Consider the following 55,737-nt stretch of genomic DNA (forward strand, 5'->3'; position numbering starts at 1 on the left):
CACGCAAAACGCTCGGCTGGAAAACTCCAGCCGAGCGTTTACGTGATCTACTGACAGGCATCTGACCATCAGGTGTTGCGAGGACCCCTAGAATCCGCCAATCGGAGGGCGGGGCTTTTCGCGTGAGTACTAGTCGTTCTGGAAGTAGCTCAGCAGACGCAGGATTTCGACGTACAGCCAGACCAACGTGATGGTCAGGCCGAGCGCGACGCCCCAGGCTGCCTTCTCCGGAGCCTGTGCGCGGATCAGCTGATCGGCCTGGTCGAAGTCCAGCAGGAAGCTGAACGCCGCAATGCCGATGCAGACGAGGCTGAAGATGATGGCGATGGGTCCGCCGTCACGCAGCCCGAATCCACCGTCCATGAAGAAGCTGGCGACGAGGTTGCCGAGCATGAGCACGACGACACCGATGAGGGCACCGACGATCATGCGAGTCAGACGCGGCGTGACGCGAATAGCGCCGGTCTTGTAGACGATCAGCATGCCGAAGAACACGCCGAACGTGCCGAGGATGGCCTGGCCGATCAGTGCCGATCCGCCGACTCCGCCGAACGAGACGTCGGTGAACATCAGCGACAGCGCGCCGAGGAACACACCTTCCGCCGCGGCGTAGGCCAGCACGATTGCCTTGTTGTCCATCTTGCGACCGAACGTCGCGAACATGACCAAGCCGAAGCCGATGAGGCCGCCGCCGATCACGAAGGGGATGGCCAAGCCCGGATTACCCGAGACCAGGAAGTACGAGATGATCGCCGTGACGCTGAGCACACCGAGGGTGATGCCGGTCTTGGTGACCACGTCGTCGATCGTCATGGCCCGCTGAGCGGGCTGCGTGGTGTACGGGTCGGCCTGCGTTCCGGGATGTTGGCCGAACGTTGCGGCCTGCGAGGCTCCAGCCGTCGCAGATCCGAATGTGGCGTATCCGCCGCCCTGCTGCTTGGGCAGGTTGCGGAACACCGGGTTGCTGGAGGTGCGCACCGTGTCTCTTTCCCTTCGTAAGTTCTGATCCCCACCGGGGATCTCCCCGTCGGTCATCAGTAGAACGTTCGACATCCGGACAAAAGTTCCCGTGACGAGAACCTCTACGTCGGACAAAACGGACTCTACCGGGTCGCCCCTCGACAGGCAGCCACGACCGCGTGTGTGACACCGAATCGAAACGGGCACTATGAGGAAATGGCAATCGAAGACGGACCCGACCAGACCTTGGACCAAAGCGAAAGCCTCGACTCCGACGAGGTGCGCAACGACGACGGCGACACCGTGGTCGATCCCCCGGACCACTGGAGCGAAGCCAACAGTTTCGGCACCACCGCCCGTGAAGCAGCCGAGGGCGAGAGCCTCGACCTCAAGCTCAGCGAAGAAGAACCCGACATCGCCGTCGAGGAGGATCTCGACCGCCCGATCACCGAGACCCCGGACGACGAACTGACCGAAGAACTGGTCGACCACGTCATCGAGGAGTCCGACGAGGATCCCGACATCGATTACGCGGAAGGCCAGCGTCAGGCCGAGATCGTCGAAGGGACTCTCGTCGAGGATCGTGGGCGCGACAGGGGCCAGATCGACGGCACCCCGGAAGACGGCGGCCCCGTCACCTGACGCTCTCGCATCTGGTCTTCACTGTCACTCGCTCGGGCGCACCGAGCGAGTGACGGTGAACTTGGTGTTGCGTCCCATCGGATCGGTGGGCCCGACGGCGTCGGCGAGAGCCCGACGATAGTTCAGGTGCGTGTTGAACACCGTCCACAGCTGTCCGCCCGGCCGCAGCACGCGTCCGGCGGCCTCGAACAACTTGCCTGCCCCGCCTGTGTGTACCGCAGCGCCCTCGTGGAACGGCGGGTTGCAGACGATCAGGTCGACCGACCGGGACTCGAACGTCGACATTGCGTCGTCGGCCACCACCGAGATCGTGGTCCCGTTCGCTTCGGCGGTGGCAGCGGCCGACGCGATGGCCGCGGCGGATCGGTCCGTCGCGATCACCTCGAGACCGGGCCTGGTTCGAGCCAATTCGGTCGCGAGAATTCCACTGCCGCACCCCAGATCGACGGCGTTGGTTGCGCGAGGTGCCATCTTCGGCACGAACCCCAGTAGAAATCTCGTCCCGATATCGAGGCCGGCCCCGGCGAAGACCGCGCCGTGAGCCACGACCGTCAGGCCGAGGTCGTCGATTCGTTTGTCGACCGGATACGTCATCTCCGACGCCACTGCCCCGGTCGCGGTCAGTACCCGCGCCTTCTGCCGTCCCCGACCCGCCGTGACGGTCTCGAACGACCGCCCGAGGATGTCGTTCATCGCAGGCGTCATGTGTTTGTCCCGGCCGCCGGCCAGGACGACGACGTTCCGGAGCGCATGCGCCGCGATGTGCTCGGCGATCTCGGTGAGCTCGGCCAGACCTCGCGGCAACTGCATCAACACGGTGCCGACGCCGTCGAGCAGTTCCGCACCCAGCCCGTGGTGGGTGTACGTGCCGACCATCGACACACGCGCCGCGTTCAGCTCCAGAGCGCGTACGCCGGTAACAGCGTCCTGGTGCACTCGCACGTCGGTGAACCCCAGGGCCGCCGCACCCAGAGTCAGAGCGCCGTAGCGATCGCCGATCACAGCAATCGGTGCCGTGCGGTCGACCCCCAGTTCGTCGACGGTATCGAGCAGCAGACGATCTGCCGCGTCGACCGCATGCAGATTGGGTGCCTCGGCATCGGGCTCACGCCGCAGAGCTTCGAACAACGTTTCATCGGACACCCGGGCAGTATTCCACCGAACGCGACCGGCCGAGCGCGGTCGTTCCGCGCGGCAAGTGGCTATTGCGACCGATGAGGTGCATGCTCGGGGAATGGAACACAAAGACAAGAACGAGGCGCTCTTCAGCCATCCCGACGACGCTTCGACCGATGCCTCGGCCGAAGCGACCAAGCCCGCCGTCTACACGGCCCTCTTCAGCGGTGCCAACGACTGACCCTCACGACAGATACCGCAGGTACTCCAGCGCCTTGGTCGCGTGTACGTGACCGCGCTCGCTCTGCACCACCATCCGCACCGTACGGTGCCGATCGATCACGAACGTCGTCCGCTTCACGGACAACAACTGCCGTAGATAACTGCGACGAGCCACGTTCGAGTGGCCGCGCTCGAAATCCCGAAGTCGACGCCTACGGGCGAACCACCCGCCGCGCCGCACTCCGAACTGTTCGGCCACCGCACCGTCGGAATCCGAGAGCAACGGGAAGTCGAACGACCTCTGCAGCGCGAAATGTTGGTTCTTGTCTCGGGTATCGGTGCTGATCCCCACTCGCTGCGCACCGAACCTGCCGAACTCCGCTCCCAGATCCCGAAAATGGCACGCCTCGGCCGTGCAGATCGGACTGTTCGCAGCCGGATAGAAGAACAGGACCACCGGCCCCGACGCCGTGAGCTCGGTGAGCGCACGACGTTCACCGGAATGATCGGGCAGCTCGAAATCCGGGGCGGTCTGTCCGATTCGCATGACGCAGAGGGTACCGCTCGGCTCGCAACGAGCAGGGCCGTGGCCGTCAACCGCGCGGTACGAGCCACTTTCGCAGTCGTGCGGTGACGAACGGCATCACCACGTACACCATCAGCGGAGTGCACATCATCACTACGACCGCAGTCCGCAGGGCCACGTTCAGGTGGGTCAGATGTGGAGTGATCACGAGGTTCACCAACAGGCTGACGGCATAGAACGCAACACCGATGGACACGGCCTGCTTCCACCGCGGCGGCGGACCGCCCACGACGCGCACGGCGTCGGTCAGGTTCGACTGTGGCTCGAACCATCCCTCCACGCCGGAAAGCCGATGTGTCACAACGTCGTCCGCTATCGGTCGGCCACGGCCGAGCCAATCGCGCCTCGCCTCCGAACGCAACCACGCCTCGAGATGGTCGTGCGTCTCGAATCGATACACCACGTGATAGTCACTGGATTCGGCCGAGCTGCGCAGCCAGCCTCCGCCGAGAAAGCCCGGGAAGGTTCGCACCAGGTCGATGCCCCGGTCGGTCCATTCGACGAAGTCCGCCTCGTGTCCCTCGCGAACGCGTCGTGCGACCGAGGTCGTGACGTGCTCGAGCGTGTCGGTCATGGCCATGGGGTCCCCTCCTGCGCTGGTTCGTCGTCGGTGCGTTCTACACAGACTGTGTCGAAATGGACCGAGTATCAAATCAGGAACCGGATTGCAGACCGATGGCATACTGGAGCGCGCTGTGTGACTATTCGTCCACGAGCTTCCATCGCGATCGGTCTGGAGTGGACGTATGGCACCTAGTGAGACCGAGTACGAACTCGACGACGTCGACCGACGGATCGTCACCGAACTGAGCCGAGACGGGCGCATGTCCATGAGGGCCCTCGCCGAGGCCACCCACATTTCCCGCGCACATGCCTACGTTCGCGTCGACCGACTCGTCGACGAAGGTGTGATCGAGGGTTTCACCGCCCGTATCGCGTACGAGAAAGCCGGATTCGGCGCATCCGCGTATGTCGCACTGTCGATTCGGCAAGATTCCTGGCGGGCTGTCGCCGACGACCTCAGCACGTTCCCCTTCGTCGAACACGTCAGCCTGATGGGCGGCGACTTCGACGCCTTGGTCCTCGTGCGCGCTCCGGACAACTCGGCATTGCGACACCTGGTACTCGACAAGTTGCAAGGGCTGGACGGGATACTCTCGACACGGACGTGGCTGATCTTCGACGAAGCAGTCGGCCCCGGAGCGCAGTGGTTCACGCCGAAGCCGAACAGGAGACATCCATGAGCGCCACCGAACAGCCCGCCCTCTCGGACGTCGTTGTCATCGGCGGCGGCATCGGCGGTGTCTCACTCGCATACGAACTCGCCGGCGACCGCCGTGTCACGCTGCTCGAGCGTGAGTCCACGCTGGCGTTCCACACCACCGGTCGATCCGCGGCTCTGTTTCTGGAGACGTACGGCAACAGCACGATTCGCGCCTTGACGACCGCCAGCCGGGACTTTCTGGTGAACCCACCCGACTGCTTCCGGTCGGATTTGCTCACTCCGCGTCCACTGTTGCAATTCGCGGCCACGGGACGCGGCGATGCCCTCGAAGCGATGTACACCGACGTCAGTCGCCTCACTCCCGACGCGCAGCTGGTCTCCCCCACCGACGCATGCACATTCTTCCCACCGCTACGGCCCGAGCTGATCGATTGCGCTCTGTACGAACCGCATTCGATGGAGGTCGACGTCCATGCTCTGCATCAGGGCTTCGTCGGAGGTCTGCGACAGCGGGGCGGTCGGATCCACACCAAGGCCTCGGTGACCGAACTCGAGCGCCTGAACGGTCTGTGGCACGTACGCACCTCGGACGGGACGACTCATCGGGCTCCACTGGTTGTGGACGCGGCAGGGGCCTGGGCGGATGTCGTCGGTGCGATGGCGGGGGCCCGCCACATCGGCCTGGTTCCCAAGCGCAGGTCGGTCTTCATGGTTTCCGCACCCGACGATCTCGACACCAAGAATCTGGCGACACTGAGCGACATCGACGAGAAGTTCTACATCAAACCCGAAGGCGCACAACTGTTGTGCTCGCCGGCCGACGAGACGGCGGTCGAACCGAGCGATGCCCGTCCGGACGAGCTGGAGATCGCGCGGGCGTTCGACGACATCGCCGAGGTGACTACCCTGACTGCGCGACACGTTCGTTCGTCCTGGGCCGGACTGCGCAGCTTCGTTCCCGATCGCACCCCGGTGGTCGGGTTCGACCCCGAGCTCGAGGGCTTCTTCTGGTGCGCCGGGCAGGGCGGCTACGGAATCCAGACGTGCGCGGCGCTGGCCCGGGTGGGCGCGGCTGTCGTTCGCGGAGAACCGGTTCCGGCAGATGTGGCCGAGCGCGGCCTTCTCGAAGCGGATCTGTCGCCCCGCCGTCTCGGCTAGAGGCGCTGCGCGCCACGTGCGCGGAAACTCGACCTGGGCTACGAAGTTCCACTCACGACGTGAGACCTCAGCCGGCGACGACGCGTCGCAGATCGCGCACTGTCGTCCGATAGATGTCCAGCAGGTCGGCATCCTGCCCGCCGTCGATCCGTACCGCCCAGTCGTCGAAGGCGATGCGCAGGGCCATACCGGCACCTTCGACCAACAGTCGTGCATACGAACGTGATTCGTGGTCGCCGAGGCGCTCGGTCACCGCATCGGTGACGCGGCACAGTGTCATCGCGTCGGCCGCGAAGGCTGCGGCCCGCAGATGCGCGTCGATACCGATCAGTCGCCGAGTGCGTAGGAGTCGGTCGCGCTCCTCCTCGGGCGCTGTCGACAGTCGCTCGACGGACTGCTCGTACAACGCTTCGATTCCAGGCAGCGTGATGTGCTCGGGCGCGGTGGCAGCGAGCCACTGGTCGAAGTCGACCTCGAAGTCAGGGTCGATGCCGAGAACGGACTCCTCCTTCGAGGCGAAGCTGCGAAAGAACGTACTGGGCGACACCCCCGCTCGGCGCGCGATCTCGTCCACCGTGGTCGCGGCGCAGCCCTGCTTCTCGAACAGCTCGAGTGCGGCGCGAGTGATCTCGAGCCGAGTTTCTCGGCGACGTCGCTCTCGCAGGTCCGGCACTCGTTCGCTCATCCTCGTCCATCCGTCGACTGCGGTCGTCATTCGCTGTCAACTTACCAGCAATCGTCAAGTTGACAGTCACTGTCATAATGATTGAAGCTATCTACATACGATTGCACGCTTCGATCCCATACGCGAAAGTTTGTCGACACATGAGTTCACCCGAGACCGACCGCACCCCCGACGAGCAACTCGCGCCGGGCAGCAAGTTATTGATCGGCATATTGGTCATCGCAGCCTTCGTCATGATCCTCAACGAGACGATCATGAGCGTGGCGCTCCCGACCCTGATGGTCGACCTCGAGATCACGGCAACGACGGCCCAGTGGCTCACCACTGGATTCCTACTGACCATGGCGGTGGTCATTCCCGTCACCGGCTACCTGTTCCAACGCTTCACGCTGCGTCAGGTGTTCGTGACAGCGATGACCCTGTTCACCGTCGGCACCCTGCTCGCGGCCTCGGCACCCGGTTTCGAGCTACTTCTGCTCGGCCGCATCACGCAGGCCAGCGGGACGGCGATCATGCTGCCGCTGCTCATGACCACAGTGCTCACCGTTGTCCCGGCCCACAAGCGCGGCGCGATGATGGGTGTGATCTCCATCGTCATCGCCGTCGCACCGGCTGTCGGCCCCACCATCTCCGGAGTCATTCTCGACTCGCTGAATTGGCGTTGGATGTTCTGGCTGGTGCTTCCCATCGCGCTCGTCGCGTTCGGCATCGGAACCACACTGGTGAAGAACGTGACCGAGACGGGACGGCCTTCGTTCGATCCCACGTCGGTCGTGTTGTCCGCCTTGGCGTTCGGCGGCATCGTCTACGGCCTGAGCAGCCTCGGTCATTCTGCCGAGGAGTCGGTCGTACCGGTCTGGTTGCCGTTGGTGGTGGGAGTGATCGCACTCGTCGTCTTCGTGCTGCGGCAGATCGCCCGCCAGGAACGCGGCGGCGCGCTGCTGGACATGCGTCCGTTCCGCACCCCCACCTTCAGCATCGGACTCGGCATGATCGCGATCTCGATGATGGCCCTGTTCGGCGCCCTGATCCTCCTGCCGATGTATCTGCAGAACGTGCGCGGACTCGACACCCTCGCAACCGGCCTGATGCTCCTGCCCGGCGGATTGCTGATGGGTCTGCTCGCACCCTTCGTCGGCCGCATCTTCGACCGAATCGGGCCGCGCCCGTTGGTCATTCCCGGAGCCATGGTGGTGAGCGCCGCGTTGTGGTCGATGACGGTGCTGGATGCACAGTCGGCACTACCGCTGGTCGTCGGTATCCACATGCTGCTCTCGGCGGGGCTCGCGCTCATCATGACTCCGCTGATGACCTCCTCGCTCGGATCCCTTCCCACCCGCCTGTACTCGCACGGCAGCGCGATCTTCAACACCGTGCAGCAGCTGGCCGGAGCCGCAGGAACCGCGTTGTTCGTCACCGTCATGTCGAACACCGCAGCGGCCCGAATCTCCGACGGGGCAACGCAGGTGGGTGGTTCCGAGGCAGGCATCCACACCGCATTCCTGTGCGGTGGGGCGGTGTCACTGGTCGCGGTGGCTGCGTCGTTCTTCATCCGAGCACAGGCAAGCAGTGATCGAGACGAGGCCGTGTCGGCGCAACCGGTGCACTGAACGCCGGCGGCATTCACACCGCGCCGCCGCGGTCAGCCGAGCGCGATCAGATCGATCGGGTGAGTCAGCAGACGACCGACGAGGGCGAGGAATTCCGACCCCTGTTGGCCGTCGACCAGTCGATGATCGAACGAGAGCGACAGTGTCGTCACCGACCGTAAAGCGATCTCGCCGTTGTGTTCCCACGGCGTTCGACGGATGGACCCGAAGCACAGGATGGCCGCCTCGCCGGGGTTGAGGATCGGGGTGCCTGCGTCGACTCCGAACACCCCCACGTTGGTGATGGTGATGGTGCCGTCGGCCAGATCGGCCGGACTGCTCTTGCCCTCCTTCGCGATACGCGTCAGGTCGGCCAGGGCACGCGCGATGTCCACCAGAGAGAGCTCGTGTGCGTTCTTGATGTTGGGCACCATCAATCCGCGGGGTGTCGCCGCCGCGATGCCGAGGTTGACGTAGTACTTGGTCACGATTTCCTGCGCAACCTCGTCCCAGCTCGAGTTCAGCGACGGATTCGATTTCAGGGCAACGAGAACGGCTTTGCACACCAGAGCCAACGGCGTCAGACGCACGTCCCGGAAATGTGTGGAGGACCGCAGCGACTCGAGGAGTTCGAGCGTCTCGGTCACGTCGACGGTCACGAATTCGGTGACGTGAGGTGCAGTGAACGCACTTCGCACCATGGCCTCGGCGGTGTGCTTGCGTACACCCTTGATCGGAGTGCGCTCCTCCCGACCGGTCCGCCCGGATACCGACTGCTGCGCCTCGGTCTCGAGCTGCACGTCGGTGTCACTCTGCACATCGGTGTCAATCTGCCCAGCCGACCCGCCCTGCAGGTACGACTCCACGTCCTGACGGGTGACGTCGCCGTGGCGTCCACTCGCGGGCAACTCGTTCAGATCGATGCCGTTGTCCTTGGCCATCTTTCGTACCGGTGGGGCCGCAAGCGGCTTTCCGTTCCGATCGTTCGGCGCGGACGCCGCGGGTGGGTCGACGCGGCCACCGCGTCGGCTCGAGCCTTCCTTCGCGACGCCGTAACCCACGAGGACCGGGACGCGCTCGTCCTCGTCCTCCCCGGACGACGTGGTCTGAATCGGGGAAACGGACTGCTCTGGATCGGTAGCGACCGGTTCGTCGTCACCGCCGACTCTGATGTCGATGATCGGCACTCCGACCTCCACCGTGTCGCCCTCGGAAACATGCAGGGCAGCAACGACACCGGCGAACGGAGAAGGCAATTCCACCGCAGCCTTGGCCGTCTCGACCTCGGCGATGTTCTGGTTTAGTTCGATGGTGTCACCGACCGCGACGAGCCAGGTCAACAGGTCGGCCTCGGTGAGGCCCTCCCCCAGGTCGGGCAGCGGAAAACTCTTGATGGTGGACATCGTCGAATCCTGTTCGGTCGGCATCGGCGGAGGATGTGTGATCGAGGCGAAACGGCAGCTCAGTGGGAACGGCAGCGGTCCACTGCGTCGAGGATCCGGTCGACGTCGGGAAGATAGAACTTCTCGAGCTTCGACGCCGGGTACGGCGTTCCGAATCCACCGACCCGCAGCACCGGCGCTTCGAGGTTGTAGAAGCACCGCTCGGAGATGCGAGCGGCTATCTCCGAGCCGAGGCCCATGAAGACCGGTGCCTCGTGTGTGACGACGAGCCGTCCGGTCTTACGCACCGACGCTTCGACGGTCTCGAAGTCGATCGGCGACAGCGACCGCAGATCGATGACCTCGATCGAGATACCCTCGTGTGCAGCAACTTCGGCTGCCTTACGGGCAGTGGACACCAACGGTCCGTAGGCCACCAGTGTGATGTCGGTGCCCTCGGTGACCACCCGCGCCCGATGCAGCGGGAAGGCGGTGTCGAGATCGTCGACACCGAGGTCGATCGGACTCTTCTCCCAGTATCGACGTTTGGGTTCGAAGAACAGCACGGGATCGTCGCTGGCAATGGCCTGCTGGATCATCGAGTAGCCGTCGGCGGCGTTGCTGCAGGTCACCACGCGCAGTCCGGCGGTCTGGGCGAAGTAGCCCTCCGGCGATTCCGAATGATGTTCCACTGCACCGATTCCGCCGCCGTAGGGCACCCGGATGGTCATCGGGATCTTGACATTTCCGCTCGTGCGATAGTGCAGCTTGGCCACCTGCGACACGATCTGATCGAACGCCGGGTAGATGAAGCCGTCGAACTGGATCTCGCACACGGGACGGAATCCGCGCATCGCCAGGCCCACAGCGGTACCGATGATGCCCGATTCGGCCAGCGGCATGTCCAGTACTCGGCCGGGCCCGAAGTCCTTCTGCAGGCCGTCGGTGATGCGGAAGACGCCACCGAGCTTGCCGATGTCCTCGCCCATCAGCAACACCTTGGGGTCGTTTTCCATAGCGCGACGCAGGCCGGCATTGATGGCTTTGCCGAGCGGCAGGCTGGTGGGCCGTTCCAGGGTGGTCATGACGTGACTCCTTCGAATCCAGCTTGGTAGGAGGCGAATTGGGCCCGCTCGTCGTCGAGCAGAGAGTGTGGGTCGGCGTAGACGTTGTCGAACACCGTCATCGCCGCGGGTTCGACGGTCTCGAGGCATCCACGTCGCAGATCGGCGGCGACGTCGTCCGCCGTCCGCTGGACCGATGCCACGAACTCGTCGTCGAACACGCCGATTCGTCTGAGCAGCTTCTCGATTCGGTCGATCGGATCCTTGGCACGCCACTCGTCGTCCATGGCCCCGGATCGATACCTCGTCGGGTCGTCGGACGTGGTGTGCGGCCCCATGCGGTAGGTGACGGCTTCGATGAGCATCGGGCCGCTGCCCTCACGGGCGCGGGCGAGCGCTGCTCTGGTCACGGCCAGCACCGCGAGGACGTCGTTTCCGTCGACCCGTACCGATGGGATGCCGAATCCCTCACCGCGTGCCGCGATCGTGGACTTGGTCTGCACGGTGACCGGTTCGGAGATCGCCCACTGGTTGTTCTGGCAGAAGAACACCACCGGTGCATGGAAACTGGCCGCGAACCCGAGAGCCTCCGAGATATCGCCCTGGCTGGTCGCTCCGTCTCCGAAGTAGGTGATGGCCGCGCCGTCGGCACCCTCGAGCTGCATGCCGATCGCGTATCCGGTCGCGTGCAGACCCTGCGAACCGACGATGATCGCCGGCGTCGTCATTCGATATTCGTACGGGTCCCATCCCGACAGGGTCGATCCCCGCCAGAAACGGAGCATCCGAGTGGGATCGACTCCGCGGCAGTAAGCCACCCCGTGCTCGCGGTAGCTGGCGAACACGAAGTCCTCGGAGTCGAGTGCGCGGGCCGAGCCGACCTGCGCCGCTTCCTGTCCGAGCAACGGAGCCCACAGCCCCAACTCGCCTTGCCGCTGCAGCGCGGTGGCCTCGGCGTCGATGCGCCGGACGACCACGAGATCGCGATAGATCTCCTTCATCGCAGCCGTGTCGATGTCCGCGACCAGAGGTGAATACGTCTCGTTGCGGACCACCGTTCCGGATTCCTTGATCAGCTGTATCAGCGAGGTGGTGTTCATGTCCGTGGCACTCTCCGTCGTGATGTGATGTCCTTCACAAGGACACCACCGACGCCCAGCGTGCACAAGTGATGACTTCAGAATTACGCAGTGTGCACAATATCGGGTAACGACCGAGCTACAGGAAGTGCGCAATGACCGATCTCGACAAGACCGACGCCCGACTCCTCCTCGCCCTCTGCGCCAAGCCTCGAGCCACCGGCGTCGAACTCGCCACCACGTTGGGCCTGTCCCGCAACACCGTCCAGGCACGCCTCGGGCGGTGGGACGACAAGGGGTCCCTCACCCCCATCGATCACCGTATTCCGCCGAAGTCGCTGGGACGTCCGTTGCAGGCCTTCGTGACCGCTCAGGTCAATCAGCACACGTTGGCAGCGGTCACCGAACACCTCCGCACGATCCCCGAAGTACTCGAGGTGTTCGGTCTGTCCGGCGCCGCGGACATGCACATCCGCATTGCGGCGGTCGACGCCGACGACCTGTACCGCATAGCAGGCCTGATCCTCGACATTCCTGGCGTCGAGCGGACGAACATGTCGATTGCCATGTCCGAGCTGATTCAGTACCGAACCAAGCCGTTGCTCGAACAGCTCGCCGACGACGGCCGCCGCTGAGCACCCCGACCATCCCCGTCGGGCCGATACCGACCGCATCACGCAATCTGCACGGTCCGAGCGATGCCGGTTGACCGGTCTGCGTCGTGCACGACACCCTGTGACGGACAAGACATCCGGGCAGCCGCTGCATCTGCTCCCATCCCCTGACCGAAAGAGACCGACTGTGTCCGTCGTTGCCGACCACTCTGCCGTCACACCCACTCGACATCGCTCTTCTGTTGCCCAGACCGCGAATTCGGCTTCGGCACCGGCCGCACCCGGTGTCTTCGACCGGCCCGACATGCCATCCGACTCCGCGCACGAGCGCGTGGTGTTCTGCCACGATCGAGACACCGGTCTGCGCGCGATCGTCGCGATTCACTCGACCGTGCTGGGACCGGCACTCGGCGGAACTCGCTTCTACCCCTACGCAAGCGAGCAGGACGCCGTGACCGATGTATTGAGACTCTCCCGCGGGATGACCTACAAGGCGGCTGTCGCAGGGGTGAATCTGGGCGGCGGGAAGGCAGTCATCATCGGCGACCCGACCGTCATCAAGACCCCGACATTGCTCGAGGCCTACGGCCGGTTCGTCGAATCGCTCGGCGGCACGTACGTCACGGCAGGCGACGTCGGCACCAACAGCGACGACCTCGATATCGTCGCCGAAGAAACGGCCTACGTCGTCGGTAAGAACACCACCGCGGGCGGCACCGGCGACAGCGGTCCACAGACGGCGCTCGGGGTCTATCTCTCCCTGCTGGCAGCAGCCGAATCGACCTGGGGCTCCGACGATCTGACCGGCAGACGAGTAGGTGTCGAAGGTGCAGGCAAGGTGGGTTACAACCTGGTCGCGCTCCTGCGCGGAGCGGGTGCCGACGTGCTCGTGAGCGACTCCTACGAACCCGCCCTCGACCGGATCGCCCAGGACTTCCCCGGCGTCACGATCGGAACCGACATCATCGGAGCCGACATCGATGTGTACGCCCCGTGCGCCATGGGAGCAACGCTCGACGCGTCCTCGGTGGACCGGCTGTCGGCGTCCATCGTGTGCGGTGCCGCGAACAATCAACTGCTCACGCCCGACGTCGAATCGCTGCTGGCCGCCCGGGGCATCGTCTGGGTACCGGACTACGTGGCCAACGCCGGCGGCTTGATTCAGGTGGAAGGTGAACTGCGCGGACGAAATTCGGCCGAGGTGATGGCAACGATCGGACAGATCCGTACTACCGTCGCCGGCATATTCACCATGGCACGCAGCGAAGGGATCCTGCTCGGAGCAGCCGCGGACCGACTGGCCGAGAAGCGAATTGCGGCCGCCCGAGAATAGGGACCGCACGCCCGGTGCGCTCCACCCGGCAGCGCATGTACCGCGCTGGGCTCAGGAGTGGAGCACACCGCTGCGATCTACTGCAGCGCCCGTCTACTGCAGCGCAATGTACTTGGTCTCGAGGTATTCCTCGATCCCTTCCGAGCCGCCCTCTCGTCCGAAGCCCGACTCCTTCACACCACCGAAGGGGGCCGCGGCGTCGGAGATGGCACCCCGGTTGACCCCCACCATGCCGGTGTCGAGAGCAGCCGAGACCCGCAGAGCCCGATCGAGGCTCTCGGTGTAGAAATAGGCCACCAATCCGTACCGGGTGTCGTTGGCCGCGGCGACGGCCTCGTCCTCGGTCTCGAATCCGACGATGGCGGCAACCGGCCCGAAGATCTCGTCGCGCAACAGGTTTGCGTCGGCCGGGATGCGGTCGAGCACAGTGGGTGTGAAGAAGAACCCGGGACCGTCGGGTGCCGATCCGCCGGTGCGGATGCGGGCGCCCTTGGCAACGGCATCGTCGACGAGTGCCGACACCGTCCGTCGCTGCTTGTCGTTGATGAGTGGTCCGATGTCGGTACCGTCGCGATCACCGGGGCCGACCGTCAGTGCTGCGATTCTCGCGGTCAGCTTCTCGGTGAATTCCTCGCGAACGGGCTCGGCCACGTACAGACGGTTTGCTGCAGTGCACGCCTCGCCGCCGTTGCGCATCTTCGCCAGCATCGCTCCGTCGACGGCGGCATCGATGTTCGCGTCCTCGAAGACGATGAACGGCGCATTGCCACCGAGCTCCATCGATGTCCGGAGCAGTCGGTCGGCTGCATTGCGCACCAGCAGCTTTCCCACTCCGGTCGATCCGGTGAAGGTGACCTTCCTCAGTCTGGGGTCGTCCATCAGCGGACCGGTGACGGATGCAGCGTCCGAGGCCGGGAGCACCGACAGCACACCGCTGGGCAATCCGGCGTCGGCGAACACCTGGCCGAGCAGGAGCATCGTCAGTGGGGTGTCCTCGGCCGGCTTGACGATGACGGTGCAACCCGCTGCGAGCGCGGGACCGATCTTGCGAGTTCCCATGGCCAGCGGGAAATTCCACGGAGTGATCGCGAGTACCGGGCCGACCGGCATCTTGGTGACCAGGATGCGGCCGTTACCGGCGGGTGCAGGGGTGTACCGGCCGCCGATTCGGACCGCTTCCTCGCTGAACCAGCGCAGGAATTCACCGCCGTAGTTGACTTCACCGCGACTCTCCGCCAACGACTTTCCCATTTCCAGGGTCATCAGCAGAGCGAAATCGGCTGCACGTTCCTGCAACAGGACGAAGGCGCGCCGCAGAATTTCGGCTCGCTCCCGTGCAGGCGTTGCCGCCCACTCCGGTTGCGCCGCGGCAGCGAGATCGAGGGCCGCGATGCCGTCGGCTGCGCCTGCGTCGGCGACGGTGGTCAGTTCCTCACCGGTGGCGGGATTCAGGACGGCGAATCGCGCGCCCGACTGCGCGGGGGTCTGCTTTCCACCGAGCCACAGGTCGGTGGGCAGCGAGGACAACAGCTGCTCGACGGCCATGTCAGAGTCCCTTCGAAGCGTCGCGCAGTGCGTTCTCGAGGACCGTGAGTGCGTCGTCGAGCAACTCGTCGGAGATCACCAGCGGCGGAAGCAGGCGGATGACGTTGCCGTAGGTTCCGCACGTCAACACGATCACGCCTGCCGCGAGTGCCGCAGCGGCAACGGCTTTGGTGGCCTCGGGGTTCGGCTCACGTCCACCCGGTACGACGAGCTCGACGGCAAGCATGGCCCCACGGCCTCGAACCTCACCCATGATCCCCACCTCCGGCATCAACGCCGTGAGCCGATCGACGACGATGCGTTCGATGTCGCGAGCGCGGGCGTTGAGGTCGAGGGTCTCCATCTGTTCGATCGATGCCAGCGCAGCGGCGCATGCGACGGGATTGCCTCCGTAGGTGCCGCCGAGCCCACCGGGATGCACGGCGTCGATCAGATCTGCCCGGCCCGTCACCGCGGCCAGTGGCATACCGCCCGCGATGCCCTTGGCCATGGTGATCAGGTCCGGCACGATGCCCTCGTGCTCGCTGGCGAACCAGGCACCGGTGCGAGTGAATCCGGACTGCACCTCGTCGGCGATGAACACGACATCGTGCTTGCGCGCCCACTCGGTCAGCGCAGGCAGGAAGCCGTCCGCCGGCACGACGAAGCCGCCCTCACCCTGGATCGGCTCGATCAGGATGGCCGCGAGATTGTCTGCGCCGACCTGCTTTTCGATCATGGAGATCGCACGGGCGGCGGCCTGTGCACCGGTGACGGCCAATCCGTCGGCACCGAGTCCTTCACGGAACGGGTACGACATCGGAACTCGATAGACCTCGGGAGCGAACGGGCCGAATCCACTCTTGTACGGCATCGACTTCGAGGTCAGAGCCATCGTCAGGTTCGTGCGGCCGTGATACGCGTGGTCGAACACGACCACGGCCGAGCGGCCGGTGGCGTGCCGGGCGATCTTGACTGCGTTCTCGACGGCCTCGGCACCACTGTTGAACAGGACGGTGCGCTTGTCGTGATCTCCCGGCGTGAGTTCGGCCAACTTCTCGGCGACCGCGATGTATCCCTCGTAGGGCGCGATCATGAAGCAGGTGTGCGTGAAGTGAGCGACCTGATCCTGCACGGCGGCAACAACAGCCGGATTCGACGCACCGACGGTCGTCACGGCGATGCCGGCACCGAGGTCGATCAACGAATTGCCGTCGACGTCGACCACGACGCCGCCGTCTGCGTCGGCCACGTACACCGGCAACGTCGATGCGACGCCTGCACCGACGACGGCCTTGCGGCGCTCGGCCAGAGCCGACGATTTCGGGCCGGGGAACGCGGTGACGATCCTGCGCTCCTGCGGAAGTCGGTATTCGATCGAAGCCATGGTCGCACCTTTCGGGTTGGTCTCTGTGCAGCAAGTATGCGACCGCGAGGGTCGACCGAAGACTGCCGATACGTACATTCAGGTGCAGAAGCACACGCCATTTCGTCAGGCACGATTACAGTGCGACAGGTGAGTGTGCAGATTTCCTGGTTGTTGAGACAACGCGACCTCCGGCTGAGTCATCGCGGCGGGCCCGAACGCAGCGGCGCCGCCATCACCTTCGCGCAGGCGACCGAGCTCACCGATCCGAGTCCGTGGTTGTCCGGCGGCGAGCTGATCCTCACGACAGGTCTCGGCTTCGACTCCGGCGGCCCCGCACTCGCGCAGTACGTCCGCACCCTCCGAACGGCAGGGGTTGCCTGCCTCGGATTCGGAACCGGTCTCTCGCACAGCGTGATTCCACGAGAACTTCTCGACGCGGCAGACGAGGTCGGGCTGCCCGTCGTCGAGGTTCCCTACGACACTCCCTTCGCCGCCGTCATTCGGGCGGTCACCACACGCATCGCCGAGCAGGAGTACGAGGAAGTCCTGCGGGCGGCGTCGGTACAGAGCCGCATCACCCGCGCCGCACTGCACGGCGGCGTCGACGCGATCGTGCGCGAATTGGCGGTCGCCACGTCCACCTCCGTCGCGCTCATCGGACATCGCACCGAGTCGTTCCATCCGGTCGACGCGGCGGATCTGATCGCGCAGGCCCGCGAGATCGCCGCCAGTATCCGTCCGTCGTCGTCACCCGCGACGGTGTCGGTGAGCGAGCCGGGCCGCACCGTGAGCCTGCACTCGGTACCGATCACCGCCAGTGCGCCGAGCTTTCTCGCGATTCGCACGAAGGGGCCCGTGACGGGAGTCGAGCAGATATTGCTCGGGCATGCGGTGTCGCTGATAACCCTCGAACTGGAAAAGCCTGCGCGGCTGCGCGCCGAGCAGACGGCCCTGAACTCGCGCGCGCTCGGACTTCTCCTCGACGGGCATCTCCTGTCCCCCGGTGACACGCAGGTACCGAGCTATCTCGCCGATGCGGCCGACGACGACTCACGCATCACCGTGGTGGTTCTCCGCGGCGCGACGGGGCGGACGGGTTCCATCGCCGATGCCGTCGATGCTCAGTTCCGCGCCCACGCACGGCCGACGTTCGTCAGGTCCACCGACGACGGTGCCGAGATGCTGCTACCTGGCGACGACGCGACTTTCGTTGCGCAGCTGATGAATTCGCTTCCCCGTTCGGTGTGTGCGGGGGTCGGCACCGACATGCACATCACCGAGGCCCCCACCGCGCTGAGACAAGCGCGGCTCGCGTGCGCGGCGGCCGGTCCCGGTGATCGGGTCGTCCATTTCACCGGGTCGATGCTGCTGGCGTCGGAACCGGTTCGGGAGTCGTTGCGTGCCATGGCTGCCGTCACCATCGCCGTACTGGCCGAGTACGACCGCACTCACACCGCGGATCTGGTGGGTTCGCTTCGAGCGTTCCTGGAAGCCAACGGGCACTGGGAAACCGCCGCTGCCCACCTGTCGGTGCATCGTCACACCTTGCGCAACCGCATCACACGATGCGAGGAATTGCTGGGGGTGGATCTCACGTCGGCGCGGGTGCGAGCGGAACTGTTGCTCTCCCTACTCGCGGCATGAGCACACCCCTCTGTGTCAGGATTTCGCGATGACCACCCCTCGTCCTGAACCCCAGATCTCCGTCGCCACCGCGAAGTCGGTTCGGCTCGGAGTGCTGCTGGCGGCTGTGGGCGGATTTCTGGATGCGTACACCTACGTCACTCGCGGCGGTGTGTTCGCCGGTGCCCAGACCGGCAACGTGGTGCTGCTCGGCGTGGACGTGGCGGGCGGGCGTTGGGTGGAGGCGCTGGTGTTCCTGCCGCCGTTGACGGCATTCGTTCTGGGTGTCATGACGGCCGAGTTCATCGCGTTGCCTGCGATCGAGAGGATCGTGCGCAGGCCGGTGCGGGCTGTGCTCTGCTACGAGATCCTGGTTCTGGTGATCGTCGGGTTTCTGCCGGCAACGGTTCCCGATGCGGTGGTGTCGGTCATCCTCGCGCATGTCGCGGGCGTGCAGGTGACGACCTTTCGGGTGTTGGTGGATTCGCCGTTCAACACGACGATGACGACCGGCAACCTCCGCACCATGGCCATGGCGGCGTTTCATCGTGTGGTCGAGCATGATCGGGAGGCGGGGATTCGGGCTCGGCGGTTCGGCACGGTCATCGCCGGATTTCTCGGCGGCGCTGTACTCGGCGCAGTGTCGGTGGAGCTGTTCGCTCTGCGCGCGATCTGGGTGGTGGCCGTCATGCTGATCGTCGCGCTGGCACTGTTTGTGTTCGACGAACGCCCACCTCGATCGGCTGCAGCGAAGCGTTAGTCGCCCAGTCGAAGCGGCGCGATGGTGTCGAAGACGTCCCCCGGGCCCGGGTTGTCCGGTGCCGAGATGCCACCCAGGTGATGTACGACGCCCCATACCGCGTTCAGTGCTGTGTGAATCGCGCCCTCCGCCCAACCGGCGGTCCACGAGATGTCGTCGCCGGCAAGGAAGATGCCGCGGTGTCGGGGTTCGAGTTCGTCCTGCACGAAGTGGGTGAACAGTCTTTCCTGATAGCGGTAGTGCCCCGGCAGGTTGGCCTTGAACGCACCCATGAAGTCGCGCTCGGTCTCCCAGGACAGCGTCACCGGAGTCGAGATGATGTGGCTGCGGAAGTCGACGCCCGGGTAGATCTCCTCGAGGGATCGCAGCATGATGTTCATGCGTTCGGTGGGATCGAGAGCCAGCAGTTTGAGCGAGTCGTCGGACCACGTGTAGGACAGGCAGATCAGCCCCGGCTTTCCTTCGCCTTGATCGAGAAGGTATGTGCCGCGGCTCATCCGGTCGGTCAGTGTCATGCTGACCAGATCACGCCCGGTCACCGGGTCCTTGTCTTTCCAGAACGGCCGATCGACGAGTGCGAAGACCTTCGTCGACCCCATGTAATGGGTACGTTCGATGGCGGTCCAGTGGTCGATCGGGAACAGATCGTCGTCGCACCTGATGTTGCTGAGCAACATCCAACTCTGCGCGGTCACGACCGCGGCCGCGTACGTACGGATGTTTCCTCGGTCGTCGTGGATCGTGGTGCCGCCCCCGGTGCGCCTGATCTCGGTGACGCGCGGCATCGTGGTGCCGCCGTTCACCGAGGACACCGACGTACCCGCGGGCCAGTGCGCCAGGTCCGCGGGTGTGTCGGTCCACAACCGCATCGGCAGCTGCTGTGACCCGCCGACTATGCCGCGGTGGTGATCGTCGGCTGCGGTGATGACGACACGAAGGATCTCGAGAATGGAGTTGGGATAGTCGGTGTCCCAACCTCCTGTTCCGAAACCGACCTGGCCGAACAACTCTCGCATGCGAAACGACGAGAAATGCTCGGACGCAGCGAGGAATCCGTAGAAGGTCTGATCGTCGAATTTCACGATCAGTTCGTTCCAGATGCGCTTGATCTCGGCCGCGTCCCGCCTGCGGATGGCGCGCTGCAACGGAATCAGTTCGGCGTGCTCCTCGAGCGTTCTGTTCCATGCGTCGGCGACCTCGGCGAAGATCGGCGGGAGATCCTCGAGCTTGCGGGCGTAGTGGCTGGTGCCCTTGAGATCGATCACCGTACTGGGGGTCGCCTCGGCCAACGGGTTCGGGAACGGTGTCGTCTCGAGCCCGACGGAGTCGAGGTAGTGGAACAACGCGGTCGAGGACGGCGGAAACCGCATCGCGCCCATCTCGGCGACCACACCCGGATGCCCCTCGAACGGCACCGATCGCATGCGGCCGCCGATTCGATCCGATTCGTAGACAACCGGTTCCAGGCCGAGCCGAAGCAACTCGCGGGCCACGACCATTCCTGCGAGTCCGCCGCCGACCACCGCGACTCGGGTACCGAGTGCGGCGTCGGGAACGCTACCCAGGCCGGCCGGGTGGGCGAGGTAATCGTCGTAGGCGAACGGAAAGTCCGGCCCGAACATGGTGAGCGGTTGTTCGTCCTCGGGCTCTATCGCGCTGTCCGGGGTGACGGGTGTGGTCATCTGTCGTTCTCCTGCTCGGCTCGTACCGGGCCTGCGGTCCCTGCGGGACGAGGTGCCGTCCGATACAGATCCGGACGTCGGTCGGAAAGGTGGGTGTTGATCGCTCGAGACCTGTCGAGGTCGGCGGGGTCCAAGTGCACCGTCAACAGTTGCTCGTGCACACCGGCTCTGGCGATGTCGGTGCCATCGGGAGCAACGGCGCACGTCAGGCCGCAATAGGTCAGGCTCGACTCGGTGCCACAGCGGTTGACGTAGGTGACGAACACCTGGCTCTCGTAGGCCCGGGTGGGAACCACGTGGGTTGCGATGATCTCGAATGGCGACATCAGACCGGTCGGGACGATCAACCATTGCGTACCCGCGTCGGCGTGCGCGCGGACGGTCTCCGGAAATTCGACGTCGTAACAGGTGAGCAGACCGCAGCGCAGATCTCCGAAGTCGAACTGCACCACCAACTCCTGGCCGGGGGTGAAGTGGGCACGATCGAGCTCACCGAACAGGTGCGTCTTGCGGTAACGCGCCAGCGACGTACCGGTCGCGTCGACCACCTGAACGGCGTTGTACACCGACTCGCCGCTGCGTTCGGGATATCCGTACACGATCGCGACGCCGTGAGCACGGGCGATCTCGGCGACCCTCCCGAAGATCGGTCCGTCGAACGGTTCGGCACGATCGACGACGAGTTCACCGATGTCGTAACCGCTGACCGACATCTCCGGAGTGACCAGGATCGATGCGCCGGCCGCCGCGGCTGCCGCAGCCGCAGCGTCGAGTGCTTCGAGGTTGGCCTCGACATCGCCGGAGTCCTCCGGCCCCTGATAGAGCGAGACGGTGTTCGTCACCGATGCAACCCCGGCTTTCCGATCGGTAATTCTTCGGGCAGTGCCGGTGCCAGTACCCACAACACTCGCGCCCCACCGCTGCTGTCGCTGCGGAAACTGTGCCGACGGCGCGGCGAGAACGTGAAGGCGTCCCCCGCCCCGAGAGAGATGTCGTCCCCGCCGAAGTCCGCGCCGGGATCGGCTTCGAAGATCACCCGTAGCTCGCCGTCGATCACGTACACGAAGCTCACGTCGAGCGGCAGCGTGTACGCCTCGGACCCACTTCCGCCGCCGTGTTCGATATGCCCCAACAACACCTGCACGCGACGCTCCCCTACCGGCGTCAGCAGATACTCGGTCATCTGTTCTCCACCGAACATGATGCGCGGCAACGACTGTGCGCGTACCACTTCGCCGACGGGTGCGTCGTCGAACAGCGAGCCGACCGGTACGTCGAGCGCGGCGCAGACTCTAACCAGGGATGCGACCGATGCGTTCACCTGATCGCGCTCGAGCTTGGACAGATACCCCTTGGTGACCCCGCAGGTGTAGGCGAGCGCGTCGAGCGTCAGCCGCTTCTTCAGGCGCGCCTCCTTCAGGCGCGCACCGATTCGTGGCGCATCGACGTCGACCTGCGCGGCTGAAGACACCCTTTTCGCCTTTCAGGAAACTTGTGTTGACAAGACCGAGCATCAGAGTAACGCTTGCCGAGCGACATGGTCGACCTTTCGACGGCCGGGCGCTCGACTGCGGAGGGACATCTCGATGAATGCGAACAACCCGGAACACACCCCGGTCGGCCCGCTCGACGCCACCAAGGTCCCCCGTTACGCCGAACCGACGACATTCGCGCGACTCCCCCGGCTCGACGAGGTGTCGCGGGCAGACGTGACGATTCTCGGCGTGCCGTTCGATTCGGGGGTGAGCTACCGGCCGGGTGCGCGCTTCGGACCCGGCCACATCCGTGCGGCGTCGAAACTGTTGCGGCCGTACAACCCTGCCCTGCAGGTCTCGCCGTTCGCACGCCAACAGGTAGCCGACTTCGGCGACATCGGGGTCAATCCGTTCGACATCACCGAAGCGCTGCAGACCGTGCACGATGCCGTGACGGACCTGCGTGCCGACGGCTCTTCGGTGCTGACTCTCGGCGGCGACCACACCATCGCGCTCCCGATCCTGCGTTCGCTCGCGCGTGATCACGGGCCGATTGCGGTGTTGCACTTCGACGCCCACCTCGATACCTGGGATACGTACTTCGGTGCGCCGTACACACACGGGACGCCGTTTCGGCGGGCGAGCGAGGAAGGGCTCATCGACCTCGAACGCTCCCAGCACATCGGTATCCGCGGCCCTCTCTACAGTGAGCAGGACCTCGAGGACGACCGGGTGCTCGGCTTCCAGGTGATTCGTTCCGACGACTACGAGGTCGACGGCGTGGCCAGCATCGTCGAGCGGATGCGTCGTCGCCTCGACGGTGGCCCGGTCTACGTCTCGGTCGACATCGACGTTCTCGATCCCGCGCACGCTCCGGGCACCGGCACACCCGAGGCCGGCGGGATGACCTCGCGCGAGTTGCTCAACACGCTGCGCGGTCTAGTCGGGCTGAACGTGGTCGGTGCCGACATCGTGGAAGTCGCGCCCGCATACGACCACGCCGAGATCACCGGCATCGCGGCGGCCCATGTCGCGTACGAGTTGCTGTCGGTGCTGGCGCTGAACCGGTAGCGGGCACTTACCGGCGCGGCAACACCAGAATCGGTACGGGCGAGTGGCGGATGATCTTCGTTGCCCGTGAACCGAGAAACACTCGGGCGATCGGACCCAACGGCCCGGACGACCCGATGGTCAGCACTTCGCCGTCCTGCCAGTGCAGTTCGTCGAGTGCTTCTCGCCAACTGCCCGCGGTGGCCAACTCGGTGTCGACGCGGTCGGCCGGTAACCCCACCGCGACAGCGTCGTCCACCGCCGCGGTCAGCGCCTCGCTCAGTCCTCGGGCGAGCTCGGCCGCTACGTCGTCCTCGGCTCGCAGCCCGATCTCGGGCGGATACATCGTTGCCCCGCGAACGACGAACGAGGCCAAGCGAAGTGGCACACCGGTGTCGCGGGCCAACTCCGCTGTGGGCCCGACGACGCGGGTGGCCTCACTGTCGCCCGAGAATGCGCACGTGATCCGCGTCAGGACGGCCCGATCTCGAATGCGGTAGCCGCGCGGGGCCAACGCGACGGTGACCGGCGAGGAATGGAGCAACTTGTCCGCGGTGGAACCGACGACGACTTGCCCGAGAGCACCGTCCCCCGAGGAACCCAGAACCAGGATCGACGCCCCGGTGGTCTCCGCGGCCTCGGTCAATGCAGTGGACACCGAGCGGTGCGACATCCGGTGGAACGACGCGGCGACATCGGGTGCGCGTTCCTCCAAGTAGTGGCGGGCTTTCGCCTCCGACTCGGTGGCCGTCGACGCGGCCCAGTCGGCGAACTCGGCGTCGACCCTGGCCTTCGACGGCGTCGACCACGGCTTGGGAACCACGGTTGCCACGTCGATGTTCGTGGTCAGGGATCGGGCCAGTTGCGCACCGAGATCGAGGGCACCGACACTCCCCTTGCCGGGCGCGAACGCGATCAGCACGCTCATTCCGCGACCTTTCCGACCGATCGAAGCGCCGAATGATGCCGACCCCACAGGAAGTAGAACGCGAGAACCACGGCGAGCCAGAGCCCGAACCAGAACCACGTGGTCCACCGCAAGCCGGACAGGATGTAGATGCACGCGGCGATGGACAGGATCGGTGTCACCGGGTAGCCCGGCACCTTGAACGGACGCTCGAGGTCGGGCATCGTCCGGCGCAGGACGATCACGCCGATCGCCACGACGATGAACGCGACGAGCGTTCCGATCGACACCAGATCGGCCAACTTGTCCAGCGGAACGAACGCGGCGAGGATCGAGATGATCACCGCGACGACGATCGTGTTGTTGACGGGGGTGTGAGTCCGGGGACTGACCTTCGCGAACGCCTTGGGCAGCATCCCGTCTCGGCCCATGGCGAACAGAATGCGCGTCTGCCCGTACATCGTCACCAGAGTCACCGAGAAGATCGAGATCACCGCGCCCGCCGCCAGAATCGTGGCCGGCCATGCCCGTCCGGTCACATTTCGGAGAATCTCGGCCAACCCGGCTTCTTCCTGCCCGGCGAATGCTGTCCACGGCTGTGTGCCCAACGCCGCGACCGCAACGACGAGGTAGAAGACGATCACCACGACGAGTGCGGCAATGATGGCTCGCGGCATGGTTTTCTGTGGATTCTTCACCTCGTCCCCGGCTGTCGAGACGGCGTCGAGACCGATGAACGAGAAGAAGATGGTGCCGGCCGCCGCGGTGACACCTGCCGCTCCGAGCGGCATGAAGTCCGAGAAGTTGCCGGAATCGAAGGCGGTGAATCCGACGACGGCGAACAGCGCGAGCACGCCCAGCTTGATGACGACCATGACTGCGTTCACCGCTGCGGACTCGCTCGCACCGCGAATGAGCAAGACGGCGCACAGAACGATCAGCACGACGGCGGGCAAGTTCAGGATTCCCGGATCGGCGTCACCCGGTGCCGCGGACAACGCGTGCGGGATGGTGAAGCCGAAGAGGTTACCGAGAAGTTCGTTGAGGTATCCGCTCCAGCCGACCGCGACCGCGGCACTCGACACCCCGTACTCCAGCAGCAGGCAGGCCGCAACACCCATCGCGACCACCTCCCCCATCGTCACGTATGCGTATGAGTACGTCGATCCCGAGACCGGCACCGCCGAGGCCATTTCGGCGTAACAGATAGCGGCGAGCCCGGCGGCAATTCCTGCGGCCAGGAACGACAGGACCACGGCTGGACCGGCTTCGGGAACGGCGAGCGAGAGCACGAAGAAGATGCCGGTGCCGATGGTCGCTCCCACTCCGAACATCGTCAGTTGGAACGTCCCGATGGTGCGTTCCAGACCACCGGGCTGCTGGTCCGGCTCTGCGATCGGTTTCTTGCGGAACAACTGCGAGCGCAGACCCGATGCGGGTCCGTTCGACGATGTCATGGTCGAGACTCCCAACGTGAAGACGAACGGTGCGGACCGAACCGTGCCGCGGGCGGTACAGCAGCCGACGCGAGGCGATTTCGGTGATTCTGCTCCCCGAGCCACCCGGTCGCACACCGAACACGCCGCGCGGTCCACGAGCTCGTCGTCGAGCCGGTGTCGGTGTGAGCGCCGCCTACCATTGACCTCGACTCGGATGGGAGACCCTCGAACACATGGCCACACAGCCGGACGCGACACCGCTCGACGCGGTGGCCGCGCAAGCGGCCTCGGACGCAGGCGGCCTGGACGTCGCGTTCCTGGGGAACTTTCTCGACGTCGTGACCGATGCGGTGGACGCAGGTGTTCCGCTCACCCGCAAGCAACTTCGGGAGTGCCGCGTACACGGCGACGAAGCAGCCCGAGCGGGTGTGGCTCTGCGCGCGTTGCTCGACCTCTACCTGTCGGCGGCGTGGCGATTGTGGCGCGAGTTGCCCGTCGTGCAGGCCGCCGCAGCAGACCCGGCCGGGGTCGTCACCGCGGGCGAGGTCATGCTTCGAGCCGTCGACGACGCCGCGGCCGAACTCGCCGAAGGCTTTCAGCTCGCCCGGCGGACCCTGGTTCGCGTGGAGGTATTGGCACGCCGCGAGTTCGTGGACGATCTGCTCTCCGGAACGGCCGATGTCGCCGGTGTCCTGGGACGTGCGCAGACGTTCGGGCTGGATCTGTCGAGTCCGCACGCAGTCGCCGTGGTCACGTCCACGACTCCGTTCACCGACGCGACGTCGGCCATCGGGCTGGTCGAACGCAGCGTGCAGGGCAGCAAAGGGGACGCCGATCTCCTCGTCGCCACCAAGCAGGGTCGGCTGATCGTGGTGTTTCCGGCACCCGATCGCGAGGCCGTCGACCACGTGCTCACCCGTGTGGGACGAGTCCTCGGTGCGTCTGCAGCCGGCCCGAGCGATACGGTCGACCTGCGCCGTCGCGGCGAATACGGACGGATACAGCTCGGAGTCGGTCGCCCACGCAGCGGCGCAGTCGGCGTGGCGGCGTCGTACCGAGACGCCCTGGACGCGCTCGACCTCGCGTCGTCGCTGGGGCTCGACACACCCGTCGTCGACGCCCGTGATCTGCTCGTCTATCGCGTTCTGATCAGTGATCGCGCCGCGATCGCCGATCTGGTCGAGACGTTGCTGACCCCGTTGACGAGCGCTCGGGGCGGAGCAGGCCCACTGCTGGAAACATTGCAGGTGTACTTCGAGACCGGCGCGAACTCGGCGTCCACCGCACGCCGGATGCATCTGTCAGTGCGCGCGGTCACGTACAGATTGTCGCGAATAAGAGATTTGACCGGGCAAGATGTGGGCAATCCCGTCGAGGCATTTGCGCTGCACACGGCAGTACTCGGCGCGATGTTGCTCGACTGGCCGCGATCCGGCCTGCACTCCTGAATCGCACCTGAGGCCGAGATTGCCGGAAGTCGGCAAGAAAGTCTGCTGAAACATGTCCGCAAAACAACCCTGCCTGCAGTAAAGCAAACAGTCAGACTGGAGTAGTTGCGGTCGAACCGCCCCACATACCGATCGAACGAGAACGTAAGGAGCAGGACAGATGTCGTCGTTGACACAGAAGTTGACCGCGTTCGCTCGCAGCCCTCAGGGCAAACAGATGATCGACCGAGCGCGCCGATATGCAACCAAGCCCGAGAATCAGGCGAAGTTGAAGCAATTGGGCACGAAGTTCACCGGTAAGGGTGGACGTTCATGAACGTCGTCCCATGGTGGGCGTGGGCCGCATTCGGTGCCGTCGTCCTGATCCTGCTGGCCATCGACCTGCTGGCGCACCGCGGCGCGCACATCATCGGCTTCAAGGAGGCCGCGTGGTGGAGCGCACTGTGGGTAGGCGTCGCCATCATCTTCGGCATCGTGGTGTTCTTCACGCTGGGAACAACGGCCGGAGTTGAGTACACGACGGCATGGTTGCTGGAGAAGAGTCTGTCGGTCGACAACCTCTTCGTCTTCGCGCTGATCTTCGGCTACTTCAAGGTCCCCCGTGAGTACCAGCACCGCGTGTTGTTCTTCGGTGTCATCGGCGCCCTGGTCTTCCGTGCCATCTTCCTGGCCGCCGGTGTGGCCATCGTCAGCAAGTTCGCCGCGGTTCTGTTCGTCTTCGCCGCCATCCTGCTCTACAGCGCGTACAAGCTGATGAAGGACGAGGACGACTCGTACGACCCCGGCACCTCCATTGCAGTGCGCTTGCTCAAGAAGATCGTCCCCGTTCAGGACGAGTACTCCGGTACCAAGTTCTTCGTCAAGGAGGCAGGCAAGCGGGTGGCCACGCCACTGCTCGCCGTCGTGGTGGCGATCGAGGCGGCCGACCTGGTCTTCGCGGTCGACAGTGTTCCTGCCGTTCTGGCAGTGACCGACGACCCGTTCATCGTGTATTCCTCGAACGCGTTCGCGATCCTCGGCCTGCGTGCCCTGTACTTCCTGCTCGCAGGGTTGCTCGAGAAGTTCCACTACCTGTCCAAGGGACTGGCGATCATCCTCGCCTTCATCGGCGTCAAGCTGATCCTGCAGGCCGGGCACAAGGTGATCAGCACGTCGATCCCCGAGATCCCGTCCTTCGTCAGCCTGGTGGTCATCGTCGTGGTCCTGGCAGGCTCGATCATCCTGAGCCTGAAGAATCCCCCGGAGGAAGACAGCGCCGACGCGGTCGACAGGGCCGCAGCCGACAGTCCGATCGTCGATCCGACGGACGGAACCTCCACCGCCGGCACCTCGTCGACGGGTACGTCGGGTACCGATTCGCCTCGACTCGACAAGTAGTTCCGCACGACACATGCCCCGCCGGAATCGATCCGGCGGGGCATGTTTGTACTTCGCCGTGATGGGGCAAACCGTCGTCATGGCTGACAAGAACTCGTACACCGTTCCCGGACTCTCGTCGGACGTGGGCGCGCGCGTCGCAGCGATCCTGCAGGATCGCCTGAACGCCTACAACGACCTCCATCTCACGCTCAAGCACATTCACTGGAATGTGGTCGGACCGAACTTCATCTCTGTCCACGAAATGCTCGATCCTCAGGTCGAGGCCGTGCGCGGCTTCGCCGACGAGGTCGCCGAGCGCATCGCGACCCTCGGCTCCTCTGCGAAGGGAACGCCGGGCACCATCGTCAAGGAACGTTCCTGGGACGATTACTCGATCGGCCGGGCGACGGCGATCGAGCACCTCGGCGCTCTCGATCTGGTGTACACCGGGGTCATCGAGACCACCCGTAAGAACATCGAAGAGGTCGGCGAGATCGATCCGATCACCGAGGACATGCTCATCGGCCAGAGCGCCCAGCTCGAACTGTTCCACTGGTTCGTCCGCGCGCACCTGGAGAACTCCGGTGGTCAGCTCTCCACCGCAAGCGCGACCAGCGAAGTCGACGCTGCGAAGCAAGCCGGCTGACAAACATTTCTACCCGAAGCACCGGTCTCGCCGATCACGGCGAGGCCGGTGCTTTTCGTTGTGACAGAGCCAGATCACTCCGTCGGACGCGCCTCGTGGCCGCTGCGACCGTGCGTTCGTCGCTGTTCTTTCATCTCGGCCTCGAAGACGTGCCGACGTCCGTCGAGCAGCTCGTTCCGGACCGCCCGCTCGTGATCACGAAGTACCGTCCAATACCCGTCGTCGAACTCTTCGACGAGCTGGAACGTCCACCGCCCCTGAGCGATGTTGCGGCCGATCATGTCGGTCTCGAGTCGCTGTGCCAACGCGTCGTGCCCGGCGTCCGACAACGCGTCGGAGGCCTCCCCGAGCAGCAGATCCGCGTGTCCCATCAGCTGATGGAACGAGTACAGGTGGCCGCGAGCGCGCTCGACGTATTCGAGTGCCTCGGACAGTTTGCCCGTGGCTGCCACGGTATCGTCGTCCACTCCGTCGGGGCGGCGGTGCTCCGGTGCCGGCGTCTCATGCGAATGTGGGTCGTTCGTCTGTGCAGTCATGAACGGCACGTACCCGCATCCCGTGCCGGCAACACGGCCGGGAGTCCGATGATTACCGACCGCGATCTCGGGTATAGCTCCCATGCACGAGCAGCACAATCTATTTCGAGGAGTTCACATGGCTGATTTCATCGACAAGGCAAAGCACAAGGCAGAAGAGCTCGTGGGCGAAGCCAAGGAAAAGATCGGCCACAAGACCGACAACGACGACCTTGCTGCCGAAGGCGCAAAGGACCAGGCGTCGGGCAAGACCAAGCAGGTCGGCGACGACGTCTCGGACGCAGCCGGCAACATCAAGGACAAGTTCACGAACTGATCCATCGATGCAGCAGAACCCCGCACCCAGCCTTCACGGCTCGGGTGCGGGGTTCTTCTCTGTCACAGGCCTCCTGTCGGATTCGGCAGCGGCAACGGCCGCCCGAACATCCATCCCTGCCCCAAGCTGGCACCGAGCGCTTTCGCACGTCGCAGATGCCGACGCGTCTCGATGCCTTCCGCCAGCACGATCGCGTTGCTCGACCGAACGTAGGCGCGAATCTGTCGCATTGCCGGTCGGGATCGCAGCGGAGCTCGCACGATCGACGCGTCGAGCTTGACGATGTCCGGTGCCACCAGCGCCAGTAGATCCAGGGTTGCCGGTGTCGCTCCGACGTCGTCCATGGCCACCCCCATCCCGCGTGCGCGCGCGCCGCGGACGAGGGCCATCAGCAACGGAACGTTCCGATCCAGATCACGCTCGGTGATCTCGAGGACCACGTCGAGATCGTCGCCGATGGCGTCGAGGTGCATGTCGACGTCCTGCTCGTCACGGAAGCAACCCGGTTCGATGTTGAGGAAGAACCGCACCCTGCGGGAGTAGGCACGTTCCCTCGCCGCCCGCAGAGCTGCCGCGCGGCAGGCCACATCCACTCGGCCGACGAGTCCCCGTTCACGGGCCAGAGCAAAGACGTCCTCGGGAAGTGCGCTGCTCGGCGACGGCCACCGAGCGAGGGCTTCGTAGCCGACGACATGTCCCGTCGACAGTTCGACGACCGGCTGAAACAGCGCCGCCACCGAATCCACCGACTCGAGCGCCGCGGACGCTGCCAGCACCGCGCCGTCCGAGACGGTCACAGTGATCGCTCGTCCACCGGGGTTCGGCGTGCCTCGAGGCGATCGGCGATCAGTGCTGCGTGCAGTCGCCGCAACCCCGACGGTTTCATCGGATCGAGACCGGTGAGTTGATCCACCCGCTTGAGGCGGTAGTCGACGGTGTTGGGATGCACCGTCAGCCACGTGGCTGTCTTCTTCCTGTTGGAATCGGAGTCCACGAAGGCTTGCAGCGTCGGAAGAAGGTCGACCGAGTCACGTAGCGGATCGATCAGAGTCACGAGGTGCTTTCGACCGAGTCCGGGCCGGCTCACCTGGTACTCGAACACCAGATCCGAGATGCGGTAGGTGCCCGGCGTGTAATGCAGCCTGCGGACCAGGCTCAAGAGCTCGTACAGGTGCGGCGCAGTCACCGAGATGTCGTCGATCGCTGCCGACCCGGTCGTCGCCGTCACTGCGACCTGGCCGGCGTCGGCAAGCCGCTCGACCAGTTCGTCGACGTCGGCACCCGGAACGTCGGGCAGCAGTACCGTTCCGCCCGTCGCACTGATGGATGCGATGGGGGCGATGTCTCCGTTGTGCGCTGCCAGGGCCGCGTGAATTCTCCGCAGCTTCCGTGCGGCCATCATCGCCGCATCGCCGCGCCTACCCCCTTCGTCGGCATGCGCCGGAAAGTGCAGGGCCACGACGTGATACTCCTCGGCGAGCAGCGCACCCATCCGATCGGCGATCCTGCGGGCAGTGCCGTCGCCGGTCAACAGAGCGTCGAGCAATTCGACGTCGTGCCGTGGACCGTTCTGCGCCAACGTGCGGAACTCGGTGAGATAAGCGTCGGACACCGCCTCGGTGACCACGTTCAGAAGCTCCATGATCAGGATCGTCCGGTCATCACCCGCCGCGCCTGCCTCCCGGTTCACCGCTGACTCGGCAGCCCGTAGACCCAGCGCGCAGCCCTCGTTGATCGCGTGCTGAATTCGGCCGAGTGGCACTCCGTCGCGGGCCCACCGCGTTGCGGCGTCCCGGAAGGTGTCCATGGCCCCCGCGACCGGTAGTCGACCGGAATCGAGGACCCCTGCAGCCAGTTCGCTGCAGGTGGTCGCCATGTCGTCGAGCTCGCCCCGTGCACAGTCGCGCGGCGGCGGTACGTCCTCCGGATCGACGAAATACCGGTTCAGCATTCGCGCGGCAGTCTCCCGGGGCGTCCGCAAGCGGTCCGATGCACGTCGACCACCTGCGTACTCCTCCTGCGCCGTGTCCACACTGTCTGTTGCAGTCACCGAACCCCACCCCTCGTACCCGAAACCCGCGTCAGGTCATGTCCTTCAGGCGGCCGATGTCTGCCCACAACGCCCCTGCCTCGGTATCGAACCGTCCTTCCCCGGCCGAACCGTCGGCCGGGGTGAAGACACTCGAACCATAGTGCACAAATAAAACCTGGGGATTGTTTTGGACCGTGAACCCGGCAACAAATCCGCATTAGCGTCCGGTTCGTCGTCATTTGTGACGCCCCATCACGAATGAACGGTCACGTGCGGGCGGTTTCCAAACGTGATGCGGCGCACGTTCCGGGCCGAAATCCGGGCCTACAGTTCCGACTCGTCCACTTGACCCTCGTCGAAAGTCAGGCTCCATGACCACTTCTCGGTCCACCTTCCGTGCAACGAGGAAGGCCACCACAGTCCGCGCTGCGATGATTGCTGCAATGGCATGCTCCGTTGCCCTCGGTTCCGGTTTCGCAGCACAGGCTCAGCCGGCACCCGTCCCGGTACCGGCACCGCCCGCAACCGTGCAGGGCAACACCGTTGTTCCGCCGGGGCCGACCGGCGCATACCCGAAGGCCTCGGATCAGGGCATCACGGCACCGAGCATCGATTCGGCTGCCCCCGCCACCGCGACGTACGACCCACGGACCGAGACCACCGGATACGGGCCCGATCAGAAGAACTTCCTGGCCGGATTCCTCTACAGCATCGTCAACCCCAACGTCGCACCCCAAGGTGCCAACGATTGGAACTGCAAGCCCACCGCCGCGCACCCCCGCCCGGTCGTCCTCCTGCACGGCACCTGGGAGAACGCGTACAACAACTTCGCGCGCATGTCGCCTGCCCTGAAGAAGGAGGGCTACTGCATCTTCGCGCTCAACTACGGAGACGGGGACTCCAGTGTCGTCGGCAATCTCCCGTCGCTTCGCGGTACCGCATCGGTCGCGTCCAACGCAAAGGAGATCGCCACCTACGTCGACGCTGTGCGGACGGCCACGGGCTCTGCGCAGGTCGACATCGTCGGCCACTCCCAGGGTGGGCTCGTCACCCGTCAGTACCTCCGTTTCGAGGGCGGTGCCAATCCGACAGACCCGACCAAGAACAAAGTGAACACGGTCGTCAGCGTCGCCGGATCGAATCACGGCACCACCCTCGTCGGCATCGGAACTCTGGGGCGCACCATCAACAACCTGGGACTCAACGTCCTGGGAGTCGTCGGTGCCATCGCCGGGCCGGCAGCCTCGGACCAGGTGATCGACTCGCCACTCGTCAAGGGACTGGCCGTCGGCGGTGACACCGACCCCGGCATCAAGTACACCGTGATCGGCACCAAGTACGACGAGGTCGTCACCCCGTACAAGACGACGTTCCTCACCGCAGGCCCCGGTGCCACCGTCAACAACGTCACCCTGCAGGACGGCTGCGGCATCGACCTGTCGGACCACCTGTCGATCTCCGTCTCACCGCGCGCGATCGGCATCGTCAAGAACGCACTGGATCCGAAGGGCTTCCCCGCGAAGTCGATCCCGTGTGCCTACAACTCGCCCATCACGGGCCAGTAGGACACCGGTACCTCTGTTCCGCCGAGGGCGATCGGCCGATCGGGCCGATCGCCCTCGGCGGAAGTCCGGGTCAGTTCTGTGCTGGAGTCCACCCCAGCGCCGGACCGAGCTTCTGCGCCGTGTCGGTCAGGATCTGCACGTAGTCCTCGTGGTCGAAGCTGAACGGCAGCGCGAACGCCACCTCGTCGACCTCACGAAAAGATCGATTGGCGTACAACTGCTCCGCGATCTCGTCCGAGGTACCCACGAGGTCCGGTGCGAACATCATCCGAGCCGGCCCCTGCGGTGCTCCGGTCCGTGCAGTACGCGCGTGAACGTAGTCCTCGTACTTGCGCTTCTGCGCGGCGGAAGCACTGTCGGTGGGGATGACCACCAGCCCCTGGGAGACCCGCGCGTCGGCCCCGGCCGGGTGAGCCTCGCGGAACCGCGCGATGTGCGCGCGCTGGATCGCATCGAAATCCGTCGAGTCCTCGGCGCGCACCACACTGCTCACCAGAAGATTCATCGCGTTCTCCCCTGCCCACTGCGCAGAACGGAGACTGGCCCCGCCGTACCACATTCGGTCCCGTAGACCACGCGAATGCGGTTGTACCCGTTCGGAATACGCTTCGATTCCCTCGGTCCCCGACCACGTGGACGCAGGTTCACCGGCTACGAACCGAAGCAGCCGCGAGACTCGGTCGTAGCCGAAGTCCTCGTCCTCGGCGGTGTCGGGATACAACGAGTGTGCGACGCGATCGAAGTGCATCGGTTGTCCCACACTGATTCCCGCGTTGATGCGCCCACCCGACAGCACATCCACCGTGGCCAAGTCCTCGGCGAGACGCAGGGGGTTCTCCCAACCCAACGGCGTCACCGCAGTGCCGAGCATGATGCGGTCGGTACGTTGCGACGCGGCGGCCATGACCGCGATGGGAGACGAGATACCGAACTGCAGGTGACGATGACGAAGCCACGCACTGTCGAATCCCAGCCGCTCCCCGAGTTCGATGATGCGCAGCGTCGATTCGTGGCCGACCTCGGGTGCGTTCTCGTCGAAGAGCCCGATGGTCAGAAATCCGAGCGAACGCAGGGGCCTGGATGGTTCGGGCACGTCTGGACCTCGTTTCGTGAAAGTCCGGCCAGCCTAATTCACACCGTCGTCGGTGTCGTGAACAGCGGCGGTGAGACGGCGAATCTCGGAGCCGCCGTACTCGAGCAATCCGAGCGACGCGAACGCTTCGAGCCATCCGACCATCGGCCACCGGCCCCACCGGCGGAAGAAGATCCGAGCGTTGACGACGATGTCGTCGAGATGTTCCACCGGAGGATCGGACACGGGATGGAACTGGTGGTACGCGTGAGCGCCGCCCACCCACCGCAACCCGATGCCCGACGCGCGGGCCGTGGCCGCGAAATCCGTGTCCTCGCCCCCGTACCCGGTGTAGTCCTCGCAGAAGCCGCCGATCTCGGTCCACGTGTCGGCGTGCACGGCGAAGGACAACGACCAGAACAGGTCGAAATCGTGTCCGGGTTCCACTGCGCCCGCGGGCGGATTCGGTCGAGCCGGATGCGGCGCGGTGAGCGGGATCAGAGAGTCACCTTCGAGCCCGACGCTGTCGGGTTTCAGGTAGGTCACCGGTCCGCACAACAGAGTTCGCCGACTGTCGGGGCGCAGCGCGGCGCGGCGATACCTGTCGAGCATCTCCGGGGCGGGTATGCAATCCACGTCGAGGAACACCACCAGCTCGGCACCCCGATCGAGGGCAGCGGCTGCCCCGAGGTTACGCGCTCGCGCCACCGGCAGCGGGGTCTGTGGCTCCATGTCGAGAACCGTTGCCGCAGAGCCGGATCGGGCGACCACGTCCGCAATGTCGTCATCGCCCATGGCGACCACGATGTGCTCGACGGGCCGGTCGGTGGACTCGGCCAACCCGCGAATCTGCGCGGCGAGGTGATCGTGACGGCCCGAGACCACGGTCACGACAACCACGTTCATCGCCGAGCCGTCCCGGACGCAGCCTGCTCGATCGCGCGAGCCGCCCGATCGGGTGCGCCGTCGGTACCGAGCAGCGACCATGTCCGTCCGCCGATGCCCAGGGCGCAGTCGGCAGCGCGTCGCCACCGATCGACCGAGGGCCACTCGTCGAGCACCGCGGCGATGGATCCGGCCGCCAGTGCGTGCGCGGTGGCAGCCTGCTCGTCGAACGGCCGGGCTTGCGGAACCACGATGGCCGGTGTGCCCGACGCGGCGACGTCGGCCACGGCGTTCTGCCCGGCGTTGGTCACCACGAGGGCCGCCGAGCACAGCACCGGCCACACGTCGTCCACCCAGTCACCGCCCGCCACTCCGAGTGTGCGGAAGTCGAACCGGTCGTCCGCGGCGGACCACGAGTCCACCAGTTCACGCGTCAACGAGGTGCCACCCGCCGCGCCCAGTACGACAACCGGGCCTTCGGTGGCCGCAGTATTCGAGCCCTCCGTTCGGGCTCGTCCGGCGAACCGGCTGATCGAGCCCGAGTACGTCGTCTTGGCGGCGTACGGATGCAACCAGGCCGGGTCGTACACACTGCGTGACCACGGTGCGAGAATGTGCGTCGCCGCGCGATAGGCCATCGCGTGGACGGGATCGGCCCGGTTTCCCGGAATCGCCATGACGATCACCCGGACACCCATCAGCCGCAGAAACATCGCCACTTCCACGGACACATCGACAACCACTGCCCGCGGTCGCTCACGCGCAACCCAGTCGGCGATGATCGCCATCCGTGCGGTCAGCCCGTCGACGTCGTGGGGTGCCCAGTGCACCACTCCCCCCGCCGAGATGTCGTCGGCGGCTGCCTCGCCCACGGTGTCGTTCACATCCAGCGGGAGTGCGATCCATTCCGCTGCAGCATGTTCCGGAGGCCGCGCCCGCGAGGACAGCACCGTGATCGGCTCACCCAGGCGGCGCGCAATCGCGTCGGACCGAGTGACGTGGCCTACCCCGTGGTGGTGTGCGTAGTAGCCGATCATGCAATCGCGAGACCGTGGGCGGACTCCGGTGCCGATGCGGACTCGAGGGTCGATCGGTACAGCTCCTCGTACTCGTCGACCATCCGGTCCACCGAACACACCTGCTCGGCGCGCGCCCGCGCGTCGTGCCTGTTCAACGCTGCCGCGGCGGGAATCGCGGCGGCCAGCCCGGCCACGTCGTCGGCGGGTACCAACACTCCGGACGAGGCGTCGATGATCTCGGGTATCCCTCCGCGGGCGAACGCCGCCACCGGGGTACCGCAGGCCAGAGCTTCGGCGACCACCAGACCGTACGGCTCGGACCACACCGGCGACACCAGCGCGACCTCGGCACCGGCCACCAGCGCGGCGAGGGCCGGCTGATCGAGGTGTCCGACGTATCGGACTCGATCGTCGAGCAGGGGTTCGACGACACCGTGGAAGTATTCGAGGTTGCTGATGGGTCCGGCGATTCGTAGTGACCGGCCGGCGAGCTTCGCGGCGGCGATGGCCAGATGCAATCCTTTCTCGGGAACCAACCGTCCGGACCACACCACGTAGTCGCCGCCCGCACCGAACGGCCAGTCCTGCAGCGAGATCCCGTTCCGGATGACGATCGTCCCGGACGCGACGTCGGCCCATTGTTCGGCTGCGAACGCACTGACCGCAGCAAAAGTGTTGGCACCGAACGGAGCCAGGGCAACAGCCGACTCCAGCCACGCGAACGGCGGCGTGTGCAGAGTGGTCACCATCGGCACCGGCAGTGTGGCGGACATAGCCAACGGCAGGTAGTGCAGGCTGTGGTTGTGCACGATGTCGAACGAGTTCGACAGCGCACCGGCCAGTTCCATCATCACGGCGAGGTATGCGTGGTGCTCGCGAACCGCAGTGGGGGTGACCGCGAGATCGGCGAGGGCAATCGGTGTCAGATCCAGCGTTCGGACCGGCAACATCGTGGCATCCAGATCGACGCTCGATCCGTCTGCGGCGAACAGACTGACGTGGTGCCCACGGTCGGTCAGCGCCCGCACCAGATTGTAGACGTGTGCCTCCAGACCGCCCGCGAAAGGCTGTGCCACCGGAAAACTCGATGACGCCAGCACCGCGATGCGAAGTGGCTTCTCGTTCAACGCATCTCCTTTGTCACTGCTGCGTAGATCCCAGCGTGGGTCGCTGCGATTCGTTGTCTCTGCTCGGCCCGGGTTGCGGCGTCGAGCGCTGTGGTCCGATCGGCGTGGGCCGCCTGCACGGCTGCCACCAACGTGGCGGGATCGAACGAGTCGGTGTTCATGACGAAACTGTGAATCGGCGCTTGGTCGGCATAGAAGCCGCAATCGGACGCGACGACGGCCGTTCCCAGATCCCGACATGCTTCGAGCCAACCCGAATGTGTTCCGAACCGATACGGCAACACCGAGACGTCGATCGAAGACAGGTAGTCCCACAGTTGCTCGTCGTCGAATCGGGCGTGCACCCGCACATCGACGTCGGGGAAACTGTTGTAGTCCAGCAACTTCGCGCCGACGGTCGGGTCGTACCAGTGGCCGGCCGTGTCGAACACGTCCTCTTCGATGTCCAACCGCACCGTCGCAGCCGGTAGCGATCGAGCCGCCTCGACGACGGCGTCCATCACCGCAAGCGGGTCGATGTTCGCTCGCAGGTTCTTGGCGTGGACTCCGATGACGAACGAGTCCGACACCGGGCGTGGGACGTTCATTCTCTCGAGAGGCACCACGTGTGGGTGCTCGATCACCGTCGCATGCACGTTCCACCGATCGGCTATCCACGCAGCTGCTCCCTCGGTGAGGGTGATCACGGCATCGGCACCACGTATCAACACGTCCAGCTGCTCCAGATGACCGGTGTTGTCCGCGAAGTGGGGATTGTGCGCGTCGTGGACCGTGAGCACCAGGGGCTTGCGATGGGCCCTCAAGTACTCGACCGTGCGGGTCAAGTCTTCCGGTGAGAAGGACTCGAAGCCGAAGTGCACGTGCAGAACGTCGAAGCTCGAATCGGGTTGCTCGGCCAACCACCCGGCGTCGAGGAGACGAGGCGGCCACCACTGGCCCGGCACATCGACGCGAACCGGCGTCGGATCGGGCAACAGCACCACCGAGTTACCGGAGCCGTCGGGCACCGGCTGCACGTGCTGTACGTACACGTGAGAGGAGGGTACGGACGCAATACGAATCATGAATTCCTTCGGGTACAGGTCAGACGAATCGTGCCTGTTCCCGACACGCGCATGGGGTCTGTACCCACTTCGTACCGAGTTCAATCGCGGTTGGCGTCGCAGGTTCGGCGGGGCTACGTTGACCAGAAGAATGGTCGAACACACGCACTCACACGACGTCGGGGCAGACATGGACGGGCGTACTCGCCACTACGGCGATTTCTACGGAATATCGGGGCTCGAGGCCGCGCCACGTACACCCGTCGACGATCGCCCCCTGTTGCTCGTCTGGGGTAACTGCCAGGCCGAGGCGATGCGCATTCTGCTGAGCTCGGATGCGGCGATGCCGTTTCGGACGGTACGAATCCCGCCGGTACACGAACTCGAATCCGCCGATCTGCCGCACGTCGATCGATTGGTCCGGCAGACCTCGGTACTGCTGACTCAACCTGTGCGGGAGGGCTATCGGCATTTGCCGCTCGGGGTCCCCGATCTGACACGATCACTCCCGCCGCACGCCGTGGTACTTCGTTGGCCCGTGCTGAGATACGCTGCGCTGCATCCTTTTCAGATCATCGTTCGGCATCCGAGCGACCCAGCGGCCGTTCCGGATCTCGTTCCGTACCACGATCTGCGGACGATTGTGGCCTTCGAGCGTGGCGTGCGGTCCGGCGAGAACTGGGACCTCCCGGTATCCGACGCCGGCTTTCGTGATGCCGCGCAGGCGAGCCTGGACGAGCTACGACGACGCGAGAGCCGCGACACCGATATCGCTGCGTCCGACCTGTTCCAGAGTGCGGGAAGCCGTGCCACTCATACGATCAACCATCCGACCAACGTGGTGTTGACTGCACTCGCGCAGCGGATCCTGGACCACCTCGACACCGCCTGCACTGTGGGTGATCCAGGGAGAGAACTGCTCGGCGGTGTGCGAGCGCCCGTCGAACGTCGGGTACTGCGCGCCCTCGGCCTCCCCGGTGATGCTCGCCCAGACTGGACGGTCGACGGTTCCGACGTGTCCAGCGACGTCGTGCACCGCGCTCACCTCGATTGGTATGCGGCACATCCCCAGTTCGTCGACGCCGCACTGGCCCGCCACTCCGAGCTCCTGCGAATCCTGCAGACGACGCCGTGATCGCACCCGTGCATCATCTCGTGGTCGGCCCACCGGACCACGGAGTCGTCCGGTGTGCCCGCGACATGGCTACGGCCACAGCGAGTCCCGTGGTGACCGCTCCCGACCGACTACCGCCCGACACTCCCGTCCACATTCACTTCACCGACCGGCTGTTCGGACGTACCGCGCACGAGGCAGCCGATGCCATTGTCGCACTGGCACACCAGCATCGAGCCCGCATCACCGTTACGCTGCACGACGTACCCCAGATCTCGGACGGCTCCGCGTTTGCGGCACGCACCGACTGCTACCGCCGAGTGATCGACTGCGCTGCAACGGTCGTGGTGTCGAGTGTGCACGAGCGACTGCTTCTCGAGGACATACTCGACAGCCGACCCGACATCCGGGTCATTCCCCTACCGATAGACCGCCCGGCACTACGATCCGACGACGTCGTCCCCCGGCGAGTCGTCGGGATTCTCGGGTTCGTCTATCCGGGGAAGGGACACAGCGAAGTACTCGGTGCCATGTCTGCACTGGACACCGACGTCGGGTTCGAGATCGTCGGGGCCGCGTCGGCCGGACACGAGGACGTGCTCGACGAACTACGCGCCACTGCCCGGCATCTGGGCAGGCCGTTTTCGACGACCGGCTTCGTGCCCGACGCCGAACTGGGCGGCCGGTTGCGGTCCATTGCTGTCCCGGTCGCTTTCCACCGGCATGTATCGGCATCCGGTTCGATCAACACCTGGATCGCGGCGGGCCGTCGCCCTCTGGTCCCTCGTGGTCGATACGTCGACGAGATGGCCGTCAATTCGCCCGATGCGCTGTGGATTCACGAGGACACAGTGGAGGGCCTGGCCGAGGCCATGGCAGAAGCGTTACGCCGACCCGAGAAGACATGGCAGGCCACCGACTCGGCACCTTATCCATCGCCGGCGCAGGCGGCCGACCTGTACAGCTCCCTGTTCCGAGAAAGCATGGCTCTACCGTCCATCGCGCTGCCCGATGGCCGCTCGGTGGTTCCGCACAATCGGTGGGATCTGGCACCGACCGCATCCGACACGCCCCGAGTGTCGGTCGTGATTCCCTACTTCCGGCAGCAGCACCAGCTCGACCTGGTTCTGACAGCGTTGACCGCGCAGACCTGGCCCGCGTCCCGCATCCAGGTGATCGTCGCCGACGACGGATCTCCCGAGGAACCGAACGTGGAGGAATTCGGCTCGGCTCTCGACATCACCGTCGTGCGCCAACCGGATCTCGGATTCCGGGCCGCCGCCGCACGTAACCTCGGTGCGTCCGCAGCGCGCGGAGACATCCTCTGCTTCCTCGACGCCGACACCGTGCCCGAACCCGATTACATCGAGGAATCGGTACGCCTGATCGTGGCCCTTCCCGATGCGGTGACGGTGGGTAGGCGTCGACATGCCGATCTCGGCGGGTGGACGCGCGCGGACATCGGCACCTGGTTCGACGGCCGATCTGCGGGCCCCACGGAATTCACCGAGCCCCGATGGCTTCGTGACGGCTACGCCGGCTCGCGAGATCTTCTGGACGCGGACCGTCGTTCGTACCGATACGTCATCAGTGCCGTGATGTCTTGCAGCCGAACGTTGTTCGAGGAACTCGGCGGGTTCGACCCGACGTTCGTCGGGTACGGCGGAGAAGACTGGGAATTCGCGCACCGGGCCTACGCCGCAGGTGCCGTCCTGGCCCATCGGCCGCGAGCAGTCGCCTGGCACGACGGGCCCGACTGGGCCGAACGCACGGGCGGAGACCGAGAGCGGAAGAACGCCGAAGCGCTGATGCTGGCCTCCCGCATCACCGACCCTGCGGCGCGTACCCAGGGTCTGACCTACGCGCTGCCGGAGATCGTCGCGGTTGTCGATACCACCGGGCACAGCGCTGCGTCCCTCATCGAGACCGTCGGCTCGATCCTGAGGCATCCTGATTGTCGAGTGTGGATTCGCGGACCCGGTGCCGACGAATTACGGCGGCAGTGGGGCGACGCCGACTGCCGCATCCAGGTGGGTCTTCCGGGAGACACTGCGCGTTCTCACGCGGTGCTCGAGGTGCGCGGCCTCGTCCTGTTCGGTGCCGACGCACTTCGTCGTCTCGTGGAGACAGGAGCGGATCGGCTGACGGTCGACGTGGGCAACTCGGGCACGGTCGAACTGCGCACGTCTCGGTCGAGCTGTCGCGCTCGACGGTGGTCGTCGACGATGGGAACGGCTTCCGAGGACCTCGCGGAGGCCCTGTTCGGGCACATGCATCGGACAGGCGCGGAGTTCGGACTCTTCGCGGGCGAGGTTCAACCGAAACTTGCCTGGTGAATGTGGGGTGGTTCCGGTGTCGACTCGACCGAATCGGGTACGGCCAGTGGGAGAATGTAAATCGGCGGCAGACGAAAGCAACGGCGAGATCGGGCGAATGATGAACAGAACGCTGTATTCGATGATGTGGATGATGGCGATTATCTTCTTCGTCGCTTTGCTGTGGGGCACAGTCGGTTACGTGTACGCAGACACCCATCCTCTGCAGCGAGCGGCATTCGTCGGAGGCGGAGTGTTGATCGCGGGATGGCTGATTCTGTTCGCGGCCGTCGGGATCAAAATATCGCGGCTCAAAGCCCGCAGGAGACAGAGCAACTCCGACGAGCAATAACTGTTGGAGCCGCTCGGGTGTGGGTTTCGAATAGGCGGGTATACACCGACGAATCTTTCGTAGAGTCGGTCTTTCGATTTGCCGAGCAAGGATCGTCGATGGTCAACCAGCGCAGCACACCGAGCCGGCGCACTTCGTCCGAACTTCCGGCGACCCGCCAGGAATATCTGTCGACATGGTCGGGTCTGCACAGCAACATCGATCCATCGTCGTCGGTGCTCGTGTCGACGTGGCTTCGTCTGGTGTACTTCCTGAGCGCCCCGCTCGTGCGCGCGTCGGTCTCTGCCCACGTCGTCACCGTCGCCGCGGTGGTTGCGGCTGCAGGCTCGGTGGCGTTGTCCCGGCCGGGCACCTCGCTGCCCCTCCTGGCGGCGGTGCTCATCGTGTTCTCCGGGCTGCTCGACGGTATCGACGGCGGCGTGGCCATGATCGGCCGTTCCCAATCGCAGTGGGGCTATCTGCTGGACACGGTGTCGGATCGGTGCAGCGATCTGCTGTTCCTGGCGGGCAGCCTCGCGCTGGGCGCTCCGATGCCCATCGTCGTTGCCGTCGGTGTGACGACTTTGCTGCACGAGACGGCCCGCGCGCGTGCCGTCGGAGCCGGGATTTCCGACGTCGGCTTTCTGACAGTGTGGGAGCGGCCGTCTCGGGTCGTTGCCGCAGTCGTCACCGCGACCGTTGCGGGCGCGGGCCCCGGTAGCGCTCAGACGTCCGCGACGATCGGAATATCGGTGACGTGTGGTCTGGCTGTTCTCGGGTTCACCCAGCTGATGTTCGGGCTGTACCGACGGGCCGATCGAACTCGGCGGTGATCAGCCAGCCGGCGAGCGCCAGCACGTGAAAGACGAACATCCACAGCATGATTGCCACACCGCCGCCGATGTCGGTGAGACCGCCGAACGGTGCACCGAGGTCGACCGGAATGGCCAGGAACAAGATGAAGCCGTGCACGAACCCGGTGACGATCGACGACGTGACCAAGGAGCCGGCCACGAGTGCCCGCCACCCCACCGCCCGCGGCGCGATGACCCGGTAGGTCCAGGCAAGCGGAACCGCCAGGATCAGCCATAGGCAGTTGAACCCCAGAAATATTCGTAGAGCCAGCGCACCGGCACCCCCGCCGCCCGTGGTCGCCTGCAGGACGCGTGCGACGGTCAGCACCCCGATGAGCAACACCGGGGCGGCAACGAAAAAGGGCACCATGGCAGCTCTGCCTCGCCACCCGGTGAACGTTTCACGGGTCGGGGCGAAGCGCACGATCGCCCTCCGCAGACCCTCTCCGTAGAACGTCGCGGGAAAGATCGAGATCACGACCCCCAGCGGTCCCAGGTGTATTCCGGCATCGGCCAGGCCGTCGAGCGCCGCGCGGGCACCCAACGCATCGGGCAGTAACGCAGACATGGCGTCGAATCCGCCCTGTACCCACTGCGCCGACACCAACAACACGGTCGCCCGGATCGTCAGAAGCAGCAGAGGGACGACGGCGATCACCGCGTAGAACGTCAGTCCGCCCGCGATCAGCGTGGTGTCCTCACGCGCGAAGCCGGCTTTGATCGCCTGCACTCCGCGAACCGCCCGAACGCGAACGGATGTCATCGCGCGCGTTCGGAGCGGGTCCGCCGAACGATCGAGCGGTTATTCAAGGGTGACGTCCACGGCGTCGATCACTTTGAGGAACGGGCAGATCGACGTGGCCTGCGCGAGTACGGCCTCCGGGTTGTCGGTGCCCGGTAGCGACACCGACAGAGCGAATTTTGCGTCGTAACCGGATGCGTCGGAATCGGTCAGCACGACGGTGCCCTTGACCGCGAGTTCGTCGACACTGCCGCCGACGGTCCCCAGTGCGATTCGCAGTGACTCCACCAAGCAACTCGACAGCGCTGCGGCCATCAACTGCTCGGGGTTGGTGGCTTCGCCCGGGCCACCGAGTTCGGCCGGTTCTCGCACACTCAACGACAGCACTCCGTCGTCGGAGGTCACGCCGGTCGCAGTTGCAGAGACGGTTGCTGTGTACAGCTCGGTAGTCATCGGTGTCGGATGTCCATTCCGCTGCCGATCGAAACCGTCGAATCCCGCCGACACGAGTAGCGGTTCGGACGTGTCGCTGTTCACACCTGCGGTACAGCCGTTTGGCAGAACTTACCGGCGGGTAACACCCGAACAGGGCCGAGCATCACGCTGTGACCCACAGGCATCGGCCGGATCCATGTACCCACCCACCGAAAGGGGAGCACCATGAGCACATCGACTTTGATCGCTCAGTTGCGGATTGTACTGCAGCTGACACACACCGAAATTCAGGTCGCGGAAACCCGCGTCGTGCAGGCGCGCACCGAAGCGGTTCGTCGGGAACTGACGCAGAACGCCGCCAACGGACGTGACCGCGCCGCCGCTATCGAGGAAGCACTGCGCAACCTCGGTGGCCTGCCCGAGGTAGTGGCACCGTTCATCGGACGCACCTTCGCAGCGGTGAAGGCAGTCGCCGAGCAGGCGCAGCCGTTCGACGAGGCACTGCTGGGCGATCTCGCCCTCGAGCAGCAACTGTTGGGTCGAGCCAAGTACATCAAGGCTCTGGCGACAGCAGCCGAGGAACCGTCCGTCGTGGCACTGGCCGGCCGCTTGGCCACCGCGCACGCCGCCACGGTCGACTGGCTCGAGACCGTCCTCGCCGAAGACGCCCTGGGTGGACCCGCCGCACTGCGCCGGACGCCTTTCCAGGCAGCTGCCGGCACCGCAGTCAAGATCGTCAACGCACCGGCCAACTGGTCGGCCCGCGGTCTCGACCGCGCACTGGACGCCGCTCGCGCCACCCCGGATCGACTGAGCGCTCTGCTGGGCCGCGGTGCACACGCAGGCGACGTCGCCGTCAGAACGTTGACCGCCAGCCGCGATGCAGCACTCGAAGCCGCCGAGGATGTCACCCGTAGCGAAGGTGTCGATTCTGTCGCCGACGCCATTCACACCGCTCGGTGCGCCGGTGGAACTCTCGGTGCCGACGAGCTTCCCGTAGCCGACTACGACGACCTCAACGTCTCGGACGCGGTGGCCGCCATCAAGGAACTGACCACACCCGCCGACGTACGCACTGTCGTGGCGTACGAAGAGGCACACAAGAACCGCCACGGAGTCGTGTCCGCAGGACAGACTCGCCTGGCAGCAATCGCCAAGGACGTTATCTCCGTCGACTGACGACGATCGATCGGTCCTTCTGCGAATACCGATGCGGCCCGTGAAGTTCCGGGCCGCATCGCTGTATTCGAAAGGTTCAGGGCTTCAACAGAACCTTGATCGCACCGTCCTGCTTCTTCTGGAAGATGTCGTACGCATGCGGCGCTTCTTCGAGCGAAAGCTCGTGAGTGGCGAACGAATCGACGCCCAACGGATCGTCGTCGCCGAGAAGCGGCATGATGTCGTCGACCCATCGCTTGACGTTCGCCTGGCCCATCCGCAGCTGAATTTGCTTGTCGAACAAGGTCATCAACGGTAGCGGATCGGCCATACCTCCGTACACACCGATGATCGAGATGGTTCCGCCGCGTCGAACGATGTCGATTGCCGAGTACAGCGCACCCAGCCGGTCCACGCCGGCCTTCTGCATCATCGGTGCGGCCACGGCGTCGGGCAGCATTCCGACGATCTGCTGGGCCAGCTTGCCGACCGGTGAGCCGTGCGCCTCCATTCCGACGGCATCGATCACCGCGTCTGTTCCTCGGCCGTCGGTCATGTCACGAATGACGTCGCCGACGCCCCCGCTGTGTTCGGCCAGATTCACCGTTTCGATTCCCCGTGCCGCAGCTCGCGCCAGGCGCTCGGGTACGAGGTCGACAGCAATGACCCGAGCACCCTTGTGCTGGGCGATGCGGGCGGCCATGTCTCCGATGGGACCGAGTCCGAGCACCGTCACCGACCCGCCTGCAGGTATCGACGCGTACTCCACCGACTGCCACGCGGTAGGCAATACGTCGGAGAGGTAGACGAATCGCGAATCGGGTCCGGCCTCGGGGACCTTGATGTGCGTGAACTGCGCCTGCGGAACACGGAGGTACTCCGCTTGCCCACCGGGCACTTGGCCGTACAGCTTGGAGAAGCCGAACAACGCGGCACCCATGCCCTGCTCACGAACCTGGGTGGTCTCGCACTGGGTGTACAGACTCGAATTGCACATGTAGCAATGTCCACACGAAATCTGGAACGGGATGACCACACGGTCTCCGACGGCGAGATCGCCTGTCTCCGAACCGACTTCCTCCACGATGCCCATGGGCTCGTGACCCAGAATATCGCCCTGGTCCATGAAGGCACCGAGCGTCTCGTACAGGTGTAGGTCCGATCCGCAGATATTGGTGGTCGTGATCTTCACAATTGCGTCCGTCGGCGCTTCGATGCGGGGATCGGGCACCGAATCGACGCTGACGTTCCTCTTGCCCTGCCATGTCACTGCGCGCATGGAGGCTCCTCTCTGTTACTCGACCCCGAAACTCGGAATCGCACGAAGCGGATTACCTGCTTCGTATGCGTGCAAACGCATCGGACCCACACGATTGACCGTGACCGGCAGCGGGTAGGCGTGAACAATGAGTGTTGTGACCCCTTCCATCGCCCCCACCCTCGTGTCGCCTCGGTTGCCGGTGCCGTGTGGTCCACTCTCGGACGCCGTGATCCGGTTTCTCTCCACCGGCGGCGGTGCCGCACTGCCCAGCGCGTCGGATGCCGATCCGACGTCGCGTGACATGCAACTGGCGTTGCTCGTCAGCTACGAACTGCACTACCGCGGGTTCGAGGGCGTGGACGACGAACTGGAGTGGGATCCAGCACTGCTGCAGTTCAGAGCAGCACTCGAATCCGCGTTTCTGAACTACGTGCGCTCGAATGTCGAACCCGGCGACGACGTCGTCGCCGAAATGAAGCGACTGTCGGTCGAGGCGTCGTCCGGTACCGGCCCGTCGTGGTTCCTGCGGGACGAAGGATCGTGGGAGCAGATGCGCGAGTACTTCGTACATCGGTCCGTCTACCACCTCAAGGAAGCGGATCCCCATGCGTGGGCGATCCCGAGGCTGGTCGGCCAGGTCAAGGCCTCGTATGTCGCCGTCGAATTCGACGAGTACGGCGGTGGCAGGGGTGAGCGTGTCCACCAGCATCTGTGGGCCGAATCCATGACGGCAGCAGACCTCGATGCGTCCTACCTCGGGTACGTGGATCGCGTCCCCGCCCAGACACTCGCGTGGGTCAACCTCATGTCGTTGTTCGGATTGCACCGTAGCCGCCGAGGTGCCACCGTGGGCCATTTCGCCGCCACGGAGATCACGTCCTCGCCGGGTTCACAGCGGTTCGTGCAGGGCCTTCGCAGGCTGTCAGCGCCGGCTGCATGCATCGCGTTCTACGCGGAGCACGTCGAGGCCGACGCCGTCCACGAGCAGGTCCTGCGCCACGACGTGGTGGAGAACCTGATCGGACAGGAACCGCACATCGAAGCCGACATCGTCTTCGGCATGCGCGCACTGGATTTCGTCGAGAACGCGCTCGCGGACCACGTGATGCAGCGGTGGTCCGCCGGTCAGTCGTCGCTGGACTGACTCGCTCGTCGCTTCGCGCGATGGCTCGTGTCGCACAGTGGGTACGTCTTGCTGCGCTTGCACGTGCACAGCGCGACGACGAAACGATCCGAGGTGACAACGGAGCCGTCGTCGAGTTCGATCTCGACCGGCCCGTCGATCAGCATCGGTCCGCCCCGGACCAGTCTCACCCGAGTGCGCGCAGGTGCAGCGTCACCACCCGTCGACTCATCGCTTGTCGCCACGCAACACCACCAATTCTTCCGTTCTGCGGCCCGATTCGAGCACGCCCTTGGCCTCGAGCCACTCGGCACGAGCCGTCATGACGGGCCCGAAGTCGATTGTGCGGCACGCCGCCTCCGATGCACCGAAACCGTGAGTATTCAGCATCTCCCGTGTTCGCTGCGGACCCGAGAATTCCGAGTGGACCACCAGCAGCACACCACCGGGTGCCAGCAGTTCCGCGCCTCGCGTGCACAGAGGGTCGAGCACCACTCGCCCGTCCTCACCCGCATCCCAGGCGCGGTGCAAACCCATGCCGGTGGGCGCGGTCTGCGACGGAACGTACGGAGGGTTGCACAGCAGAATGTCGAACGGCTCCAGCTCGGCTGCCTCCGAGAACGACCCCAGCCGCACATCCACATCGACTCCGACCGACCGGGCATTGCGCTGCGCACAGGCAACCGCACGCGGAGAGATGTCGAAGGCCACCACCTCGCGGGCACCGAGCAGTGCTGCGGTGATGGCCACTGCGCCGCTACCGGTACACATGTCGAGTACACGGGCTCCGGGCACGAGCCCCGAATCTGCGGCGACGTCGCACAGCAGAAGTGAATCCTCCTGTGGCTCGTACACTCCGGGATCGGCGTGCACTCGTGCCAGCGAACGGACGGAATCGAATTCGGCTGTCGTCATGGACATTCCTCCCAGCGTGGATTGTCGGATTCGTATTCCCGTGTCCAAGCCCCGCAAACCGGTTGTTCGGAACAGGCTTACCGACACGCACTTCGGGGTAGTGCTAGGACGTGTGTGGTTGAGGAGCAGCCCGCAGTCTCGGCAGTCGACTGCCGCACTCCCCCTGCACGGGTTCAGGAGTTCGGCTCCAGAGGAGTTGTCCATGATCGTCGTTCCGTCCATTCGAACTCCGCTCGCCGGTGTGGTTCCATCGCTCTCCACCGCCGACGACCGTGCCTCGAGTACCCGTTCCTCGCTCCCGGAGGCCGAGATGACGGTGTCGGTCGACGAGAGCGCAGGCGACGACATCGAGGTGCGCATTGCCGGCACCATCACCGACGTGGACGTTCCGGTGCTGGCAGAGACGTTGGGGGAAGCCGCCGAGCGCGGCCGGGCTCTGATTCTCGATCTGTCTCGCGTCACGTTCGTCGCGGCGGGAGTTCGCTCCGTGCTCGACGCCACCGCTATTCGCCAGGGTCGCTGGCAGCAGAAACTCTCCGTCGTGCTTCCCGACGGCGCAGACCTGAACGGCGTCTCGGACCGCGTGTTCGTCTACCGCACGCTCGCCGAAGCCCGCACCGAAACCGGTGCCCGCACCGACGTCACAGCGCAGGCGGCCGATTCACGGTGAGCCGCACCATGTACGACGTGCTGATCATCGGTGGAGGCAATGCCGGTATCAGCGCGGCCGCACGACTGCTGAAGAGGGGCGTATCCGACGTCGCCGTGATCGAGCCCAAGCACGTGCACACATACAAGCCCCTGTTGTCGTACGTCGGTGCCGGTCAGGCACCGCTGACCGAGGCCGAACGGACCCAACGCTCGGTGATCCCCGAGGGCTGTGTGTGGCTCGAAGATTCGGTCGTGTCGGTGGATCCGGCAGAACGATCGGTTCGCTGCGCGTCGGGAATGGAGTACGGCTACCGCGATCTCGTGCTGGGGCAAGGCCTGATCGCCGACGAAGCCGCTCTGCCGGGTGTGCATGCGGCACTTCGTTTTCCCGATGTCGCCAGCAACTACCTCGACCGGGCCGAGCACACATGGCGGCTGGTCCGTGACCTGCCTGCACACAGTCATGCCGTGTTCACCGTGCCGCGCCCGCCCGTCGGGTGTACCGGGACCACCGTCAAGCCGCTGTTTCTCGCGGCGGCCCACTGGAAGCGCACAGGACGACTACCGACCGTCGACATCACGTTGGTCGTCGATCGTGAGAGTCTGCTCGGTGTCCCTGACCTGGACCCCCGGCTCGCCGGCCACCTCCGAGACCTGGGTGTGCGCGTCCTGATGGATACGGCGGTCACGGCGCTCGAGCCGGAGAGCAAGCGCATCACCGTCACCGATCACGCCGGGGTCGACGCGCGAATCGACTACGACATGCTGCACCTGGTCCCGCCGTATCGCGGACCATTGTGGGTACAGGAGTCCGGTCTGGCCGGAGAGCAGCCGCACGGTGTCGTCGACATCGACTCCCGCACGATGCGGCACCGACGCCACCCCGAGGTGTGGGCTGCAGGCGACGGTGCAGCGATCGACACCGACTCGTCGGGTGGCGCTCTACGCAAACAGATTTCGGTTCTCGTCGACAATCTCGTCGCATCCAGGAGCGGCGGAGCGATGTCGAGTTACGACGGGTACACCGTCGCACCCATCGCTGTCGAAGCACACACTCTGATTGCTGCCGAGTTCGACCGCACCGGTGCACTGGCCTCGTCGCTACCCTCGTTTATCGATCCCCTGAAACCCAGACGGTCCGCGTGGGCGTTCGATCGATACGGCCTACCGCAGTCCTACTGGCACATGATTCTCGCCGGGAGACTGTGACACCGACCGTCTGGTTCGAGGTGTGTCAGCTGTCGCGGGAGGCGTTCATCAGCCCGTCGGGATCCTCGACGACGACGCGGTAGCCGTCGTCTTCCAGTCCGCTCACAGCCTCTCGAAGGAGGCGCTGTGCAGCGCCGTCGACGGCGCGCACTTCGGTGAAATCGACGACTATCTCCTCGCAGTCCGGGACGCCGGCCGCAAGACGGGCGACGACGGATTCCGCACCGGCGAACCTCAGCTCGCCCTGCAGTTCGACGGTCGTGACGCCGTCGGATTCGCTCAGCGTGCGAATGGCGGATTCGCCGCTGGGAGGGACGTGCATCATGTGCAGACCGAGGTCGCGTGACAACCTCTCGAACACCGCAACCCCGCGGACGCTGTTTCCGTGCTCGTTCAACCGGGGCGAGATCACGGCAACACCCACCTGACCGGGGAGCACGCCCATGATGGCTCCCGCGACACCACTCTTGGCCGGAATGCCCACTGTCGCAATCCAACTGCCGCTGCCGTCGTACATCCCACAGGTTGCCATGACAGCGAGAACGTGACGGTTGACCGCGGGGTCGACGACCTGTCGGCCGGTGGCCGGATCGGTTCCGCCGTTCGCCATCACCGAGGCGATCACGGCCAGATCGTTGCACGTCACCGTCACCGCGCACTGGCGCGCATACCCGTCGACGACGACCGCGGGTTCCGCACCGAGGTGGCCGACCGACTTCAGCAGGTGCGCGATCGCGGTGTTTCGATCGTCGGATTCCAGTTCGGCCTCGTACACCGCCCGATCGATGTGGAGTTCACGGCCGGCCATGGCTCCGAGCAGCTCGATGAGCCGCCCCGCTCGTTCTTCGCCGTCACTGCCCGCGATCATCGAATGTACCGCCAGCGCACCGGCATTGATCAGAGAGTTGCGAGGTCGACCGGTCCGCGCCTCCAACGAGATCTCGTTGAACGAATCCCCCGACGGTTCGACGTCGACGGCCTCGAGCACCGCTGCGAGCCCGTTGTCCTCGATGGCCAGCGCATAGGCCACCGCTTTGGCGATCGACTGGATGGAGAATTCGGTGTCGGTATCGCCCGCCCCGTAGTGCGACCCACCGACGGTGGCGAGCGCAACCGCGAACGTGTCGGGATCGGCCGCCGCCAATTCCGGGTTGCCGCTCGACATTTCCCCATCGTCGAGGTGTCGGCACTCCGTCAGGACGGACTGAAGATACTCGGGCACCGGTGATCTCATCACCCCACGCTAACCGTCGGGTCTTGACACGCCGACCGTGGCACCGTTTACACTCCGGGTTCCTCAACCGTTGTGGAGCATTGCTCCGCACAGATCGGACGCGCCCGTGCGACTGCGACGCTTGACCTCCACCGATTCCGCCGACCGCCTTGCCGTCCACGTGCCCGACACGACCACGTGGATCGATCTCGAGGCTGCGGTCTCGACTCTGGGTGCCCCCGAGATCCTGCGCCCGCTCACCGGTTCCATGCTTCGGTTCCTCGATGCAGGTGAACCCGCACGTGAAGCCGCAACGACGGTGGCGCGGCGGGCGGCCGACGAGGGCGTCGCGACGATGGACCGACCGGCACCGACCCTTCCGGTCGTTCCGGCGTCCCTGCGCTGCTTCCTGGGTTGGGACGAGCACTGGGATCTGGCCGCACACAACCTCGTTCGGCGAAATCTACCGCGTGCCGTTCCGTTCATCCGTGGATTCGAGATGCTGACGCGTCGAACTTTTCCGGCTCTGCGTCCCGGTCCGGGGTTCGACGACCATCCGATCTACTACACCGGTAACCACCTGACCGTCGTAGCCGACGGGGCAGATGTCGACTGGCCGTCGTACAGCCGAGTTCTCGATTTCGAGCTCGAATTCGGTGCCGTCGTCACCCGACCGATCCGAGATGCGTCAGAGCGGGAGGCCGAGGCTTCGATAGGCGGTTACGTCGTCTTCGACGACATCAGCGCGCGGGACACACAGTGGGAGGAGCAGCGCCGGACGCCCTTCGGCCCGGTCGTCAAGACCAAGACGTTCGCCAGTTCGATGGGCGCAGACATCGTCACCCCCGATGAGGTTGCGGCGCACGTAGATTCGCTGGCCGCGGCCGTCCGGGTCAACGGCGAGCTCTGGTCGACCACCAGCACTGCCGGGATGCGCTATTCCATGGGCGAATCTCTGGCGTTTGCGAGTCGCGGCGAGAGCATTTACCCCGGCGAGCTCCAGACGTCGGGCACCCTGCCTCGCGGTTGTGGGCTCGAACTCGACCGGTGGATCGCTCCGGGCGACCGAGTCGAACTCGATATCGAACGGATCGGCTCCGTCACCAACACCATCGGTGCTCGCTGAGTCCTATCGGATTCCGCGCTCGGTGTCCGACTTGTCGGTCGACGCGTCCTGGAACATCTCGAGGAACGACCCGAAACCGGATGCACTCTGACGTGTTTCGTCTCTGTTGTTGTCCGCAGAGCCTGCGGATACGTCCTGTTGTGTCATGCAACCAGCATGACAATCGGACATTGCGACAAATCCAGGTGCAAAGTCACGAATCGGCATCGAAAGATAACAGCCCGGTAACGACGAACTCGAAGCTGTGGATGGATCCAGCTCGTATTCCATCCACAACTTCGAGTTCGGGTGGCGCATCAGCGCCGGTGAGTACTAGGCGAGCTCGAAGCGATCGAGCATCATGACCTTGTCCCAGGCTGCGACGAAGTCCCGGACGAACTTCTCCTTGGCGTCATCGCAAGCGTAAACCTCTGCGAGAGCGCGCAATTCGGAGTTCGAGCCGAAGACCAGATCGTTACGTGTTCCGGTCCACTTCTTCTCGCCGGTAGCGGCGTCCTTGGCCTCGTAGATGCCGTCCTCCGCGGTGGGAACCCATTCGGTGCCCATGTCGAGGAGGTTGACGAAGAAGTCGTTGGTGAGCGTGCCGACCTTGTCGGTGAGGACGCCGTGCGTCGACCCCTTGTAGTTCGCGCCGAGTACACGCAGACCGCCGACCAGCACGGTCATCTCCGGTGCACTGAGCGAGAGCAGGTTGGCCCGATCGACCAGGTTGAACTCGGCGGGCAGCTTCTGGCCCTTGCCCAGGAAGTTGCGGAAGCCGTCCACCTTGGGCTCGAGATCGGAGAACGAGTCGACGTCCGTCTTCTCCTGCGTCGCATCCATGCGGCCCGGGGTGAACGGGACGGTGATGTCGACGCCTGCGTTCTTGGCGGCCTGCTCGACGGCTGCGACACCGCCGAGGACGACGAGGTCCGCGAAGGACACCGTTCCGGAGAACGACTGCTGAATGCCTTCGAGAACGCGGATGACCTGTGCGATCTCGTCGGGCTCGTTGACCTCCCAGCCGGCCTGCGGCTGCAGGCGCAGACGGCCACCGTTGGCACCGCCGCGCTTGTCGCTGACGCGGAACGACGATGCCGCCGCCCACGCAGCCGAGATCAGCTGATCCTGGCTCAGTTCGGAACCGAGGATGGTCTGCTTGAGCTCGGCGATCTGCGCGTCACCGATCAGCTCGTGATCGACGGCCGGAATCGGGTCCTGCCAGAGCAGGGGCTCCGCCGGAACCTCGGGGCCGAGGTAACGCGAGACCGGTCCCATGTCGCGGTGGGTGAGCTTGAACCACGCCTTCTGGAACTCTTCTGCGAGCTCCTCGGGATGATCGAGCCAACGACGGGTGATCTGCTCGTAGATCGGATCGACGCGCATCGCGATGTCGGAGGTCAGCATCGACGGGTGGCGACGCTTGGACGGATCCGCCGGGTCGGGAACGAGATCCGCGCCTTCTCCGTTCTTCGGACGCCACTGGTGTGCGCCGCCCGGGCTCTTGTAGAGCTCCCACTCGAAGCCGTAGAGGGTCTCGAGGAACGAGTTGTCCCACTGGGTCGGCGTCGGGGTCCAGATGACCTCGAGTCCGCTGGTGATCGCGTCGGCGCCCGAGCCGGTGCCGAAGCTGTTCTTCCAGCCCAGGCCCATCTGCTCGATGGGCGCGCCCTCGGGCTCCGGTCCGATGTGGGCATCTGGGTCGGCTGCGCCGTGGGTCTTGCCGAAAGTGTGTCCACCGACCGCGAGTGCCGCAGTCTCGATGTCGTTCATGGCCATGCGGCCGAAGGTCTCGCGGATGTCCAGTGCGGACTGCACGGGATCCGGATTGCCGTTGGGGCCTTCGGGATTGACGTAGATCAAGCCCATCTGCACTGCGGCCAGCGGGTTCTCGAGGCTCGTGCGGTCACCGTGGTAGCGCTCGTCGCCCAGCCAGGTCTGCTCGGGGCCCCAGTAGACGTCCTCGTCCGGCTCCCAGGCGTCGACGCGTCCGCCGGCGTAGCCGTAGGTCGGCAGGCCCATGGACTCGATGGCGACGTTGCCGGTGAGCACGATGAGGTCGGCCCAGGACAGTTTGCGGCCGTACTTCTGCTTGACCGGCCAGATCAGACGGCGGGCCTTGTCCAGGCTTGCGTTGTCGGGCCAGCTGTTGAGGGGAGCGAATCGCTGCATGCCGGCTCCGGCACCGCCGCGACCGTCCTGCTTGCGGTAGGTTCCGGCCGCGTGCCACGCCATGCGGATGAAGAACGGACCGTAGTGCCCGAAGTCCGCGGGCCACCACGGCTGCGAGTTCGTCATCACGGCTTCGATGTCACGCTTGACCTCGGCGAGATCGAGAGAATTGAACTCGGCGGCGTAGTCGTAATCCGCACCCATCGGATCGCCCACGGCCGGGTTCTTCTTGAGGATCTTGAGATTGAGCGCCTTGGGCCACCACTCGCGGTTGCCGCCGCCTTCGACAGGCGTGGGCATCGCGTCGTGCATGACCGGACACTTGCCACCGCTCTCCTGCGGCTGATCCTCGTTCATCTCTTTTTCGCGTGTTACGTGATCTTCAGACACGTGCTTCCTTCCAAGGTGTGACGATCGGGCTGTGATCGGTGGTCACGAACTCTGCTGTGTTCGAGACCGGGGAGGGAACTGAACGGGAACTGCCGGCTGCTCGCGAGCAGCCGAACACTGTGCGCAGAAGCCCCAGTAGATGACCTCTGCCTCGTCGATCGTGAAACCGACGGAGTCCGATGCGGTGAGACACGGCGTCTCGCCCACCGCGCAATCC

The 55,737-nt window shown here is 65.1% G+C and carries 57 protein-coding genes (1 of these 57 only partly in view); 25 read left to right on the top strand and 32 right to left on the bottom strand.

All coding sequences use genetic code 11. The annotated features are described in order from the left end of the window. Positions 1-129 precede the first annotated feature (129 nt). Positions 130-978 (bottom strand): Bax inhibitor-1/YccA family protein, encoded by an 849-nt coding sequence (locus tag CH285_RS27095; RefSeq protein WP_027496245.1) that lies wholly within the window; start codon positions 976-978, stop codon positions 130-132. A 198-nt stretch (positions 979-1,176) separates the two neighbouring features. Between CH285_RS27095 and CH285_RS27100 the strand changes: the two genes are divergently transcribed. Then, the gene (locus CH285_RS27100) at positions 1,177-1,602 is read left to right on the top strand and encodes a hypothetical protein (RefSeq protein WP_027496244.1); all 426 of its coding nucleotides are present in this window, start codon (positions 1,177-1,179) and stop codon (positions 1,600-1,602) included. Between the two features lie 24 nt (positions 1,603-1,626). Here the strand turns inward: CH285_RS27100 and CH285_RS27105 are convergent, their stop codons facing one another. Further along, complete coding sequence (locus CH285_RS27105; RefSeq protein WP_094643824.1) at positions 1,627-2,745, bottom strand: class I SAM-dependent methyltransferase; 1,119 nt, start codon at positions 2,743-2,745, stop codon at positions 1,627-1,629. 91 nt (positions 2,746-2,836) lie between these two features. Here CH285_RS27105 and CH285_RS28545 point away from each other — a divergent pair, with 91 nt between their 5' ends. Next, the gene (locus tag CH285_RS28545) at positions 2,837-2,959 is read left to right on the top strand and encodes a hypothetical protein (RefSeq protein ID WP_255032376.1); all 123 of its coding nucleotides are present in this window, start codon (positions 2,837-2,839) and stop codon (positions 2,957-2,959) included. Between the two features lie 3 nt (positions 2,960-2,962). Here the strand turns inward: CH285_RS28545 and CH285_RS27110 are convergent, their stop codons facing one another. Both CH285_RS27110 and CH285_RS27115 read right to left on the bottom strand, forming a co-directional pair. Further along, positions 2,963-3,487, bottom strand: a complete 525-nt coding sequence (locus CH285_RS27110; RefSeq protein ID WP_027496242.1) for a peroxiredoxin — start codon at positions 3,485-3,487, stop codon at positions 2,963-2,965. A 46-nt stretch (positions 3,488-3,533) separates the two neighbouring features. Then, positions 3,534-4,100 carry an antibiotic biosynthesis monooxygenase gene (locus CH285_RS27115; protein ID WP_032366526.1) on the bottom strand — a complete coding sequence of 189 codons (567 nt, stop codon included), beginning with the start codon at positions 4,098-4,100 and terminating at the stop codon, positions 3,534-3,536. A 172-nt stretch (positions 4,101-4,272) separates the two neighbouring features. Between CH285_RS27115 and CH285_RS27120 the strand changes: the two genes are divergently transcribed. Beyond that, positions 4,273-4,770 (top strand): Lrp/AsnC family transcriptional regulator, encoded by a 498-nt coding sequence (locus CH285_RS27120; RefSeq protein WP_027496240.1) that lies wholly within the window; start codon positions 4,273-4,275, stop codon positions 4,768-4,770. Then, positions 4,767-5,909 carry an NAD(P)/FAD-dependent oxidoreductase gene (locus tag CH285_RS27125; protein ID WP_094643839.1) on the top strand — a complete coding sequence of 381 codons (1,143 nt, stop codon included), beginning with the start codon at positions 4,767-4,769 and terminating at the stop codon, positions 5,907-5,909. Before CH285_RS27120 ends, CH285_RS27125 begins: the two co-directional genes overlap by 4 nt. A 67-nt stretch (positions 5,910-5,976) precedes the next feature. Here the strand turns inward: CH285_RS27125 and CH285_RS27130 are convergent, their stop codons facing one another. Then, positions 5,977-6,624, bottom strand: a complete 648-nt coding sequence (locus CH285_RS27130; RefSeq protein WP_255032377.1) for a TetR/AcrR family transcriptional regulator — start codon at positions 6,622-6,624, stop codon at positions 5,977-5,979. Positions 6,625-6,734: 110 nt separating this feature from the next. Between CH285_RS27130 and CH285_RS27135 the strand changes: the two genes are divergently transcribed. After that, on the top strand, positions 6,735-8,204 hold the full coding sequence (locus CH285_RS27135) for an MDR family MFS transporter (protein ID WP_032371088.1): 1,470 nt from the start codon (positions 6,735-6,737) through the stop codon (positions 8,202-8,204). A gap of 32 nt (positions 8,205-8,236) precedes the next feature. Here the strand turns inward: CH285_RS27135 and CH285_RS27140 are convergent, their stop codons facing one another. The 3 genes from CH285_RS27140 to pdhA are packed head-to-tail and all read right to left on the bottom strand — an operon-like array spanning position 8,237 to position 11,729. Continuing rightward, positions 8,237-9,586, bottom strand: coding sequence for a dihydrolipoamide acetyltransferase family protein (locus CH285_RS27140; protein ID WP_094643841.1), 1,350 nt, complete (start codon positions 9,584-9,586; stop codon positions 8,237-8,239). Positions 9,587-9,645: 59 nt separating this feature from the next. Further along, positions 9,646-10,650: an alpha-ketoacid dehydrogenase subunit beta gene (locus CH285_RS27145; protein ID WP_032371090.1), complete on the bottom strand. Its 1,005-nt coding sequence runs from the start codon at positions 10,648-10,650 to the stop codon at positions 9,646-9,648. Further along, entirely contained in the window at positions 10,647-11,729 is a 1,083-nt protein-coding gene (gene pdhA, locus CH285_RS27150) for a pyruvate dehydrogenase (acetyl-transferring) E1 component subunit alpha (RefSeq protein ID WP_094643825.1), read from the bottom strand. Before pdhA ends, CH285_RS27145 begins: the two co-directional genes overlap by 4 nt. 134 nt (positions 11,730-11,863) lie before the next feature. On the opposite strand from pdhA, the gene CH285_RS27155 reads away from it, so the two are divergent. Further along, entirely contained in the window at positions 11,864-12,343 is a 480-nt protein-coding gene (locus CH285_RS27155) for an Lrp/AsnC family transcriptional regulator (RefSeq protein ID WP_027496234.1), read from the top strand. A 283-nt stretch (positions 12,344-12,626) separates the two neighbouring features. After that, positions 12,627-13,655 (top strand): Glu/Leu/Phe/Val family dehydrogenase, encoded by a 1,029-nt coding sequence (locus CH285_RS27160; RefSeq protein ID WP_094643842.1) that lies wholly within the window; start codon positions 12,627-12,629, stop codon positions 13,653-13,655. Positions 13,656-13,748: 93 nt separating this feature from the next. On the opposite strand, the gene CH285_RS27165 is transcribed toward CH285_RS27160, so the two are convergent. Continuing rightward, positions 13,749-15,200, bottom strand: coding sequence for an NAD-dependent succinate-semialdehyde dehydrogenase (locus tag CH285_RS27165; RefSeq protein ID WP_032366251.1), 1,452 nt, complete (start codon positions 15,198-15,200; stop codon positions 13,749-13,751). Between the two features lies 1 nt (position 15,201). Continuing rightward, positions 15,202-16,566, bottom strand: coding sequence for a 4-aminobutyrate--2-oxoglutarate transaminase (gabT, locus tag CH285_RS27170; RefSeq protein WP_094643826.1), 1,365 nt, complete (start codon positions 16,564-16,566; stop codon positions 15,202-15,204). Positions 16,567-16,695: 129 nt separating this feature from the next. Between gabT and CH285_RS27175 the strand changes: the two genes are divergently transcribed. Next, the gene (locus tag CH285_RS27175) at positions 16,696-18,192 is read left to right on the top strand and encodes a PucR family transcriptional regulator (protein ID WP_032408053.1); all 1,497 of its coding nucleotides are present in this window, start codon (positions 16,696-16,698) and stop codon (positions 18,190-18,192) included. A gap of 28 nt (positions 18,193-18,220) precedes the next feature. Further along, positions 18,221-18,931: a YoaK family protein gene (locus CH285_RS27180; RefSeq protein ID WP_032366254.1), complete on the top strand. Its 711-nt coding sequence runs from the start codon at positions 18,221-18,223 to the stop codon at positions 18,929-18,931. Here CH285_RS27180 and CH285_RS27185 read toward each other — a convergent pair. The 3 genes from CH285_RS27185 to CH285_RS27195 are packed head-to-tail and all read right to left on the bottom strand — an operon-like array spanning position 18,928 to position 22,084. After that, positions 18,928-20,613: a flavin monoamine oxidase family protein gene (locus CH285_RS27185; protein ID WP_032391136.1), complete on the bottom strand. Its 1,686-nt coding sequence runs from the start codon at positions 20,611-20,613 to the stop codon at positions 18,928-18,930. The genes CH285_RS27180 and CH285_RS27185 overlap by 4 nt on opposite strands. Next, a complete protein-coding gene (locus CH285_RS27190; RefSeq protein WP_094643827.1) occupies positions 20,610-21,455 on the bottom strand; it encodes a carbon-nitrogen hydrolase family protein in 846 nt (281 codons plus the stop codon). Before CH285_RS27190 ends, CH285_RS27185 begins: the two co-directional genes overlap by 4 nt. Then, positions 21,452-22,084, bottom strand: coding sequence for a helix-turn-helix domain-containing protein (locus CH285_RS27195; protein WP_032366257.1), 633 nt, complete (start codon positions 22,082-22,084; stop codon positions 21,452-21,454). Before CH285_RS27195 ends, CH285_RS27190 begins: the two co-directional genes overlap by 4 nt. A gap of 115 nt (positions 22,085-22,199) precedes the next feature. Between CH285_RS27195 and speB the strand changes: the two genes are divergently transcribed. Then, positions 22,200-23,159: an agmatinase gene (gene speB, locus CH285_RS27200; protein WP_027496227.1), complete on the top strand. Its 960-nt coding sequence runs from the start codon at positions 22,200-22,202 to the stop codon at positions 23,157-23,159. 7 nt (positions 23,160-23,166) lie between these two features. Here speB and CH285_RS27205 read toward each other — a convergent pair whose 3' ends face one another. Next, positions 23,167-24,066 (bottom strand): universal stress protein, encoded by a 900-nt coding sequence (locus tag CH285_RS27205; RefSeq protein WP_094643828.1) that lies wholly within the window; start codon positions 24,064-24,066, stop codon positions 23,167-23,169. Then, positions 24,063-25,502, bottom strand: a complete 1,440-nt coding sequence (locus CH285_RS27210; RefSeq protein WP_032383632.1) for an amino acid permease — start codon at positions 25,500-25,502, stop codon at positions 24,063-24,065. Before CH285_RS27210 ends, CH285_RS27205 begins: the two co-directional genes overlap by 4 nt. 215 nt (positions 25,503-25,717) lie before the next feature. Here CH285_RS27210 and CH285_RS27215 point away from each other — a divergent pair, with 215 nt between their 5' ends. From CH285_RS27215 to CH285_RS27225, 4 genes are all read left to right on the top strand, one after another. After that, entirely contained in the window at positions 25,718-26,932 is a 1,215-nt protein-coding gene (locus CH285_RS27215) for a PucR family transcriptional regulator (protein WP_094643829.1), read from the top strand. A 160-nt stretch (positions 26,933-27,092) separates the two neighbouring features. Further along, complete coding sequence (locus CH285_RS28120; RefSeq protein ID WP_167326732.1) at positions 27,093-27,248, top strand: hypothetical protein; 156 nt, start codon at positions 27,093-27,095, stop codon at positions 27,246-27,248. After that, complete coding sequence (locus CH285_RS27220; RefSeq protein ID WP_032371100.1) at positions 27,245-28,309, top strand: TerC family protein; 1,065 nt, start codon at positions 27,245-27,247, stop codon at positions 28,307-28,309. The genes CH285_RS28120 and CH285_RS27220 overlap by 4 nt, the downstream gene beginning before the upstream one ends. A gap of 79 nt (positions 28,310-28,388) precedes the next feature. Continuing rightward, positions 28,389-28,937: a Dps family protein gene (locus tag CH285_RS27225; RefSeq protein ID WP_027496222.1), complete on the top strand. Its 549-nt coding sequence runs from the start codon at positions 28,389-28,391 to the stop codon at positions 28,935-28,937. 74 nt (positions 28,938-29,011) lie between these two features. On the opposite strand, the gene CH285_RS27230 is transcribed toward CH285_RS27225, so the two are convergent. Then, a complete protein-coding gene (locus CH285_RS27230; protein ID WP_027496221.1) occupies positions 29,012-29,473 on the bottom strand; it encodes a hypothetical protein in 462 nt (153 codons plus the stop codon). A gap of 118 nt (positions 29,474-29,591) precedes the next feature. Here CH285_RS27230 and CH285_RS27235 point away from each other — a divergent pair, with 118 nt between their 5' ends. Further along, positions 29,592-29,789, top strand: a complete 198-nt coding sequence (locus tag CH285_RS27235; RefSeq protein WP_027496220.1) for a CsbD family protein — start codon at positions 29,592-29,594, stop codon at positions 29,787-29,789. Between the two features lie 62 nt (positions 29,790-29,851). Here the strand turns inward: CH285_RS27235 and CH285_RS27240 are convergent, their stop codons facing one another. Together CH285_RS27240 and CH285_RS27245 are read right to left on the bottom strand one after the other, a co-directional pair. After that, on the bottom strand, positions 29,852-30,586 hold the full coding sequence (locus CH285_RS27240; protein ID WP_228139180.1) for an EAL domain-containing protein: 735 nt from the start codon (positions 30,584-30,586) through the stop codon (positions 29,852-29,854). After that, complete coding sequence (locus CH285_RS27245; protein ID WP_032366259.1) at positions 30,583-31,839, bottom strand: PucR family transcriptional regulator; 1,257 nt, start codon at positions 31,837-31,839, stop codon at positions 30,583-30,585. Before CH285_RS27245 ends, CH285_RS27240 begins: the two co-directional genes overlap by 4 nt. Positions 31,840-32,192: 353 nt before the next feature. Here CH285_RS27245 and CH285_RS27250 point away from each other — a divergent pair, with 353 nt between their 5' ends. After that, positions 32,193-33,386: an esterase/lipase family protein gene (locus CH285_RS27250; RefSeq protein ID WP_027496218.1), complete on the top strand. Its 1,194-nt coding sequence runs from the start codon at positions 32,193-32,195 to the stop codon at positions 33,384-33,386. Positions 33,387-33,456: 70 nt separating this feature from the next. Here CH285_RS27250 and CH285_RS27255 read toward each other — a convergent pair whose 3' ends face one another. Genes CH285_RS27255 through CH285_RS27275 form a run of 5 tightly spaced genes read right to left on the bottom strand, consistent with a single transcriptional unit; the run spans position 33,457 to position 38,520 of the window. Then, positions 33,457-34,479 carry an LLM class flavin-dependent oxidoreductase gene (locus CH285_RS27255; RefSeq protein WP_094643830.1) on the bottom strand — a complete coding sequence of 341 codons (1,023 nt, stop codon included), beginning with the start codon at positions 34,477-34,479 and terminating at the stop codon, positions 33,457-33,459. A gap of 33 nt (positions 34,480-34,512) precedes the next feature. Continuing rightward, entirely contained in the window at positions 34,513-35,364 is an 852-nt protein-coding gene (locus tag CH285_RS27260; RefSeq protein ID WP_094643831.1) for a glycosyltransferase family 2 protein, read from the bottom strand. Then, complete coding sequence (locus CH285_RS27265; RefSeq protein ID WP_032366262.1) at positions 35,361-36,380, bottom strand: glycosyltransferase; 1,020 nt, start codon at positions 36,378-36,380, stop codon at positions 35,361-35,363. The genes CH285_RS27260 and CH285_RS27265 overlap by 4 nt, the downstream gene beginning before the upstream one ends. Further along, positions 36,377-37,489, bottom strand: a complete 1,113-nt coding sequence (locus CH285_RS27270) for a glycosyltransferase (protein ID WP_032366263.1) — start codon at positions 37,487-37,489, stop codon at positions 36,377-36,379. The genes CH285_RS27265 and CH285_RS27270 overlap by 4 nt, the downstream gene beginning before the upstream one ends. Continuing rightward, a complete protein-coding gene (locus CH285_RS27275) occupies positions 37,486-38,520 on the bottom strand; it encodes a glycosyltransferase family 1 protein (RefSeq protein WP_255032378.1) in 1,035 nt (344 codons plus the stop codon). Before CH285_RS27275 ends, CH285_RS27270 begins: the two co-directional genes overlap by 4 nt. A gap of 163 nt (positions 38,521-38,683) precedes the next feature. Between CH285_RS27275 and CH285_RS27280 the strand changes: the two genes are divergently transcribed. The 4 genes from CH285_RS27280 (at position 38,684) to CH285_RS27295 (ending at position 43,125) form a co-directional block, all read left to right on the top strand. Further along, positions 38,684-39,667: a WcbI family polysaccharide biosynthesis putative acetyltransferase gene (locus CH285_RS27280; protein ID WP_080731219.1), complete on the top strand. Its 984-nt coding sequence runs from the start codon at positions 38,684-38,686 to the stop codon at positions 39,665-39,667. Between the two features lie 65 nt (positions 39,668-39,732). Then, the gene (locus tag CH285_RS28550) at positions 39,733-41,982 is read left to right on the top strand and encodes a glycosyltransferase (protein ID WP_255032379.1); all 2,250 of its coding nucleotides are present in this window, start codon (positions 39,733-39,735) and stop codon (positions 41,980-41,982) included. Between the two features lie 97 nt (positions 41,983-42,079). Continuing rightward, positions 42,080-42,313 carry a hypothetical protein gene (locus tag CH285_RS27290; protein WP_094622014.1) on the top strand — a complete coding sequence of 78 codons (234 nt, stop codon included), beginning with the start codon at positions 42,080-42,082 and terminating at the stop codon, positions 42,311-42,313. A gap of 98 nt (positions 42,314-42,411) precedes the next feature. After that, positions 42,412-43,125 carry a CDP-alcohol phosphatidyltransferase family protein gene (locus tag CH285_RS27295; RefSeq protein ID WP_051365079.1) on the top strand — a complete coding sequence of 238 codons (714 nt, stop codon included), beginning with the start codon at positions 42,412-42,414 and terminating at the stop codon, positions 43,123-43,125. Here CH285_RS27295 and CH285_RS27300 read toward each other — a convergent pair. Both CH285_RS27300 and CH285_RS27305 read right to left on the bottom strand, forming a co-directional pair. After that, a complete protein-coding gene (locus CH285_RS27300) occupies positions 43,073-43,909 on the bottom strand; it encodes a YihY/virulence factor BrkB family protein (protein WP_094643833.1) in 837 nt (278 codons plus the stop codon). The two genes, CH285_RS27295 and CH285_RS27300, sit on opposite strands and share 53 nt — an antisense overlap. Positions 43,910-43,948: 39 nt before the next feature. Beyond that, complete coding sequence (locus tag CH285_RS27305) at positions 43,949-44,341, bottom strand: OsmC family protein (protein ID WP_027496209.1); 393 nt, start codon at positions 44,339-44,341, stop codon at positions 43,949-43,951. Positions 44,342-44,548: 207 nt separating this feature from the next. Here CH285_RS27305 and CH285_RS27310 point away from each other — a divergent pair, with 207 nt between their 5' ends. Next, positions 44,549-45,502 carry a hypothetical protein gene (locus CH285_RS27310; RefSeq protein WP_094660363.1) on the top strand — a complete coding sequence of 318 codons (954 nt, stop codon included), beginning with the start codon at positions 44,549-44,551 and terminating at the stop codon, positions 45,500-45,502. 76 nt (positions 45,503-45,578) lie between these two features. Here CH285_RS27310 and CH285_RS27315 read toward each other — a convergent pair whose 3' ends face one another. After that, on the bottom strand, positions 45,579-46,760 hold the full coding sequence (locus CH285_RS27315) for a zinc-dependent alcohol dehydrogenase (RefSeq protein WP_032366266.1): 1,182 nt from the start codon (positions 46,758-46,760) through the stop codon (positions 45,579-45,581). Between the two features lie 127 nt (positions 46,761-46,887). Here CH285_RS27315 and CH285_RS27320 point away from each other — a divergent pair, with 127 nt between their 5' ends. Next, positions 46,888-47,886, top strand: a complete 999-nt coding sequence (locus CH285_RS27320) for an iron-containing redox enzyme family protein (RefSeq protein ID WP_094643835.1) — start codon at positions 46,888-46,890, stop codon at positions 47,884-47,886. Here the strand turns inward: CH285_RS27320 and CH285_RS27325 are convergent. Beyond that, a complete protein-coding gene (locus CH285_RS27325) occupies positions 47,868-48,032 on the bottom strand; it encodes a CDGSH iron-sulfur domain-containing protein (RefSeq protein WP_063216898.1) in 165 nt (54 codons plus the stop codon). The two genes, CH285_RS27320 and CH285_RS27325, sit on opposite strands and share 19 nt — an antisense overlap. A gap of 61 nt (positions 48,033-48,093) precedes the next feature. Continuing rightward, positions 48,094-48,780 carry a HemK2/MTQ2 family protein methyltransferase gene (locus CH285_RS27330; RefSeq protein WP_094643844.1) on the bottom strand — a complete coding sequence of 229 codons (687 nt, stop codon included), beginning with the start codon at positions 48,778-48,780 and terminating at the stop codon, positions 48,094-48,096. A gap of 202 nt (positions 48,781-48,982) precedes the next feature. Here CH285_RS27330 and CH285_RS27335 point away from each other — a divergent pair, with 202 nt between their 5' ends. Then, positions 48,983-49,450 carry a hypothetical protein gene (locus tag CH285_RS27335; protein WP_032399684.1) on the top strand — a complete coding sequence of 156 codons (468 nt, stop codon included), beginning with the start codon at positions 48,983-48,985 and terminating at the stop codon, positions 49,448-49,450. A gap of 8 nt (positions 49,451-49,458) precedes the next feature. Beyond that, positions 49,459-50,640, top strand: coding sequence for an NAD(P)/FAD-dependent oxidoreductase (locus CH285_RS27340; RefSeq protein ID WP_094643845.1), 1,182 nt, complete (start codon positions 49,459-49,461; stop codon positions 50,638-50,640). A 25-nt stretch (positions 50,641-50,665) separates the two neighbouring features. Here CH285_RS27340 and glsA read toward each other — a convergent pair whose 3' ends face one another. After that, a complete protein-coding gene (gene glsA, locus CH285_RS27345) occupies positions 50,666-51,874 on the bottom strand; it encodes a glutaminase A (protein WP_094643836.1) in 1,209 nt (402 codons plus the stop codon). Positions 51,875-51,980: 106 nt separating this feature from the next. Here glsA and CH285_RS27350 point away from each other — a divergent pair, with 106 nt between their 5' ends. Next, positions 51,981-52,979, top strand: coding sequence for a fumarylacetoacetate hydrolase family protein (locus CH285_RS27350; RefSeq protein ID WP_094643837.1), 999 nt, complete (start codon positions 51,981-51,983; stop codon positions 52,977-52,979). Positions 52,980-52,982: 3 nt separating this feature from the next. Here CH285_RS27350 and CH285_RS28125 read toward each other — a convergent pair whose 3' ends face one another. The 3 genes from CH285_RS28125 to CH285_RS27360 form a co-directional block, all read right to left on the bottom strand. Beyond that, on the bottom strand, positions 52,983-53,126 hold the full coding sequence (locus tag CH285_RS28125) for a hypothetical protein (protein ID WP_155288482.1): 144 nt from the start codon (positions 53,124-53,126) through the stop codon (positions 52,983-52,985). Between the two features lie 165 nt (positions 53,127-53,291). Then, positions 53,292-55,487 carry a catalase/peroxidase HPI gene (katG, locus tag CH285_RS27355; RefSeq protein ID WP_072692110.1) on the bottom strand — a complete coding sequence of 732 codons (2,196 nt, stop codon included), beginning with the start codon at positions 55,485-55,487 and terminating at the stop codon, positions 53,292-53,294. Positions 55,488-55,562: 75 nt separating this feature from the next. Then, a protein-coding gene (locus CH285_RS27360) for a Fur family transcriptional regulator (RefSeq protein WP_032366272.1) crosses the window boundary here: on the bottom strand, positions 55,563-55,737 show its 3' portion. 305 nt of this gene lie beyond the right edge of the window; the window shows 175 of its 480 coding nt (coding positions 306-480); its start codon lies off the right edge, out of view — the gene reads right to left on this strand; the stop codon is at positions 55,563-55,565.

It is taken from the genome of Rhodococcus sp. 05-2256-B1 (assembly GCF_002258465.1).
In the GTDB taxonomy this organism is placed as follows: Bacteria; Actinomycetota; Actinomycetes; order Mycobacteriales; family Mycobacteriaceae; genus Rhodococcoides; species Rhodococcoides fascians.

Coding starts and splice junctions, on each gene's coding strand:
- CH285_RS27135 (WP_032371088.1), top strand. CDS start 6,735: ATGAGTTCACCCGAGACCGACCGCACCCCCGACGAGCAACTCGCGCCG.
- speB (WP_027496227.1), top strand. CDS start 22,200: ATGAATGCGAACAACCCGGAACACACCCCGGTCGGCCCGCTCGACGCC.
- katG (WP_072692110.1), bottom strand. CDS start 55,487: ATGAACGAGGATCAGCCGCAGGAGAGCGGTGGCAAGTGTCCGGTCATG.
- CH285_RS27320 (WP_094643835.1), top strand. CDS start 46,888: ATGAGTGTTGTGACCCCTTCCATCGCCCCCACCCTCGTGTCGCCTCGG.
- CH285_RS27235 (WP_027496220.1), top strand. CDS start 29,592: ATGGCTGATTTCATCGACAAGGCAAAGCACAAGGCAGAAGAGCTCGTG.
- CH285_RS27130 (WP_255032377.1), bottom strand. CDS start 6,624: ATGACGACCGCAGTCGACGGATGGACGAGGATGAGCGAACGAGTGCCG.
- CH285_RS27145 (WP_032371090.1), bottom strand. CDS start 10,650: ATGACCACCCTGGAACGGCCCACCAGCCTGCCGCTCGGCAAAGCCATC.
- CH285_RS27250 (WP_027496218.1), top strand. CDS start 32,193: ATGACCACTTCTCGGTCCACCTTCCGTGCAACGAGGAAGGCCACCACA.
- CH285_RS27290 (WP_094622014.1), top strand. CDS start 42,080: ATGATGAACAGAACGCTGTATTCGATGATGTGGATGATGGCGATTATC.
- CH285_RS27260 (WP_094643831.1), bottom strand. CDS start 35,364: ATGAACGTGGTTGTCGTGACCGTGGTCTCGGGCCGTCACGATCACCTC.
- CH285_RS27265 (WP_032366262.1), bottom strand. CDS start 36,380: ATGATCGGCTACTACGCACACCACCACGGGGTAGGCCACGTCACTCGG.
- CH285_RS27165 (WP_032366251.1), bottom strand. CDS start 15,200: ATGGCCGTCGAGCAGCTGTTGTCCTCGCTGCCCACCGACCTGTGGCTC.
- CH285_RS27215 (WP_094643829.1), top strand. CDS start 25,718: ATGGCCACACAGCCGGACGCGACACCGCTCGACGCGGTGGCCGCGCAA.
- CH285_RS28120 (WP_167326732.1), top strand. CDS start 27,093: ATGTCGTCGTTGACACAGAAGTTGACCGCGTTCGCTCGCAGCCCTCAG.
- CH285_RS27100 (WP_027496244.1), top strand. CDS start 1,177: ATGGCAATCGAAGACGGACCCGACCAGACCTTGGACCAAAGCGAAAGC.
- pdhA (WP_094643825.1), bottom strand. CDS start 11,729: ATGAACACCACCTCGCTGATACAGCTGATCAAGGAATCCGGAACGGTG.
- CH285_RS27125 (WP_094643839.1), top strand. CDS start 4,767: ATGAGCGCCACCGAACAGCCCGCCCTCTCGGACGTCGTTGTCATCGGC.
- CH285_RS27225 (WP_027496222.1), top strand. CDS start 28,389: ATGGCTGACAAGAACTCGTACACCGTTCCCGGACTCTCGTCGGACGTG.
- CH285_RS27140 (WP_094643841.1), bottom strand. CDS start 9,586: ATGTCCACCATCAAGAGTTTTCCGCTGCCCGACCTGGGGGAGGGCCTC.
- CH285_RS27305 (WP_027496209.1), bottom strand. CDS start 44,341: ATGACTACCGAGCTGTACACAGCAACCGTCTCTGCAACTGCGACCGGC.
- gabT (WP_094643826.1), bottom strand. CDS start 16,566: ATGGCTTCGATCGAATACCGACTTCCGCAGGAGCGCAGGATCGTCACC.
- CH285_RS28545 (WP_255032376.1), top strand. CDS start 2,837: ATGGAACACAAAGACAAGAACGAGGCGCTCTTCAGCCATCCCGACGAC.
- CH285_RS27325 (WP_063216898.1), bottom strand. CDS start 48,032: ATGCTGATCGACGGGCCGGTCGAGATCGAACTCGACGACGGCTCCGTT.
- CH285_RS27120 (WP_027496240.1), top strand. CDS start 4,273: ATGGCACCTAGTGAGACCGAGTACGAACTCGACGACGTCGACCGACGG.
- CH285_RS27155 (WP_027496234.1), top strand. CDS start 11,864: ATGACCGATCTCGACAAGACCGACGCCCGACTCCTCCTCGCCCTCTGC.
- CH285_RS27220 (WP_032371100.1), top strand. CDS start 27,245: ATGAACGTCGTCCCATGGTGGGCGTGGGCCGCATTCGGTGCCGTCGTC.
- CH285_RS27115 (WP_032366526.1), bottom strand. CDS start 4,100: ATGACCGACACGCTCGAGCACGTCACGACCTCGGTCGCACGACGCGTT.
- CH285_RS27110 (WP_027496242.1), bottom strand. CDS start 3,487: ATGCGAATCGGACAGACCGCCCCGGATTTCGAGCTGCCCGATCATTCC.
- CH285_RS27230 (WP_027496221.1), bottom strand. CDS start 29,473: ATGACTGCACAGACGAACGACCCACATTCGCATGAGACGCCGGCACCG.
- CH285_RS28550 (WP_255032379.1), top strand. CDS start 39,733: ATGGCTACGGCCACAGCGAGTCCCGTGGTGACCGCTCCCGACCGACTA.
- CH285_RS27210 (WP_032383632.1), bottom strand. CDS start 25,502: ATGACATCGTCGAACGGACCCGCATCGGGTCTGCGCTCGCAGTTGTTC.
- CH285_RS27180 (WP_032366254.1), top strand. CDS start 18,221: ATGACCACCCCTCGTCCTGAACCCCAGATCTCCGTCGCCACCGCGAAG.
- glsA (WP_094643836.1), bottom strand. CDS start 51,874: ATGAGATCACCGGTGCCCGAGTATCTTCAGTCCGTCCTGACGGAGTGC.
- CH285_RS27295 (WP_051365079.1), top strand. CDS start 42,412: ATGGTCAACCAGCGCAGCACACCGAGCCGGCGCACTTCGTCCGAACTT.
- CH285_RS27300 (WP_094643833.1), bottom strand. CDS start 43,909: ATGACATCCGTTCGCGTTCGGGCGGTTCGCGGAGTGCAGGCGATCAAA.
- CH285_RS27330 (WP_094643844.1), bottom strand. CDS start 48,780: ATGACGACAGCCGAATTCGATTCCGTCCGTTCGCTGGCACGAGTGCAC.
- CH285_RS27205 (WP_094643828.1), bottom strand. CDS start 24,066: ATGAGCGTGCTGATCGCGTTCGCGCCCGGCAAGGGGAGTGTCGGTGCC.
- CH285_RS27160 (WP_094643842.1), top strand. CDS start 12,627: ATGCCATCCGACTCCGCGCACGAGCGCGTGGTGTTCTGCCACGATCGA.
- CH285_RS28125 (WP_155288482.1), bottom strand. CDS start 53,126: ATGACACAACAGGACGTATCCGCAGGCTCTGCGGACAACAACAGAGAC.
- CH285_RS27310 (WP_094660363.1), top strand. CDS start 44,549: ATGAGCACATCGACTTTGATCGCTCAGTTGCGGATTGTACTGCAGCTG.
- CH285_RS27280 (WP_080731219.1), top strand. CDS start 38,684: ATGGTCGAACACACGCACTCACACGACGTCGGGGCAGACATGGACGGG.
- CH285_RS27185 (WP_032391136.1), bottom strand. CDS start 20,613: ATGACCACACCCGTCACCCCGGACAGCGCGATAGAGCCCGAGGACGAA.
- CH285_RS27340 (WP_094643845.1), top strand. CDS start 49,459: ATGTACGACGTGCTGATCATCGGTGGAGGCAATGCCGGTATCAGCGCG.
- CH285_RS27315 (WP_032366266.1), bottom strand. CDS start 46,760: ATGCGCGCAGTGACATGGCAGGGCAAGAGGAACGTCAGCGTCGATTCG.
- CH285_RS27335 (WP_032399684.1), top strand. CDS start 48,983: ATGATCGTCGTTCCGTCCATTCGAACTCCGCTCGCCGGTGTGGTTCCA.